Here is a 57262-nt window from a genome sequence, read left to right on the forward strand (position 1 = left end):
GCTGTTCGCGGACGGTCCGGCGGACGCGGCGGCCCTGCTCGACGGACTCGCCGCCGAGGCGAGGGACTTCGGCTCGGACCGGATCGCGGTCGACATGCCGGAGGTCAATCCGGCGGCGGCGCGCCTGGCCCTGGAGCGCGGCCTGGAGCCGACGTTCGAGACGGCCCGGATGTACACCGGGCCCGTCAGGCCGGTGGCCCGCGAGCGCGTCTTCGGCGTCACCACGCTCGAACTGGGCTGAACGAAGGGCTCCGGCGGGCCCGCCCCCCTCCCCCCTCACCGACCCCCCGCCACCCCCTGAGGGGTGACAAGGGTTTTCCCCGTATCGGGTTCACCTCCCCGTTCCCTACTGTCCTCCGCACCGGCAGATATCATCCTCCGCATCGCACCATGACAGGTGCATGTGAAGGGTGGCATCCGCCGGTGACGGCCTTGACCCGGGCCGTCGCGCCGGTGGCGGCGCACGGGCCCCCCAAGCCCAGGGAACGCCGGACCGCGACCCCCACTTCGCCCCGTGTGTGCCCGCGCCGCCGCCACTGCTCCGCAGTTACGTCGTAATCGAAAGGGCCACACCTTGAACGGTTCCAGGCGGAGAGTCATATCCGTGGTCGCGGGCGCCGCGATCCTCGGTGCCGCTGCCACCACCTCCGGGGCGTTCGCCGCCGCCCCGGCCGCTCCCACCCCGAAGCCCGCCCCGGTTTCGCAGGCGATCCAGGCGCTTCCCAGCGCTCCGGTCGAGAAGCTCATCGTCACGTACAAGACCCGGTCCGCCGAGGCCGGTTCCAACGCCGCCGCGAAGAGCGACACGGCCGAGAAGGCCGCGAAGACGGGCGAGAAGCTCTCCTTCGAGCGCCGGCTCGCCGCCGGTTCCGCCCTGGTCGACCTGGGCGACGGCACCACCAAGCAGGACGTCGCGAAGGTCATGGACGCGTTCCGCGCCGACCCGGCCGTCGCCTCCGTCGAGCCCGACATCCGCGCCTACGCGATGGCGGCCACGCCGAACGACACCGAGTACGCCAAGCAGTGGGACCTCTTCGAGGCCACCGGCGGCATGAACGTTCCGGCGGCCTGGGACAAGACGACCGGCTCCGGCGTCACCGTCGCCGTCATCGACACCGGCTACGCCGCCCACTCGGACCTGGCGGCCAACGTCGTCTCCGGTTACGACTTCATCTCCTCCTCCGCCGACGCCCGCGACAACAACGGTCGCGACGCGGACCCGAAGGACGAAGGCGACTGGAACGCCACCGACAACGAGTGCGGCCTCGGCTCCAAGGCCTCCAGCTCCTCCTGGCACGGCACCCACGTGGCCGGCACCATCGGCGCCGTCACGAACAACACCAAGGGCATCGCGGGCATCGCGTACAACGCGAAGATCCAGCCCGTGCGCGTGCTCGGCAAGTGCGGCGGCTCGTCCGCCGACATCGCCGACGCCATCACCTGGGCCTCCGGCGGCACCGTGCCGGGCGTCCCGGCCAACCCGACCCCGGCGAAGGTCGTCAACCTGAGCCTGGGCGGCGCGAGCTCGACCTGCCCGAGCGTCTACCAGACCGCCATCAACGGCGCCGTCTCGCGCGGCACCACCGTCGTCGTGGCCGCGGGCAACAGCAACGCCAACACCTCCGGCTTCACCCCCGCCAACTGCTCGAACGTCATCACCGTGGCGTCGACCAGCCGCGAGGGCAACCGGTCGTACTACTCCAACTTCGGCACCGCCGTGGACGTGTCCGCGCCCGGTGGCGAGACCCGCCGCGCCACCGACACGCCCGGCACCGTCACCACCCCCCAGAACGGCATCCTCTCGACGCTGAACTCGGGCACGACGACCCAGGCGGCCGAGAACTACAAGCCCTACCAGGGCACCTCGATGGCGGCGCCGCACATCGCCGGCCTCGCCGCCCTCCTGAAGTCGGCCAAGAGCACCCTCACCCCGGCCGACATCGAGTCCGCGATCAAGTCCAACGCCCGACCGCTGCCGGGCACCTGCTCCGGCGGCTGCGGCGCGGGCATCGCCGACGCGGCGAAGACGGTGAACGCCGTCACCACCACCACGCCGCCGGCCGGCAACGTCTTCACCAACGCGACCCGCGTGTCGATCCCGGACAACACCACCGTGTCGTCCCCGATCACCGTCACCGGCCGCACCGGCAACGCGCCCGCCGCCCTCAAGGTCGGCGTGGACATCAAGCACACCTGGCGCGGGGACCTGGTCGTCGACCTGGTCGCCCCCGACGGCACGGTGCGCAACCTGAAGGCCTCGTCGTCCTCGGACAGCGCCGACAACGTCGTGACGACCTACACGGTCAACGCGTCGAGCGAGGTCGCCAACGGCACCTGGAAGCTCCAGGTCCGCGATGTGGCCTCGGGTGACACCGGCTACATCGACGCGTGGAGCCTCACCTTCTGACGCACCACCGCACTACCCTCGACCCACCCCCCACATCAGCATCATTGCTGGTCAGCGACGCGCTCGTGGTCTACACCACGGGCGCGTCCTGGCGTTGTGGGAGCGTGCGCGACCGGAGCGCGCTGTCCGTATGCCGGACAAGGGGCCTGGACTCCGCCGGTGGGCTCCGTATTCTCTGCGCACGGGGCTCGTGGGCCGGGGGCCCGAGCGGCCGGAGGTGGTGGACAGTGACGACAGCTCCGCACGTCGCCCTGCGCCCCGCGGGCGCGGGGACGCATCCCGCGCCGGTGGGCCGCGAAGAGCTCCTCGCCCGGCTGGAACGCGCCCTGCACACCCGGGGCCGCGCCCTGCTCACCGGGCCCGCCGGCGTCGGCAAGACCGAGGTCGCGCTCGCCGCGGCGGCTCGCGCCGAGGCGCGCGGCGAGACCGTGCTGTGGCTCGCGTCCCTGCCGTCCGACCGCGAGATACCCGGCGCCTCGGCCGCCGCGCTCGTCGCCTCCGTGGCGGCGACGGTGGCCCTGCCCGGATCCGGGCCCGCCCGCCCCGAACCGTCCGACGCCTCCGGGCCCGGGGCGTTCGTCCCGGTCCTCCCGGCCCTCGGCGCCCCCAGGACGCCCGCGGACCGGGCCGCCGGAGCGCACCCCGCCCCGGCCCCCGCCGCCGGAGCGCACACCGCGGATCCGTACGCCGCCGGCCCCCACGCCACCGGTCCGCACACCAGCGGTCCGTACACCACCGGCGTGTTCGCCTCCGGGGCCTTCGACGAGCTGCCCGGTCCCCAGCGCACCGCCGTCGCCATGCTCTGCCGCGAGGCCCCGATCGACGCGGACGGCTGGGACCCGATCGCGCTGCGCCTCGGCATCGCGCAGATCCTGCGCACCCTGACCTGCCGGGGGCCCGTGCTGCTCGTCGTCGACGGGGTCCAGCACGTGGATCCGGACAGCGCGGACCTGCTGCGGTTCGCCCTCCACCTGGCGCCGCCCGCGCTGCGGGTGGTGGCCGTGGAGACCCCCGAGCCGTACGGGGAGGCCCGCGATCCGTACGGCGAGCCCCACCGCTCCGAGGACCCGCACGCCAGCCACCTCTGGGTGCCCTCGGAGGCGGACGTGCTGCGCGTCCCGCCGCTGCACGCCGACGAGATCGCCGAGCTCCTCATCCACCACCGGCTGCCGTCCCGGATGGCCGGCCGCATCCACCGCGCGAGCGGCGGCAATCCGCGGCTCGCGCTCGCGGTGGGCCGCTCGCTGGCCGACGCGCGGACCCCCGTGCACCACGCCGAGGCCCTGACCCTCTCCGGGCGCGCCCGCGACCTGGCGCGCCAGCTCCTGGGCGCCGCGCCGCCCGCCGTACGGGAGACGCTGCTGCTCGCGGCGCTGGCGCTGCGCCCGTCGGCGACGCTGGTGCGGCGGGCCGGGCGGCCCAACGCGGAGGCCGACCTGGCGGCGGCCGAGCGGGCCGATCTGGTGTCGCTGGCCGAGGACGGCTCGGTGACCTTCACCGCCGGTCTGCTGCCCTCCACCCTGGTGCACGACGCCTGCTGGGCCGAGCGGAGCGCCGGGCACGCGGCCCTCGCGGAGGTCGTGGACGATCCCGTGGAGGCCGTACGGCACCGGGCGCTCGCCACCGAGAGCCCGGACGAGGAGCTGGCCGCCGAGGTCGCGGCCGCCGCCGATCTGGCCCGGCGGCGCGGAAACAGCGCGCTCGCCGCCGAACTCGCCCTGCTCGCCGCCGAGTCGACGCCGGGGCGGCACGGCACCCGGCGGATCGCGCGGCTCGTGGACGCGGCCGAGGAGGCCGCGCGGGCGGCCCGCGCCGACCTGGCGATGCGGGCCGCGACCGATCTGCTCGCCCGGGACGCGGAGCCCGCCGACCGGGTGCGGGCGCGGCTCGCCGTGCTCGACACGGCGGGCCAGGGCCTGACCGGCCTGGACGAGATGTACGTCCACGCCATGGAGGACTCCGAGGGCGACACCGCCCTGCGGGCCGCCGTGCAGCTCCGGCTCGCCGTCAAGTACGTGCTCGCGGACGGCGATCCGCACCGCTCGCGGACGGCGGCGGTCGAATCGGCCGCGCTGGCCGCGTCGATGGGCGACCCGCGCACGGCCGCGCAGGCGCTGACCGTGCAGGCGCGGATGGAACGGGCGCTCGGCTCGCCGGACGCGGATGCCGTACTCGCCCGGGCGCGGGCCCTGGAGCTGGCCGAGCGGCCCCTCGGCATCCGCAACGCCGCCCAGATCCTGACGATCCGCCACGCCCTGTTCGACGACCGGCTCGTGGAGGCCCGCGACGAGCTGGGGGCGCTGCTTCCGCTGGTGCAGCGGCGCGGCTCCGTCGAGGACGCCATCGAGCTGTTCCGCACGCTGGCAGAGATCGAGTCCCGGATCGGCCCGTGCGCGGCGGCGCTCGCCCACGCCGGGCAGTCCCTCGCCCTCACCCTGGAGGCGGGGCTCTCCCCCGGGCCCGCCTGGTACGCGCTCGCGCTCGCGGAGACGGCGGGCGGCAGCTTCGCGCGGGCCGCGAGCTACGCGCGCCGCAGCGTGCAGGCCTCGGAGGAGGAGGGCGACCGGGTCTTCCTCTCCCGCAGCCGGTACGCGCTCGGCCGGGTCCAGCTGGTCAACGGGGACGTGGCGGCCGCCCTGGAGACCCTGCGGCGGGTGCAGGCCGACGAGCGCGCGCAGTCGACCGTGGACCCGTCGATGCTCCGCTGGCACGAGGAGCTGGCCGAGGCGCTGCTCGCGAACGACGCCGCCGGCGAGGCCCTGGCGCTGCTCGCGGAGGTGCGGCCGGTGGCGGAGCGCCTCGGGCGGTCCACGGTCCTGCTCGGCTGCGACCGGGCGTACGCCCTGTGCCTGGCGGCCGAGGGGCGTACGGATGAGGCGGCGGAGCTGCTGACCCGTACGGCCGGGGAGTTCGGGCGGGCGGGGCTGCCGCTCGAGCGGGGCCGGGCGCTGATCGCCCTGGCCCGGGTGGAGCGCCGCCGGAGGCGCCGGTCGGCGGCGCAGAGCGCCCTGCACGAGGCGGCGTCGGTGTTCGAGCGGGTCGGGGCGGCGCCGTGGCTGGCCCTGGCGGGCGAGACCCCGGCGGGCGAGGGTCCGGCGGGCGGGCCGGTGGGCGAGGAGACCGCTCCCGCGCTCTCCTCCCTCACGGAGGCGGAGCTGCGCCTGGCCCGGCTGGTGGGCCAGGGCGCCAGCAACCAGGAGGCGGCGGCGAAGCTGTACCTGAGCGTGAAGACGGTCGAGGCGCGGCTCACCCGCATCTACCAGAAGCTCGACGTCCGCTCCCGTGCCCAACTGGCCACGGCCCTCAGGCCGTAAGCGCCGTGAGTGCCGCAAGCGCCGCGCCACCCGTGAACGTCACGGCGTGGACGCCCCGGGCGAGCGGCGCGGGCGTGCCGACCTCCCGCGACACCACGCCGGTCCCGCACCCTGCCTGATAACGTCATGACTTAACCATCTGGGGCATTTGCGGCATATGTCCGCATCCTCGTCTGAACGGGAGCAGCAATGACCGGTGGACCCGAGCCCATCGACGCCGACGCCCGCACGGCGCTGGAGAAGGAGCTCGCCGAGCTGCGCGCCGAGCGCGACTCCGTCGCCGCCACCCTGCGGGACGGCGGCGGCGACCAGACGGGCGACAGGGCCGATCAGGCCGACGAGTTGATGCGGGCCGACGAGGCCGACCGGCTGAACGGGCGCATCCGGGAGATCGAGGACCGGCTGGAGGCCGCCTCCGCCGCCGCGCCCCCGGCCGCCGGCACGGTCGGCGTCGGCAGCAGCGTGACCGTGCGGTTCGACGACGGCACCGAGTCCACCGTGCAGATCGCCGAGCTGGCCGACGCGCTCGACTCCTCCCTGGTGACCGGCGACAGCCCGCTCGGGAAGGCGCTGCTCGGCCACGGCGCCGGCGACACCGTCACGTACGAGACGCCCGGGGGCCGGGCGACCGCGACCGTGGTCTCGATCGGCTGACGGCACCGGGCCGGAGGCCGACACCGGACACGGACAGGAGCAGGCGCGGTTCGGGGAGGCCGACCGCAAGGGCGGGCCCGGACACACCGTCCTGGTGACCCTCGTCTTCGCCGCGCCGGTCACCAAGGTCACCTGCACAGTCGGCGGCGACGACGCGGTCCGCGACGTGCTCGCGGGCCGGAGCCGGCGAACCGGCCGGACGTCCTGCTCGGCATGGTGATCACCGATCAGGACGATCGCGCGGAGCCCGGCGGTGGAGGCGTCGGTGTCCGAGACCTGGTGGGTCGTGCCGGGTCGAAGCCGAAGGATCCGGGGCGGGCGGCAGCCGAGTGGCATGCGGATGGGGGCGGACATAGCCTGCCCGAAGGAGCTGTTCCGTCTCGTACCGCCCGTGCCCCGTGGGGCGAGAGGGTGAGGAACCTTGAGCACCGACCAGGAGAAGCCGGAGACCCTTCAGGAGACTTCCGGGAGCCTGGAGCCCCGTGGGGGACCGGCCCCCGGGGGCGACCCGGAGTTCCGCCCGTACCACCACCCCGCCGCCGGCTGGGGCGCCGCCAGGAGCGTGACCGGCTTCATGGTGCGCGAGGGCGCCCCCCCGCTCGACGGGCCCCGGGCGATCATGAAGATGAACCACGAGAACGGCGGGTTCGACTGCCCCGGCTGCGCCTGGCCCGACGACACCAAGGGCCTGCACCTGGACATCTGCGAGAACGGGATCAAGCACGTCACCTGGGAGATGACCCGCAAGCGGGTCGGGCGCGAGTTCTTCGCCGCCCACTCGGTGACCGAGCTCGACGGGTGGAGCGACCACGCCCTGGAGAACGAGGGCCGGCTCACCGAGCCGATGGTCTACGACCCGAAGACCGACCACTACGTGCCGATCACCTGGAAGGGCGCCTTCGACCTCGTCGGCCGTACGCTGCGCGGCCTCGGCCACCCGGACGAGGCGACCTTCTACACCTCCGGCCGGCTCGGCAACGAGGCCTCCTTCCTCTACCAGCTGATGGCCCGCGAACTGGGCACCAACAACCTGCCCGACTGCTCCAACATGTGCCACGAGGCCAGCGGCCGGGCCCTGCAGACGGCGCTGGGGACCGGAAAGGGCACGGTGGACCTGGAGGACTGGCAGACCGCCGACGCGCTCTTCGTCATCGGCGTCAACGCCGCCTCCAACGCGCCCCGGATGCTGACCTCCCTCACGGAGGCGTACCACCGCGGCGCGCAGATCGTGCACGTCAACCCGCTGGTCGAGGCGGCGGCCGGGCGCGCGATCATCCCGCACGACTTCAAGGACATGGCCACCTTCCGCTCCACCCGCACCGGCACCCTCGACCTCCAGGTGCGCATCGGCGGCGACATGGCGCTGCTGCGGGGCATGGCCAAGGCGGTCCTGGAGCAGTCCGCGACCGACCCCAAGGCCCTGGACGAGGAGTTCATCGAGCGGCACACCACCGGTTTCGAGGAGTACCGGGCGCTGTGCGAGGCGACCCCGTGGGAGGAGCTGGAGACCCAGTCGGGGCTGAGCCGGGACGACATCCTGAAGGCGGCCCGCGTCTACCGCGAGGCCGACCGCTCGATCATCAGCTGGTGCCTGGGCGTCACCCAGCACGAGCACGGCGTCGACACCGTCCGCGAGATCGTCAACCTGCTGCTGCTCCGCGGCAACCTGGGCCGCGAGGGCGCCGGCCCCTCCCCCGTGCGCGGGCACAGCAACGTCCAGGGCAACCGCACCTGCGGCATCGACCACCGCCCCGGCGAAGGATTCCTCGACCGGCTCGCCGAGGTCTGCGGCATCGACCCGCCGCGCGAGCACGGCAAGGACACCGTCGCGAGCATCCGGGCCATGCGCGAAGGGGAGATCAAGGTCTTCGTCGGCATGGGCGGCAACTTCGCGCTCGCGGCCCCCGACACCACGGCCACCCACGAGGCGCTGCGCACCTGCGAGCTGACCGTCCAGGTCAGCACCAAGCTGAACCGCAGCCACGTCGTGCACGGGCGGCGGGCGCTGATCCTGCCCTGCCTGGGCCGGACCGAGAAGGACCACCAGCGCAAGGGGATCCAGAGCACCTCGGTCGAGGACTCGATGAGCATGGTGCACCTGTCGGTCGGCATGAAGCGCCCCGCCTCGCCGCACCTGCTCTCCGAGCCGGCGATCATCGCGGGCATGGCCCGGGCCGCGCTGCCGGACAGCCCCACGCCGTGGGAGTGGTACGTCGAGGACTACGACCGCATCCGGGACACCATGGCCCGGGTGCTCGACGGCTTCGAGGACTTCAACCGGCGGGTGCGCCTGCCGCTCGGCTTCCGCATCAGGCAGCCCGCCCGCGAGCTGGTCTTCCTCACGGAGTCCGGCCGGGCCGGGTTCTCCTCCTCCGCGCTGCCCGACGTGGTGCCCGCCCCCGGTGAGCTGGCCCTGGGCACCATGCGCTCCCACGACCAGTGGAACACCACGATCTACTCCGACGACGACCGCTACCGGGGCGTCAGGAACCTGCGCACGCTCGTCTTCATGAACCGGGCCGACATGCGCGAGCGCGGCATCGCCGACATGGGGCCCGTGGACGTCACGAGCACCGCGCGGGACGGCAGCCACCGGCGGCTGAACGGCTACCTCGCCGTCCCCTACGACATCCCCCGGGGGTGCGCGGCCGGCTACATGCCCGAGATGAACGTGCTGTGCGCGCTGGACGACCACAGCACCCAGAGCGACCAGCCGATCATGAAGCACGTCAGGGTCACCATCGTTCCGGCGGATGCTCCCGCGTGACCGCGTGACGGCAGGGGCACGGCCCCGGGACGCACCCCGCGTCGCGCGCGTCCCTCCCCGGACGGCTACCGTCGGCGGTCGGGCGGCGTGACACCGCGGCCCCGGGATCCGGCGTCCGGTCCACCGGCCGGAGCCAGAGGGAGGAAGAACCATGGGACGAGTGACCGCGCGGCGGCGCGTCCTGCGCGTGCGGGAGGGAGGGGCCTCCTACCGCCCGGACACGCTGGCCGCCGAGGAGCCGATGGAGATCCGGGTCGGCGGACGTCCGCTGACCGTGACGATGCGCACCCCGGGCGACGACTTCGACCTCGCGGCCGGGTTCCTGGTGAGCGAGGGCGTGGTGCACGCGGCCGGGGACGTGGCCGGGATCCGGTACTGCGCGGGCGCCACCTCCGACGGCGGCAACACGTACAACGTCGTCGACGTGGTCCTGGCCCCCGGCGTGGCCGCCCCCGACGCCTCCCTGGAGCGGAACTTCTACACGACGTCCTCGTGCGGCCTGTGCGGCAAGGCGAGCCTGGACGCGGTGCGCACGACGGCCGCCTGGTCGGTGGCGGAGGACCCGCTGCGGATCGGGGCGGAGGTGCTCACGGCTCTGCCCGACCGGCTGCGGGCGGCCCAGCGGGTCTTCGACAGCACGGGCGGGCTGCACGCGGCCGGGCTCTTCTCGGCCGAGGGCGAACTGCTGTGCCTGCGGGAGGACGTGGGCCGGCACAACGCCGTGGACAAGGTCGTCGGGCACGCCCTGCGTTCGGGGCTGCTGCCGCTGCGCGGCACGGTCCTGATGGTGAGCGGCCGGGCATCCTTCGAGCTGGTGCAGAAGGCGGTGATGGCGGGGATCCCGATGCTCGCGGCCGTCTCCGCGCCGTCCTCGCTCGCCGTGGACCTGGCGGCGGAGAGCGGTCTCACCCTGGTCGGGTTCCTGCGCGGCACGTCGATGAACGTGTACTGCGGGGACGAGCGCCTGGAGACCGTGCCGGTGGCCTGAGACCGGCCACCGGGGGCCGCGCGGGCGGTCCGGCACGCCGGAGTGCCGCCCGCGCGGGCGCCCGGCGCCCCTACGCCGCGGCCGGACGCTCCGCGTCCTCGCGGTGCGCGCCGCCCCCGGAGTCGCCCTTGCGGACCGTGCAGTGGATCGAGTCGTCCACGACGTCGGCGACGATCGTGTCGCCGGGCTCGGCGTCGCCGCCGAGCAGCAGGGAGGCGACCCGGTTGTCCAGTTCGGTCTGGATGGTGCGGCGCAGCGGCCGGGCGCCGAACGCCGGCTGGTAGCCGTGGGCGACGAGGAGCTTCTTGGCCGCCTCGGTGACCTCCAGGGTCATGCCCTGCGCGTGGACGCGGTGCTTGCTGCGGTCCAGGAGGTGGTCGACGATCTCCGACAGGTCCTCCTCGGTGAGGCTGTGGAAGACGATGATGTCGTCGATGCGGTTGAGGAACTCGGGCAGGAAGCGGCCCCGCAGGTCCTCCATCAGCCGGTCCTTGAGCTCGGCCGCGTCGCCCTGGTGGTCGAGGATGCGGTGGGCGCCGATGTTGGACGTCATGATGACGACGCAGTGGCGGAAGTCGACCGTGCGGCCCTGTCCGTCCGTGAGGCGCCCGTCGTCGAGGATCTGGAGCAGGGTGTTGAAGACGTCCGGGTGCCCCTTCTCGATCTCGTCGAACAGCACCACGCTGTAGGGCTGGCGGCGGACCTTCTCGGTGAGCTGGCCGGCCTCCTCGTAGCCGACGTACCCGGGGGGCGCCCCGACGAGCCGGGCGACCGTGTGCTTCTCCTGGAACTCGCTCATGTCGAACCGGATCATCCGGTCCTCGTCGCCGAAGAGCAGGTCGGCGAGGGTCTTGGCGAGTTCGGTCTTGCCGACGCCGGTGGGCCCGAGGAAGAGGAAGGAGCCCACGGGGCGGTTGGGGTCGCCCATCCCGGCCCGGTTGCGGCGCACGGCCTCGGAGACCGCCGTGACCGCCTCGTCCTGGCCGACGATCCTGGCGTGCATCTCCTCCTCCAGCTTGAGGAGCTTCTCCTTCTCGCCGGCGGTGAGCCGGGAGACGGGGATGCCGGTACGGCGGGACACGATGTCCGCGATGTCGCCGGCCGTGACGGAGACGACGCCTTCGCGCCGCTCCTCGATGCCCGCGAGTTCGCCCTCCACCTCGGCGATCCGCCGCTTGAGGTCGGAGGCCTTCTCGAACTCCTCGGCGGCGACGGCCTGGTCCTTCTCGCGGCGCAGCTTGGCCAGCCTGTCCTCGCGGCTGACGACCTCGGTGGAGCGGCCGCCGCTGCGCAGCCGTACCCGGGCGCCGGCCTGGTCCATCAGGTCGATGGCCTTGTCGGGGAGGAAGCGGTCGCTGACGTAGCGGTCGGAGAGCTCCGCCGCCGCGGCGAGGGCGCCGTCGGCGAAGCGGACCCGGTGGTGCGCCTCGTACGCGTCCCGCAGCCCTTCGAGGATCTGCACGGTCTCCTCGACGGTCGGCTCGGGGATCAGGACGGGCTGGAAGCGCCGTTCGAGGGCGGCGTCCTTCTCGATGTGCTTGCGGTACTCGTCGATGGTGGTCGCGCCGACCACGTGCAGCTCGCCGCGGGCGAGGGCCGGCTTGAGCATGTTGCCGGCGTCCATGGAGCCCTCGCCGGTGGCGCCGGCGCCGACGACGGTGTGCAGCTCGTCGATGAAGAGGACGATGTCGCCCTGGGCCTCCTGGACGTCCTCGATGACCTTCTTCAGGCGCTCCTCGAACTGCCCGCGGTACTGGGCGCCGGCCACCATCCCGGAGAGGTCGAGGGAGACGACCCGCTTGTCCTTGAGGGTGTCGGGCACCTCGCCCGCCACGATGCGCTGGGCGAGGCCCTCCACGATGGCGGTCTTGCCGACGCCGGGCTCGCCGATGAGGACCGGGTTGTTCTTGGAGCGCCGGGAGAGGATCTCGATGGTCTGCTCGATCTCCTCGGCCCGTCCGACGACGGGGTCGAGCTTCCCGGCCCTCGCCTCCTCGGTGAGGTCCCGGCCGAACTCGTCCAGGGTGGTGGCCGGCTGCTTCGGGGCGGCGGGGGTGCCCTCGCCGCCGAAGGCCGCCTGGTCCGCGGCGCCGCGCAGCTTCGAGACGTCCAGGTCCTCGGCGCGCAGGAAGCGGGAGGAGCCGGAGTCGGGGTCGCCGAGGAGGGCGCCGAGGATGTGCTCGGGGCCGATGTACGACACGCCGGAAGCCTGCGAGCGGGCGTGGGCGAGGGCGAGGGTGCGCTTGGCGGCCGGGGTGAGGCCGGGCTCCGAGGAGGGCTCGGCGGACTCCCCGGGCAGCACCTCGGCGATCCGGCTCGCGAGGTCGTCGGGGTCCACGCCGCCCTGGGCGAGCAGTCTGCGGGAGGGGTCGACCCGGGTGGCGGCCCACAGGAGGTGCTCGGTGTCGAGGTCGGACGTGCCGTCCTCGACCGCCTTGCGGGTGGCCAGGTTGAGCAGTTCGTGCGAGGACTCCGTGAGCAGCCTTCCGATGGGGACGCGCTGCACGGCCGGGGGCGAGGAGGCCGGCGACATCCCGAAGAACCGGTTCAGCATCTCGCTGAACGGATCGGAGGAACCGAAAGGTGAACCGAACGCCATCGACATGTCTGCTCCAGAGAAGCGCGGGGGGAATTCCTCTCACTGAAACGCCATGTCCAACGCTCCGCAAACGGAGCGGAGGCGGGGTCCGGGCCCGGATGGCCAGGGGGTCCGGGCCCGGATGGCCAGGGGGTCCGGGCCCGAACGGACCGGGGCCTCACCGCGGAACAGGTACGGGGTGAACGCAGGTCCGAGTCCGGTACGGACGCAGGCCCGGGCCCGGTACGGACGCAGGCCCGAGTCCGGTGCGCGGACGCAGGCCCGGGCCCTGTGCGCGGACGCAGGTCCGAGTCCTGTACGGGCGCGGTACGGACGCGATGCCCGGGTCCGGTGCGCGGACGCAGGCCCGAACGCGAGACGGACACAGGCTCGGGCGCGGGACGGACACAGGCCCGGACGCCGGATGGACGCGGGGCCCCGGCCTGGAACCGACGCGGGTCCCGTGTCCGGCTTCGCCATGACCCGCTCCCACGACCGCGGGGGCTGCGCCGGCGCGCCCCGCGGCCCGGGTGGGCGTCCCCGACGCCCCTCCTGCTCCTCTACTCCTGCTCCTCCTCGTCCCACGGCGGTTCGAGCTCGTCGAAGTCGAAGGGCGGTTCCTCGTCGTACGGGGCGGCGGGTGGGGTCACGGGCGCCGCGGCCGTCCGGGCGGGAACGGCCGGGGCAGTCGACGCCGGGGCGGGAGCGGCCGGAGCCGGGGCGCTTCCGGACGGCGCCGGGTCCTGTCCGGCCGGGGCGGCGCCGCCGGCCTCCGCCAGCGTCTCCAGGACGCCCTCGGCGTACTTGGCCAGCTTGGCCTCGCCGACCCCGCCGACGGTGCCCAGCTCCTCGACCGTGGTGGGGAGCAGGGTCGCGATCTCCCGCAGGGTCGCGTCGTGGAAGACGACGTACGCCGGGACGCCCTGCTCGCGGGCGGTCGCGGCCCGCCAGGCGCGGAGCGCCTCGAAGACCGGCACGGCCTCGGCCGGCAGGTCGACCGGGACGCGGGCGCCCTTGCCGGAGCGGCTCCCGGGCTCCTTCCGGGCCGGGGCGACCGCCTTCTCCTTGCGCATCTGGACGGTGCGGCGGCCGCCCAGGACCTCGCCGCTCTGCTCGGTGAGGACGAGCGTCCCGTAGTCCCCCTCGACCGCGATCAGCCCCTGGGCGAGGAGCTGGCGGACGATCCCGCGCCACTCGGCGGTGCCCAGGTCGGAGCCGACGCCGAAGACCGAGAGGGCGTCGTGATCGAACTGGATGACCTTGGCCGTCCGCTTGCCCTGGAGGATGTCGATGATCTGGCCGGCGCCGAACTTCTGGCGCCGCTCCTTCGCGAGCCGCCACACCGTGGAGAGCAGCTTCTGCGCGGCGACCGTGCCGTCCCAGGACTCGGCCGGGGTCAGGCAGGTGTCGCAGTTGCCGCAGGGCTCGCCCTTCTGCCCGAAGTACTCCAGGAGGCGCACCCGGCGGCAGTCGACGGTCTCGCAGAGCGCCAGCATGGCGTCCAGGTGCATGGCGAGGCTCCGCCGGTGCTGCTCGTCGCCCTCGGAGGAGTCGATGAGCTTGCGCTGCTGGACCACGTCCTGGAGGCCGTAGGCCAGCCACGCCGTGGCCGGCTCGCCGTCGCGGCCCGCGCGGCCGGTCTCCTGGTAGTAGCCCTCGACGGACTTCGGCAGGTCGAGGTGGGCCACGAACCGCACGTCCGGCTTGTCGATGCCCATGCCGAAGGCGATCGTCGCCACCACGACGACCCCGTCCTCGCGCAGGAAGCGGGCCTGGTTCGCGGCGCGCGTGCGGGCGTCCATGCCGGCGTGGTACGGCACGGCGTCGACGCCCTGCTCCACCAGGAGCGCGGCCGTCTTCTCGACGGAGGACCGCGAGAGGCAGTAGACGACTCCGGCGTCCCCGGCGTGCTCGGTCCTGATCAGCTCCAGGAGCTGCTTGAACGGGTTGTTCTTGGGGACGATGCGGTACTGGATGTTCGGCCGGTCGAAGCCGGCGACGAAGTGCCGGGCGTCCTCCAGGCCCAGCCGCTTCGCGATCTCGGCGTGGGTGGCCTCGGTGGCCGTCGCCGTCAGGGCGATCCGCGGCACCTTCGGCCACCGCTCGTGCAGCATGGACAGGGCCAGGTAGTCGGGCCGGAAGTCGTGGCCCCACTGGGCGACGCAGTGCGCCTCGTCGATCGCGAAGAGCGACACCCGGCCCCGGTCCAGGAGCCGCTGCGTGCCCTCGGTCCGCAGCCGCTCGGGGGCCAGGTAGAGCAGGTCCAGCTCGTCCGCGAGGAACGCCTGCTCGACGGCCTGCCGCTCGTACGGGTCCTGCGTGGAGTTCAGGAACCCGGCCCGCACCCCGAGGGCCCGCAGCGCGTCCACCTGGTCCTGCATGAGCGCGATGAGGGGCGAGATCACGATGCCCGTGCCGTCTCTGACCAGGGCCGGGATCTGGTAGCAGAGCGACTTGCCGCCGCCGGTCGGCATCAGCACGAGGGCGTCGCCGCCGCCGACGACCTGCTCGATGATCTCCTGCTGCTCCCCGCGGAAGGAGCTGTAGCCGAAGACACGGTGGAGCACCCGGGCGGGCTCGGAGATCTCTGGGGAAGCGTCGGAGAGGACCATTCGTGAAGCGTATCCGTCCGCGCCGACACCCCGGTCCCGTCCGCCGCAACCTGTGGACAACCCGGCCCGCCCGGCTCCCGACAGCCTGTGGAAAACCCTCCCGGACCGGCCCGGCGGCCCTTCATCGACGCAGGTCGGCCCCCTTCCGGGCGCCACCCCGGACATCGCCCCGGATGTCATTCCCGGTGTCGTCCCCGGTGTCGTCGAGGAAGCCGCCCGACTGGTGCTGCCACAGCTTGGCGTAGGCGCCGTCCGCGTCGAGCAGCGCCTGGTGCGTCCCCTGCTCCACGATCCGGCCCCGGTCGAGGACCACGAGCCGGTCCATCCCGGCCACCGTGCTCAACCGGTGGGCGACGACGAGCGCGGTCCGCCCCTCCATGAGGCGCCACAACGCCTCCTGGACGAGGACCTCGCTCTCGGAGTCCAGGGCGCTGGTGGCCTCGTCGAGAAGGAGGACCGGGGCGTCGCGCAGGATCGCCCGGGCGAGGGCGACCCGCTGGCGCTGGCCCCCGGAGAGCTTCACGCCCCGCTCGCCCACCATGGTGTCGAAGCCGTCGGGGAGCGCGTCGGTGAACTCCGTGACGTGGGCCGCCTCGGCCGCGCGCCGGATCTCGGCCTCGGTGGCGTCCGGCCGGGCGAAGGCGATGTTGTCCCGCAGGCTCCGGTGGAACATCGCCGGGTCCTGCGGCACGTAGGCGATCATGCTGCGCAGGTCGGCCTGGCGCAGCCGGCTGATGTCCTGCCCGCCGATGAGGATCCGGCCCCCGTCGACGTCCGCCATCCGCAGCAGCAGCCGGGTGAGGGTGGTCTTCCCGCCGCCGGACCTGCCGACGAAGCCGACCTTCGTCCCGCCGGGCACGTCCAGGTCGAGCCCTTCGAAGAGGGGCTTCGCGCCCGCGTGGGCGAAGGTGACCTTCTCGAAGCGGACGCCCGCCCCCCGGGGTGCCAGCGGCTCCGGGACCTCCGGGTCGAGCACGGTGGGCGGTTCGAGGAGCAGTTCGGTGAACTGCCCCGCCTCCGTCATCGCGCTCTCCATGCGCCGGTAGATCTGGTTGAACTCGAACATGATCCGGGTGGCGTTGGAGTAGTAGGTGAAGGCCACGATGACGGCCTCCACGCCGTGCTCTCCCCCGCCGAGGGTGACGGCGAGGACGAGCCCGAGGACGTTCGTCAGGACGGACATCGGAGCGACCAGGGTGTCGATGCGCAGATTGCCGTAGTCCCAGGACCGCAGGGTGAGCCGCCGCGACTCCGCGACGCGGGAGCGGTGCTCGGCGGCCTCCCGGTCCTCGGCGGCGAACGCCCGGACCGTGTCCATGTTCGTCAGGCTGTCGGCGACGTGGCCCGACACCCGGGCGATGGCCTGTTCGCGCCGGGCGACGAGCGCCTGGCGGCGCCGGACCAGCGGGGCGACGCACACGCCCGTGAAGGCGATCAGCGCCAGGAGGCCGACGACGAGCAGCGGGTCGTACTGCCAGAGCACCACCGAGGCGAAGAGCAGCGGCACGACGTTGCCCATGACCGAGAAGGTCAGCGTGTCGACGAAGACCTCGAAGCGGGAGGCGAAGCTGAGGACCCGCTTGGTCAGCGAGCCGGCGAAGTTGTCGTGGAAGAACGAGGAGTCCTTGGCGAACAGTTCGTCCATGCCGACGACGTACAGGTGCTCGATTCCCCGGGCTTCCACGCGGTGCAGACAGTGCAGTCCGACGCGCCACAGCGCCTCGCCGAGCAGCAGCACCCCGGCGAACCCGAGGACGTACGGGAGGTGTGCGCCGATGCCCTCGGCGCCGGCGGCGGTGTCGTCCCCGGCGACCTGTCCGACGAGCTTGGCGACGACGAGCGGCGCGATGTAGAAGACGCCGATGTTGCCGAGTGCGGGCAGCAGCATGGCCGGCGCGGTCAGCCATCGCAGACGGAGCAGTTCCCGTCCGTAGTGGCGCAGCGCGAGGAGCGTCGAACCCTTGGACGGTAATCCTTCGCGCGTTTCAGGTGATCCCATGCCCAACCCCCTTTCTGTCGTGCTGAAGGTGGGGAACGGGAGTATTCCGCGCAAACGTCTCCGTGGTCCACGTGTTTTCCGCGGCCTCCGGGAGCCGGAGCAACCCGTGGCGGCCGCGTCGCGTCCTTCCGGACAGGACCCGCCGCCGCCCGGCGGCCACCGACCCAGGAGCCAGGACATCCCATGAGCGACAAGGCCCGGACCCTCTTCGACGCGCTCGACCTCGACCGGGACGGCACCCTGACCCGTACGGAGGTCATCGACGCCCTGCGGTCCAAGGGCCCCACGCTGGCCGCGCGGGGCGTGATCCCCTTCTGGGGCGTGGGGACCGACGACGACTCGTCGGCCCTGTTCGACGAGGCCGACGTGAACGGCGACCGCGTGCTGTCCTTCGAGGAGTTCGCGACGCTGGTGAACCGGCGCTTCGGCTGGTGAGCCCCGGGCCGTCGCCGGCCCGGGGACGAGCGGATCGGGACGGGTCAGACGGAGACGGCGGGGAGCACGCCGGTGACCGGGGCGGCCAGGTCGGTGAGCTGGTGGAGCTGCTGGAGGTCGTGGATCCGGTCGAGCCCGCCCAGCTGCTCGGAGATGCCGGGGAGCTGGGCGGCCTGGTCCTCGGGGAGGCCGGTCGCCGCGAGGGAGTCGAGCTCGGTGACCGGGTTGATCGGCGGCCCGAGCGGACCGGCGGCGGGGGCGGCGCTCGCCGCGGACGCGCCCAGGCACGAGAAGGCGGCGGCGACGGCGAGGACGGAGGAGATGCGTCGTGCTGAGGTCATGCCCTCACCAACGCGTCCGGCCCGGCGGCGGACACGGCCGACCCCGTTCCCACCGCTCGAACGGGGGTCCGCCGTGGAAGTCGAGGGGCGAGGAAAGCGAAGGGACTGGTTCATGGAAGATGAGAAGGAAGCCCCTTCATGGCCTCGCCCGGGACGACCGTAGCACTCAGGCGGGGATCAGGTCGCGCAGGTTTTCCGGGGTGAACACGCGGGCGCCCGGAGGCAGTCCGGCGGGGCGTTCCAGACCGATGTACGTGACGGGGCCGTCCGGCACGGGCGTCGCACCGTCCCACACGGTCGTCGCCACGGCGTCCCGCGCCATCAGGTCCACGAGGTGGCGGACCGTCAGCGGGGTACGGGCGAGCAGCTCCCGGAGCAGGACCGCGACCGACGCCCGGTTCTCCTCGACGCTGTTCGCCGACGGGCGGCCCTTGAGGTACAGGTGCAGCCAGCGCGCGTGCCAGTGGCCGTCGTCGTCCCGTTCGAACGCGAGCGGCAGCGCGACCCGGCCGGGGCCGCGCAGGTCCGACTTCATGCGGACGGTGCGCGGCTCGAACGGGCGCCCCTTCTGCTCGGCGTCGCGCAGCATGAAGCCGAAGAACGACTCCTCGACCTCCTCGAAGCCCTCGCCGGCGTAGATGTTCACCTGCGGGACGACGTAGGTGCCGCGCACGGCGCCGAGCCGCAGGTCGATGAATTCCGAGGCGCCCTCGGGGGCGTCGGTGATGTCGCCCGAGTGGGCGCCCTCGACGTCGGCGAGGGCGGTGTACGAGAGCCAGGTGACGGTCCGGTGGTCGGCGTCCAGGACGAGGGCCGAGAGATCGTAGTCGGTGGTGCGGGCCGTCTGCTTCCAGTACGTGAAGAAGCGCAGCAGTTCGCCCTCCACCGGTGAGACGGAGCCGCGCGGCAGGACGCCGAGGCCGTCTGCGGTGGCCCGGCCGCTGAGCGGGAGCGCCACGTCCAGGACGGCGGGGTCGACGAGCAGCCGGCCCGGGGCGGGGAGCCGGCGCCGGGTCTCGGCGTCGAGGGCGGCGCACAGGCGCTCGCGCACGGCGGCCGGCAGCGGGGGCCTGGTGTCGGCGGTGGTCCAGGCGCCGCCGAACCGGTTGACGAAGATCCGGCGCTTCCCGCCCTCGTCCGTCCGGTTCCGGACGTGCTCGCGGAGGGAGAGGACGACGCGGCCGGACACCTGGGGGAGGACCCGCTCGCACGCGGTGACGACGGCCTCCAGCTCCCCGGGGCCCTCCGCCGTGCGCAGGAGCCGGTCCAGGGCGCGCAGGAGCCGGCCGGGGGCCGAGGTCAGGAGTTCGGCCGCGCCGGTGACGTCGCCCCGGCCGAGCAGCGCCTCCACCCGGCTGTCGAAGGAGGGGGCCGCCTTCTCGCCGCGGGCGACGGCGAAGACCTCGGCGGCGTGCGGCCACCGGGGGTACTCGTGCGGGTGCAGCCGCTCGCCCAGGCGCTTCCAGGCCTCGCGGTGCGCGGGGACGTCGGCGAGCTTGGCGGGGCTCGCGGCGACGACGGCGTCCAGGCCGCCGAGCAGGGCGCGGCGGACCGGCCGGGACAGGGCGCGGAAGCGGGTCGGTTCCCGCAGGGTGACGTCGCCGCCGGCGAGCGCGCAGGCCAGGCGGAGCACGTCGGTGACGGTGTCCAGGAGCGGGTCGGCGCCGGCCGCGAGGCGGGCCCGGTTGACGACGGTGCGGACCTCCCTGACCGGGATCTCCTCGGGCTGGGGCCCGTCGGCGCGGTGTCCGGCGAGGAGCGCGAGGTCGCGCAGGTGGTCGTCGCCGAGCGGGGTGGTGGTTCCGGCCAGGGACAGGTAGAGGGCGGTGACCTCCTCGTCGAGCGGCCGGCCGGGGTGCAGGACGGTCAGGCGGTCGCCCGCGGCGGCGATCAGCTCGTCGTGGGCGGCGAGCATCTCCTCGTAGGTGTGCCGGTACGTGCCGTACGACGGCAGGTCGAGCAGGTTCAGGACGCCGGTGCGCAGCCGCTCGGCCACGGTCCTGCGCGCGGAGGGGTCGGCGAGCGCCTCGGCGAGGCACTGCGCCCAGAAGTCGCGGGTGTCGGGCACGCCGGCCGGGAAGTCCTTGAAGCAGGGGTTGTGCCGGACGTGGTCTCCGACCAGTTCCCGGACGGCGTCCAGGGCACGGGCGGCGGTCGCGCGGACCGTCTCCCCGGCGAGGCCGGAGAGGGCTGCGAGGAGGTCGGCCGAGAGTTTGAATCCCACGGACATCAGGGCGGCGTCGAGCTGCCGGGCCGCCGCGGCGCCGTCTCCGGCGGGGCCGGCCGGGACGGGGAGGCGACGGGTGTGCCGGACGACCAGATGTTCGAGGGTGTGGTCCATTCCGGCATACTGCCGCTCTTCGGCACGCACGTGCATGCGGTTTTCGCCCGGGGCCGGGGTGCGTGCGCCGGGATCGGAATCGGACGGTTGGCGCGCGGGATTCCGGGAACCCGCTTAACGTGACCGAAGTACCCCAGTCGACCAGAAAAGGGGCGTATCAGTCATGGGTGAGAGCCACATGGACAAGGCCAAGGGCAAGCTCAAGGAGGCCGCCGGCAAGGCGACCGGCAACGAGCGCCTGAAGAGCGAGGGCCAGGCGGACCAGATGAAGGGCCAGGCCCGCGAGGTGGGCGAGAAGGCCCAGGGGAAGGTCGAGGGCGTCCGCGACTCCCTCAAGCGCGACCACTCCTAGGCTCGCACCTCCTGCAACGCTCGGGCCGCCGTACCGCGCTCTGGAGGACGGCCCGAACAGCGGAAGGACCGCCCGGCACCGGCCGGGCGGTCCTCCTCGCGTTTCCGGGGCTCCGGCGGGACCGGCTCCGGCCTCAGGGAGCCGTCCGCACCGGGAAGCTGAAGGTGCGCCCCTGCTGCTTGAGCCACGGCAGCACCTGCCGCAGGGCCGCGACGGTCTGGGCGCGGTCGCCGCCGCCGTCGTGGAAGAGGATGGTCGGCCCGTTGGACAGCTCGGTCTTGACGGTGTTCACGATCGCGGCCGTGCCGGGCAGTTCGAAGTCCTTCGTGTCCACGTTCCAGCCGAGCGGCCGCATGCCCGCCGCGGCGGCGATCCGCCGGCTGTCCGGGGTGAAGGCGCCGCCGGGCGCCCGGTAGTACTCGACCTTCGCGCCCCCGGCCGCGTCCTCGATCATCTTCTTCGCGTCCAGGATCTGCTGCTTCTGGTACGCGACGGACTTCTTGTCCATCGAGGTGTCGTGGGAGATGGTGTGGTCGCAGAGCCGGTGCCCGGCCGCGACGACCTTCTTGACCAGGTCGGGGTGGCGCTTCGCCTCGGGTCCCACCATGCAGAAGACGGCCTTGACGCCGTGCTGCTCCAGGATGTCCAGCATCTGGGGCGTCCAGCGCGGGTCGGGCCCGTCGTCGATGGTGATGTTCACCGCCGTGCCGCCCGCCTCGGCGGCGTGCGCGATGCCCTCGGGCATCTTCTTCGGCGGCGCCTGGACGGGCCCCGCGGCGTCGGCGGCCGGCGACCGCCCGGTCGTTACCCGCCCGCTCCCCGCATCGGCCTCCGCCTCCGACTGCGTCACCGCACCGGCCGCCCACACCGCCAGGCTGAGCCCGACCGCGGAGGCGACCACGGCTATGTGCGCCGTGTACTTGTTGCGCCGCATGGAATCGCCCACTCCCCGTAGTCCATCAGGTCTTTCTCCCGGGTGAGAGGACGGTGGGAGCGGCGAGAAGGTTTCATCGAACGGGCGGGACGTAGGGCTCTTCTTCTCGGGACGAAGGTCCCGGCGGCGAGGACCGAAAGTCGGCCTTCTGGCCGGGAGTGCCCGCTGTCCGGCCGGTGCGGCGCGGCCGCCGGGCACGGGGAACTGCCGCGTACGCGCCAATGGCGCGGCCCCTGCCGTGGCGGCGCGCAGGGGACGGGGGCGGCCGGCGGCGCGGGGCCGCACCCGCCGCGGCGTGCGGGGATGCGACCGGACGCCGTCCGTCACGCCTCCCCCGCAGCTCCTTCACGGGAAGCGCACTTTCGGCCGCCGGCCGCCCGGGGCGCCCACGCGGGGGCAGACGCCGGGGCGCGACCGTCCCTAGCCTCCCGGGCCATGCGATCCCACCTCACGAGACGCCTGGGTCTCACCGCCGTCCTCGCCCTCCTCCTCGTCGCGTTCGGCCTGGCCCCGGCCGCGAACGCGGCCGCGTCGGCCCCGCCCGCCGCGCTGACGTTCAGCACCGACGCCGCCACGACCACCCCCGGCGGCACGGTGAACCTGTCCGTGACGCTGACGAACAACAACTCCTACGACATCTGGTTCGTCTACCAGACGATCGACCCCACCTGGCTCACCACCCAGCGCCCGGACCTGAAGTACTCCTTCACCGGCTGCTCGCTCGCCGGTCCGGGCGGCAGCACCCCCTGCGCCGGCACCGGCCCGGCCAACCTCGGCACCAACTACGGGGCCACCGTCCCGCCCGGCCAGAGCAGGACCGTGACCCTGACGCTCCAGGTCGCCGCCGACTCCGGCTGCAACGGCAACATCGGCTTCTACTCGTACTTCTACGCCGAGTTCAGCGACAGCTCCAGCACCAGCGGCGGTCCGGTCTACACGCCCGAGACCCGCGTCCTCTGCGCCTGACGGTCCGCCGGCCGGTCCGGGGCGCGTCCGGAAACAGACCACACCCCGACCGGCCCACCGGTCCACACCAATGGCGGCCGCCCCGGCGGCCACCCGGTCCACCGCAGCCCCTCCTCCCCCTCCCACCTGGACATCGAGCCCCGGGCGGGAGGGGCGGCCGGGTTCCGGGGCGGACTCCGGTCCGATCGTCACACCGGAACCACCACTCCGGACGCCCGCGTTTTTCCGTCACGTTTCGCGACGGAACCACAAAAGCTCCACAGATACCTCACCATTTGACGCGACGGATGCGTGGACGACCGGCCTTCGAGGGGGATGCCGGCGTCCACGAGGGGGTGCGTCCGCTCCTCGGAGCCGTACCCACCCCTGCTCCGGGAGGGGACACCACCGCATGAAGCGGCTCACAGGCACCACCCTGCTCACCACGGGCGCGCTCGTCGCCGCCCTCGCCCTGCCGGGCGCCCCGGCGCAGGCCGCCGAACCGGAACCGCGCATCGACCTGCGGGTCCTCGTCGTGACCGACGGCGGCCCGGCCACCGAGGCCATCGCCGCCGAACTGGACGCGGCGGGAACGCCGTACACGAAGGTCGACCTCAACCGCGCCGACCGGCCCGTCATCGACGCCGGCTACCTCGCGGACACCGTGGGCAACCGGAACCGGGCCAAGTTCCAGGCCGTCGTCCTGCCCAACGACAACCCGTTCCCGGCCGGCTCCGCCGAGATGACCGCGCTCGCGGACTACGAGCGGGCCTACGACATCCCGCAGGTCGACGCGTACACCTACGCCCGGCCCGAGGTCGGACTCCAGTACGCCGTCCTCGGTGGGTACGCGGGAAGCCTCGACGGGGTGCAGGCCCAGACCACCGCGGCCGGGCTCTCGGGCCCGTTCGGCTACCTCGAAGGGGCCGTGCCGTTCGAGGACAACTCGCCGACCGTCGGCGAGAGCTACGCCTACCTGTCGACACCGGTGGCGGGCGCCGACTTCACCTCCTACGTCGACGCCGCGATACCCGGGACGACCGAGCGCGGGTCCCTGGTCGGCGAGTACCGGCACGACGGGCGCCGCGAGCTGGTCGTCACCTTCGTCTACAACCGGTACCAGCAGCAGTTCCGCCTCCTGGCCCGCGGCATCGTGGACTGGATGACCGGCGGGACGCACCTGGGCTCCTCCCGGAACTACTTCGCCGTCCACGTCGACGACGTGTTCGCGGCGGACGACCGCTGGAACTCCACGCTCAACTGCACGCCCGGCGACGTGGACTGCACCGACCCGAACGCGGTGCCGGACCCGATCCGGATGACGGCGGCCGACGTGGACCACGCCGCCGCCTGGCAGACCGCGCGCGGCTTCACCCTGGACATGGCCTACAACGCCGCCGGCACCGTCGACTTCCGTGCGGACAACAACGGCGCGGACCCGCTGGCCGACCGGTTCGTCGCGAAGCGGAACGACTTCCGCTGGATCAACCACACCTACACGCACGCCTTCCTCGGCTGCGAGCAGAACACGAGCGTGGTGCCGTGGCAGTGCGCCACCCACCCGAACGGCTCCGTCAAGTGGGTCTCCCGGCAGGACGTCTCCGACGAAATCGCGCTCAACCGCGTGTGGGGCCAGACCGCCGGACTGCCGCTGGAGAACGACGAGCTGGTCACCGGCGAACACTCCGGACTCCGCGTCCTCCCCCAGCAGAACACCGACAACCCCCACCTGGGACCGGCCCTCGGCGACAACGGCATCGGCTGGCTGGCATCGGACAACTCCCGCGAGCCCGGCCAGCGCCAGGTCGGCACGGCCACGACCGTCCCCCGCCACCCGATGAACGTCTTCTACAACGCGGGCCGGGCGGCCGAGCAGGTCGACGAGTACAACTGGATCTACACCAGCCGCGCGCAGGGCGGCAGCGGGATCTGCGAGGACAACCCGGCCACCACCACCTGCCTGGCCGCCCCGCTCGACCCGGCCACCGGCTACGCGGACCACATCGTGCCCCTGGAGCGGCAGATCGCCCTGGGCCACGTCCTGGCCAACGACCCCAAGCCGCACTTCATCCACCAGTCGAACCTGGCCGAGGACCGCATCGCCTACCCGGTCCTGGACGGCGTCCTCGACGCCTACGACGCGCTGTTCGCCCCGAGCACCCCGGTGGTGAACCTGCGGATGAAGGACATCGGACGGGAGCTCCAGCGCCGCTCCGCCTGGCGCACGGCCGTCCAGAACGGCCAGGTCACGGCGTACCGCATCGGTGACACGGTGACCGTCGAGGCCCCGAGCGGCACCGCGGTCCCGGTGACCGTGCCCGAGGGCACCCTGCGGTCCGGCTCCGCCTTCGGCGAGGCGTACGCGGGCGGGCGCTCCGGCTGGACGTCCCTCGCGGGCGCGTCGCTGGACCTGGAGCTGCCCCACGCCGAGGCCCTGCGGGCGGACCGTCCCGCCCCGGCCCGGGTCGTGGCCCCCGCCCCGGCCGCCCGGGTCCCCGCGGGCGTGGCCGAGCCGGTCGCCCCCGGCGCGAACGGCTGACCGCCGTACCACCGGCGCCGCCCCCGTACGGGCGGCGAGGTCCCGGCCGCCCACCGGCGGCCGGGGCCGGCACGACCACTCCCACCACGGCCGTGGAGCTCACACCCATGCACGTTCACCGCGGTGCGCGGCGCTCCGGCGCCCCGCGCGTCACCCTTCTGACCGAAGGCACCTACCCCCACAGCCACGGGGGCGTCAGCGTCTGGTGCGACCAGCTCGTCACCGGCATGCCGGACGTCGACTTCGACGTCCTCGCCGTCACCGGCTCCGGCCGCGAGCCGCTCGCCTGGAACCTGCCGCCCCACGTCTCCCGCGTCCTGTCCGTCCCCATGTGGGGCCCGGCGCCGGACGGCCGGCCGCCCCGGGGCAGGGCGGCCCGGCAACTCGCCGACGCCTACGAGAAGTTCACGGCGGCCCTGCTCGACCCGGGCGCCGAGGCCGGTTTCGGACCCGCCCTGTACGCCCTCGCGCACGCCGCCGGGGACGGACGGCTCAGTCCCTTCCTGCGGAGCGACGCGGCGATCTCGGTGCTCACCTCCGTGTGGCGGCGGCCGGGGCTCGCCGTGCGGGAGGCCCGGCCGACCCTGCACGACGCGATCACCGCCACGGCCCTGCTGGAGCACGCGCTGCGACCGCTGTCGGCGCCGCCGCCCGCGGAGGGCGTCGCGCACGCCGTCAGCGGCGGGGTGGCCGTCCTGCCGGGCCTCGCGGCCCTGGAGCGGAACGGGGTGCCGCTGCTGCTCACCGAGCACGGCGTCTACCTGCGCGAGCGCTACCTCGGTTACCGCACCGCCCCCTACCGCTGGCCGGTGAAGGCCGTGGTCCTGGGCTTCTTCCGGCTGCTCGCGGAGGAGAGCTACCGCAAGGCGGCCCTGATCACCCCGGGCAACCGCTACAACCGCCTGTGGGAGGAGGAGGGCGGCGCCGACCCCGAGTCGATCCGCACCGTCTACAACGGCGTCGACCCCGCCGCCTTCCCGCCCGCCGGGCCCGAGCCGGACGCCCCCACCCTCAGCTGGGCCGGGCGCGTCGACCCGATCAAGGACCTGGAGACGCTGATACGTTCCCTCGCCCTGGTCCGGGAGCGGATGCCCGCCGTCCGGCTGCGGCTCTTCGGCGGCACGCCCCGGGGCGGCGAGGCCTACCGGGAGCGCTGCGAGGCGCTGGCGGCCGAGCTCGGCCACGCGGACGCCGTGACCTTCGAGGGACGCGTCGACGACATCAAGGACGCCTACGCGGCCGGCAACGTCGTGATGCTGTCCAGCATCAGCGAGGGCTTCCCGTTCACCCTGATCGAGGCGATGTCGTGCGGGCGCGCGACCGTCTCCACCGATGTCGGCGGGGTCCGGGAGGCCGTCGGCGACACCGGGCTCGTGGTGCCGCCGCGCGACCCGGCCGCGATGGCGGAGGCCGCTCTGACCCTCCTCTGCGACCCCGTCCGGCGCCGGGCGATGGGCGAGGCGGCCCGGCTGCGGGTGATCGAGCGGTTCACCCTCCGGCAGACCGTCGACACCTTCCGCGCGATCTACCACGAACTGGCCGCCGGGGAGCGGCGGCCGGAGCCGGCCCGGATCGTCCTGCCCGTCCCGGCGGTCAGCGGCACGGGGAGCCTCGCCGGATGAGCGGGCCGATATCCCTCGAACCCGGCGGGGCCGAGCAGGACACGCTCGCCATCCGGCTCGCCGTGCCGCGCCCCCGCCGCTTCCTGGACGACGCCACGCTCGCGATCCGGCTCCCCTCGAAGGGCCCCGACGAGGAGGCGGTCAGCGCGCTCGCCGCCGAACTCGCCGACCGCGTCGGCCCGGCCGTCCACCCCTACGAGGTGGCCGCGCTCCTGGAGGCGGACGGCCTCTCGGCCTCCGTGATCAAGGAGCGGTACGGCCACCCCACCCTGTTCTCGCTCGCGGCGGCGCTGTACGAGCGGGTGCCCCGGGCGTTCCCCGAGCCGGCCGCGCCCCCGGACCCGTGGCGGCCGGACACCGTGCGGTGCCTGCTGCGCGGCGTGCTGTTCGCGCTTCCGGCCCTGGCGTACCTGCTCACCGGCCCGCTGTGGCGGATCGACGAGCACGCTCCCGTCCTGGTCACGGCGGGCGTCGTCTCCTGGGCGTGGGGGCAGGCGCTCGGGCACCGGGCGCACCTGCGGCTCACCACGGGCCGGCGGGAGGCGTCGCGCACGCTGCTCGCCGGGTCCCTGCTCGGGGCGTGCACGGCCACGGGCCTCGCCGCGATCCCCGCCGGGGGCGGCGCGGTCACCGTGGCGGCGGCGGCCCAGTCGCTGTACCTGGCGGCGGCGGGCGTCCTGCTCGTGCTCGGCCGGGAGCGGCTGCTGCTCGCCGCGCTCAGCCCGCTGATCGCCGGTGCGGCCGTCCTGCCCTGGTGGGAGCCCGGCACCCTGCTGCGGCTCACCTTCCCGCTGCTCGCGCTCTTCGCCACCCTCGCCGTCGCCCTGCGGGTCCTGGCCTCCGGCCTCGCCGTCCCGGCCGCCGAGGGACCGCGCCCCCGGCTGCGCGGCTCCGTGCCGTACGGCCTGTTCGGGCTCGCCGCGGCGGTGCTCGTGATGCTGGAGGGACGGCAGGACCCGTACGCGGTGATCGTCCTGACGCTGAGCATGGGCCCGGCGGAGTGGCTGCTCTACCGCTACCGGGGCTGGTCGGTCGCCGCGCTGCGCGCCAGCGCGACGCCCCGGGCGTTCCTGCTCCGCTCCTCCGGCGTCCTGGCCCTCTGCCTCCTCTGCTACCTGCTGCTCCTGCTGGTCCCGGCGCTGCTCCTGGACTCCGCGCCGGTCGCGCTGCTGTCCCTGGCGGCGGTGCTGTGGAGCGCCCTCCTGCTCCAGGCGTTCGGCGTGGCCTGGCCGCCGGCGGTGGTCTGCCTGGCGACGGCCGCGGGCGCCTCGGTCGTCACCCTGGCGGGCCCGCCCGGCGGGTCCGCCGTGCTGCCGCCGGTCTGCGGCGCGGCCGCGGTCTGTCTGGCGGCCTGTGTCGTCGCCCTCCTGGGCCGGCCGTCCCCGCACGTCTGACGGACCGCCCTCCGCTCGTCACGCATGACCACCACCCCGTCCGTATCCGTCGAAAGGACCGAAGAGTTGACCTCCGCACCGCTCGCCGCCGTCACCGGGGCCGAAGGGTTCATCGGCTCGCACCTCACGGAGGCGCTCGTCGCCTCCGGCCACCGGGTCAGGGCGATGGCCCAGTACAACTCGTTCTCCTCCTACGGCTGGCTGGAGACCCTCTCCCCCGACGTCCTCGACCAGGTCGAGATCGTGCTCGGCGACGTCCGCGACCCGGGCTCGGTGCGCGGCCTCCTGGAGGGCGCCGACTGCGCGTACCACCTGGCCGCGCTCATCGCGATCCCGTACTCCTACCAGGCGCCGCACAGTTACGTGGACACCAACGTGACCGGCACCCTCAACGTCCTCGAAGCCGTGCGCGCCCTGGGGACGCCCCGCCTGGTGCACACCTCGACCAGCGAGACGTACGGCACGGCGCGGACGGTCCCGATCACCGAGGACCACCCGATCAACACCCAGTCCCCGTACGCAGCTTCGAAGGCCGGCGGCGACCGGCTCGCGGACAGCTACCACGCCAGCTTCGGCACCCCCGTGGTGACGCTCCGCCCGTTCAACACCTTCGGCCCCCGGCAGTCGATGCGGGCCGTGATCCCCACCGTCATCGGCCAGGTGGCGGCCGGGGAGCGCACCCTCACCCTCGGGGACCTGCGCCCCACCCGGGACTTCACCTACGTGAAGGACACCGCGCGGGCGTTCCTCGCGGTGGGCACGGCCCCGGCGGAGGACGTCGTGGGCCGCACCCTCAACGCGGGCACGGGCGGGGAGATCTCCGTCGGGGACCTGGTCGCGCTGATCGGCAAGGTCATGGACACCCCGCTCGACGTCCGCGAGGACCCGGCGCGGCTGCGTCCGGCCGACTCCGAGGTGATGCGGCTGGTCGCGGACGCCTCCCGGCTGACCGCGGCGACCGGCTGGCAGCCGGACCACTCCCTGGAGGAGGGTCTCGCGCGGACCGCCGAGTGGTTCACCGACCCCGCGAACCTGGCCCGCTACAAGACCGGCATCTACAACATCTGACCCGTCCGGCACGTCCCGCAGGAGGTATGCCATGCACGCTGTGATCCTGGCCGGTGGAAAGGGCGTCCGGCTGCGGCCGTACACCACCGCGCTGCCCAAGCCGCTCGTCCCCATCGGCGACGAGCACGCGATCCTGGAGATCGTGCTGCGCCAGCTGTCCCGGGCCGGCTTCACCCACTGCACCCTCGCCATCGGGCACCTCGGGGAGATCATCCGCGCCTATGTGGGCGACGGTTCGCAGTGGGGCCTGAGCATCGACTACGCCACCGAGGAGAACCCGCTCGGCACGATGGGTCCGCTGCTCAACCTGCGCGACCGGCTGCCGGAGCACTTCCTGGTCATGAACGGCGACGTGCTCACCGACCTCGACTATGCCGACGTGCTGCGCCGGCACGAGGTGTCGGGCGCGCCGCTGACCATCGCCACGTACGCCCGCAAGGTGCACATCGACTTCGGGGTGCTGACCACCGACGACAGCCGGGTGGTCGCCTTCACCGAGAAGCCCAGCATCGACTACCGGGTCTCCATGGGGGTGTACGGCGTCTCCCGGAAGACCCTCGACGCCTACACCCCGGGGCTCCCCCTCGGCTTCGACGAGCTGGTGCTCGACCTGCTCGCCGCCGAGACCCCGCCGCACGCCTACGACTTCGACGGCTACTGGCTGGACATCGGCCGTCCCGACGACTACGACCGGGCCAACGCGGAGTTCACCAGCCGCAAGTCCCTCCTGCTCAAGGGAGCCTGAACAGCGATGCGCATCCTCGTCCTCGGCGCCGGCGGATACCTGGGCGGCCACGTCACCGAGCGGCTGCGCGCCCTCCCGGGCGCGCGGGTGCTCGTCGGCGGCCGCTCCCCGGGGGCCGACGTCGCCGTCGACCTCGCCGCCGACCGCCCGTACCTCCTGGCGGGGGCGCTCGCGAAGGCCGCGCCCGACGCCGTGGTCAACTGCGCGGGCGCGACCGGCGGCGACGCCGTCACGCTCGCGGAGGTGAACGCGCGGGGCCCCGCCGCCCTGTGCGCGGCCGTGCGCGAGGCCGCCCCCGGGGCCCGTCTGGTCCATCTGGGGTCGGCCGCCGAGTACGGGCCGGGGGCGCCCGGCCTGCGGGTGGCGGAGTCGGAGCCGTGTGCCCCGGCGGGTCCGTACGGCGCGACCAAGCTGGCGGGCACGGTGGCGGTGACGGCCTCGGGCCTGGACGCGGTGGTGCTGAGGGTGGGGAACCCGGTGGGGGCGGGGGCGCCCGCCACGGGCCTGCCGGGCCGGGTGGCCGCGCTCCTGGCCGGGGCGGCGGACCCCGGGGACCCGGAGGGTGAGCTGCGGCTCGGCGACCTCTCCGCGTACCGCGACTTCGTGGACGTACGGGACGTGGCGCGGGCGGTGGAGCTGGCGGTGACCGCGCCCGGTCCGCTGCCGCCCGTCCTGAACGTCGGCGGCGGCGAGGCGGTCCCCGTGCGGGAGCTGGTGCGGCGCCTCGCGGACGCGGCGGGCTTCCGCGGCCGGATCGTGGAGGCGGGCGGGGACGGGGACGGGGGCGGCGTCGGTTCGGAGCGGTCCGCGCGGGTGTCCTGGCAGTGCTCGGACATCACCGCGGCCGCCGCCGCCCTGGGCTGGTCCCCGGCCCACTCCCTCGACGCGTCGGTGGCGGCGCTGTGGGAGGCCCGGCCGCGCTCCTTCGTGCCCGACGGGGTGGCGGCGCCGTGAGCCTGCTGATCCCCCTGTACGTCCACCCGGCCGAGGACCCGGACGCCTGGCACCGGCTGATCACCGGGGCCGCGCACACGTACGCCGTCGTGCTCAACCCGGCGAGCGGCCCCGGCGACGCGCCGGACCCGGCGTTCGTGGCCGCGGCCCGCGCGCTGCGGTCGGCGGGGGCCCGGCTGCTCGGCTACGTGGACACGGACTACGGCATGCGCGGTGCGGACGTCATCACCGAGGAGGCGCTGCGGCACCGGGAGTGGTACGGGGTGGACGGCTGCTTCCTGGACCAGACGACGGCGGGCCGCGACGGCCTCCCGGCCTGCCGGCGCACGGTCCGCTCGCTGCGCAGGGAGGGCGTCTCCCCCGTGGTCATCAATCCGGGGGTGCACCCCGCGCCCGGCTACGTGCGGCTCGCGGACCTGACGGTCACCTTCGAGGGGCACTGGTCGACGTACGTCTCGACGTTCAGCCGCCCGTCCTGGACGGCGCGGCTGCCGTCCGAACGCCTCTGCCACCTGGTGTACGGGGTGCCCGCCCCGCTCGTCCCGCTGGCCGTGCGCACCGCGCGCGAACGGGGCGCGGGGGTCTGCGGCCCGGTGACGGGCGAACCGCCGAACCCGTGGGCGGGGCTGACGCCGGCCCTGGCGGAGGCGGACCGGTGAGGCGGCGGCCGGGCGCGGCCCTGACGGCCGCGCTCCTGGCCGTGGCGGTCCTCGCGGGCTGCTCGGGGGGTGCGGAGGGGCCGGCCGGGGGCGCGGGAGGGGACGGGCGTACGACCTCGGGCCCCGCCACGGCCGTCCGGCCGACGACCCCCGCACCCGCCCCCACGCCCGACGACCCGACCCCGTCCCGCCCGCCCGGATCCGCGACGGGACCCGCGCCGAGCCGCACCACGGCCCGTCCCACGACCGGCCACCCCTCCCCGGACCGCACGCCCACCCGCCGCCCCGCCGGAGCGCGCTGGCAGCCGCGCCCCGGCCTGGCCTGGCAGTGGCAGCTCGACGGCAGGGTGGACCCGTCCGTCGACGTGCCGGTGTACGACATCGACGGCTTCGAGAACAGCGCCGCCGACGTGGCCCGGCTGCACCGGGACGGGCGCAAGGTGATCTGCTACGTCAACGTGGGCGCCTGGGAGGACTACCGCCCCGACCGGGACGCCTTCCCCGAATCCGTCCTGGGCGGCCCCAACGGCTGGCACGGCGAACGCTGGCTGGACATCCGCCGCCTCGACGTGCTCCGCCCCCTGATGGAGCGCCGGTTCGACATGTGCCGCGACAAGGGCTTCGACGCGGTGGAACCGGACCTGGTGGAGGGGTACGGCAACGACACGGGCTTCCCCCTGACGGCGGACGACCAGCTCCGCTACAACCGCATGATCGCGGACATCGCCCACGCGCGGGGCCTCGCGGTGGGCCTGAAGAACGACCTCCACCAGATCCCGCTCCTGGTGGACCACTTCGACTTCGCGGTCAACGAGGAGTGCGCCCAGTTCGACGAGTGCGGCCTGCTCGAACCCTTCGTCGCGGCGGGCAAGGCGGTCTTCCACGTGGAGTACGAGGAGTCCCCGTCCGCTTTCTGCGCCGAGTCCCGCTCCCTCCGCCTGTCGTCGATGCTGAAGAGACCGGGACTGGACGTGTGGCGGAGGCCCTGCTGACCGGGACGGTCAAGGTGTGTCCGTCCGCGAGGACACCGCGCTCGCCGCTCGCCGCTCGCCCAGGAGGTCATGAGTGGGGCCGGTCGAGCCCCCGCCGATACGCGTGCCGGTCGGGGAGGGAGCCCACCGGTGGACGAGCCGCACCGTCGAACGGCGGGTCCTGCTCGTCGTCCACAACGCCACGTCGGCGGGCCGCCTGCTCGGGAGGAATCCGGGTGGCGGCCCGCCGCCGGCCGCGCCCGGATGTGTCACCCACGCGTGCCCGGGTCGCCCGCCGCCGGCCCCGGGAGTCCCCGGAAGAACCAGTCGCATGTCTCCCCCCGTGCGGGGCAGACGCCCCTCGCTCACCATCGGAGGGGCGGCCCGTCGGAGGAGACCGCAGGCCGAGGACAAGGACGAGGACGAGGAGGAAGGCCCGTGGAACCCGTGGACCGGACCGCACCGGCGGGTGAGACCCCGGAAGGTGCTCCCGAGGCCGTTTCCACCCTCACCCTGCGGGTCAACGGCACCGCCCGTACCCTCACCGTCGACAACCGCACCACCCTTCTGGACGCGCTGCGCGACCACCTCGACCTCACCGGTTCGAAGAAGGGCTGCGACCACGGGCAGTGCGGGGCCTGCACCGTCCTGCTCGACGGGCGGCGGGTGAACAGCTGCCTGCTGCTCGCCGTCGTCTGCGCGGGCGCGTCCGTCACCACCGTCGAGGGGCTCTCCGACGGCGACCGGCTCCACCCGGTCCAGGAGGCGTTCGTCGCGCGGGACGCCCTGCAGTGCGGCTACTGCACCCCCGGGCAGATCTGCTCGGCCGTCGCCCTGCTGCACGAGGCGGCCGACGGGCAGCCGTCGTACGTGACGCCGCCGGAACGGTCACCGGACGGCCCGGTGTCCCTCACTCCGGAGGAGATCCGCGAGCGCATGAGCGGGAACATCTGCCGCTGCGGCGCCTACCCGAACATCGTCGACGCGATCGAGGAGGCCGCGCGGTGAAGCCCTTCGCCTATGTCCGGCCGGAGCGCACCGAGGAGGCGATCGACCGGTTCGCCGCCCAGCCCGGCGCCCGGTTCCTCGCGGGCGGGACCAATCTCGTGGACCTGATGAAGCTGGGGGTCGCGGGGCCCCCGCTGCTCATCGACATCAACGGGCTGCCGCTCGACGCCGTCGAGGAGACCGCCGCGGGCGGCCTGCACATCGGCGCGACCGCGCGCAACAGCGACGTGGCCGCCCACCCGCTCGTGCGCGTCCGCTACCCCGCCCTCTCGCAGGCCCTCCTGGCCGGTGCCTCCCCGCAGCTGCGGAACGCGGCCACCACCGGGGGCAACCTGCTCCAGCGCACCCGCTGCCCGTACTTCCAGGACGCGTCGAAGCCGTGCAACAAGCGCGCGCCCGGCTCGGGCTGCCCCGCCCGGGAGGGCGTCCACCGCGACCTCGCGGTGCTCGGCCACTCCGCCCACTGCGTCGCCACCCACCCGTCGGACATGGCGGTCGCCCTCGCCGCCCTGGACGCGGAGGTCCGGCTGCGCGGGCCGGCCGGCGAGCGGACGGTGCCGGTCGCGGAGTTCCACCGGCTGCCCGGCGACCGCCCGGACCGGGACACCGTCATCGAGGACGGCGAGCTGATCACCGGGGTGACGCTGCCCGCTCCCCCGTCCGGCGCGCGCGGCGCCTACCGCAAGGCCCGGGACCGCGCCTCGTACGCCTTCGCGCTGGCCTCCGTCGCCGCCGTCCTGACCGTCGAGGACGGGCGGATCGGGCATGCGGCCCTCGCCTTCGGCGGTCTCGCGCACAAGCCCTGGCGGGCCCACGCGGCGGAGGAGGTGCTGCGCGGCGCCCCGGCGACCGCCGAGACGTACCGGCGGGCCGCCGACGCGGAACTCGCCGCCGCCGAGCCGCTGCGCGACAACGGCTTCAAGGTCCCCCTCGCCCGCAACCTCGCCGTGAGCGTGCTGCACGACCTCGCGTCCCGCACCGACACCACCGGATGATCACCACAGGAGGCACCGCGCCATGACCAGCCAGCTCGTGCGTCCGACGACGGGGGCCGTCCGCCGCGACGCCCGGCAGAAGGTGACGGGCGAGGCCCGCTACGCCGTCGACCGGACGCCGCCCGGCTGCCTCCACGCCTGCCCCGTGCCCGCCACCGTCGCCCGCGGCCGGGTCACCGCCGTGCACGCCGAAGCCGTTCTGCAGCGCCCCGGCGTGCGCGCCGTGCTCACCCACGAGAACGCGCCCCGGCTCGGCGAGGCGGACGACCCGACGCTCCTGCTGCTCCAGGACGACCGGGTCCCGCACCGCGGCTGGTACGTGGCCGTGGTCGTCGCCGACACGCCGGAGATCGCGCGCGAGGCCGCCGAGGTCCTCGACGTCGACTACGCCGTGGAGGACCACGACGTCCTGCTGCGCGCCGACCACCCGGACCTCTACACGCCGGAGGAGGCCAACGGCGGCCATCCGGCGGTGCGCGAGCGCGGCGACTTCGCCCCGGCCTTCGCCGCCTCCCCGGTGCGGGTGGACGCCACGTACTCCATGAGCGCCCTGCACAACCATCCGATGGAGCCCCACGCGTCCACGGCCCGCTGGGAGGACGGCGGACTGACCGTGTACGACTCCAGTCAGGGGGCGTCGACGGTACGGGACGTCCTGGCGGGCCTGTTCGAGCTGCCCCCGGAGCGGGTCACGGTCGTCTCGGCCTTCGTCGGTGGCGGCTTCGGCTCGAAGGGCACGCCCCGGCCCCCGTGCGTCCTCGCCTCGATGGCCTCCCGGCACACCGGCCGTCCGGTGCGGCTCGTCCTGCCCCGCCGCGAGCTCGCGGCGGTGGTGGGCCACCGCGCGCCCACCGTCCAGCGCGTGCGGATCGGCGCGTCCGAGGAGGGCGTGATCAGCGCGCTCTCCCACGAGGTCGTCACCCAGACGTCGACGGTGAAGGAGTTCGTGGAGCAGGCCGCCGTCCCGGCCCGCGCCATGTACACCTCCCCGCACAGTTTCACCGGTCACCGGGTGGTGGCCCTCGACGTGCCGTCGCCGTCGTGGATGCGCGCTCCGGGCGAGGCGTCCGGCATGTACGCCCTGGAGTCGGCCATGGACGAGCTGGCCGGGGCGGTGGGCGTCGACCCGGTGGAGCTGCGGCTGCGCAACGAGCCCGACGCGGAGCCGGACAGCGGCAAGCCGTTCAGCAGCCGGGGCCTCGCCGACTGTCTGCGCGAGGGTGCGCGGCGCTTCGGCTGGGAGGGCCGCGACCCCCGGCCGGGGGTCCGCCGCGACGGGGACCTGCTGTGGGGCACGGGGGTGGCCTCGGCCACCTATCCCGTCCTCCTGAGCCCGTGCAAGGCGTCGGCGCACGCCGGGCCGGACGGGCTGTACACCGTACGGGTCGACGCCACCGACATCGGCACGGGTGCGCGGACGGTCCTGGCCCAGATCGCCGCCGAGGCCCTCGGCGTCCCGCTCGATTCCGTACGGGTCGAGCTGGGCAGCAGCGTCCTGCCGGACGCCCCCGTGGCGGGCGGCTCCTCCGGCACGGGCTCCTGGGGCTGGGCCGCGCACAAGGCCTGCACCGCCCTGCGCGAGGAGCTGGCCGGCCGCTCCGGCCCGCTGCCGTCCGAGGGCGTGACCGTCGAGGCCGACACCGAGGAGGAGACGGGGCAGGAATCCCCGTACGCCCGCCACGCCTTCGGCGCCCACTTCGCGGAGGTCCGCGTCGACACCGTCACCGGCGAGGTCCGGGTGAGCCGGCTGCTCGGCGTCTACGCGGCGGGGCGGATCCTCAACCCCCGTACGGCCCGCTCCCAGTTCATCGGCGGGATGACGATGGGCCTGGGCATGGCGCTGACCGAGCACAGCACCATGGATCCCGCCTTCGGCGACTACACGGAGCGCGACCTGGCCTCCTACCACGTGCCGGCCTGCGCCGACGTGCCGGCGATCGAGGCGCACTGGGTGGAGGAGCACGACCCCCACCTCAATCCGATGGGCAGCAAGGGCATCGGAGAGATCGGCATCGTCGGCACGGCGGCGGCGATCGCCAACGCCGTCCACCACGCGACCGGCGTGCGCCTGCGCGACCTGCCCCTGACCCCGGACCGGCTGCTGCCCCACCTGCGCTGAGCCGGACCGCGCGCGGTGGTGCCGAAACGCCCGAGGGGCCGCTTCGGATCTCTCCGAAGCGGCCCCTCGGGCCACGACTCTCACGAGTCGGGACGACAGGATTTGAACCTGCGACCCCTTGACCCCCAGTCAAGTGCGCTACCAAGCTGCGCCACGTCCCGGTGCCCGTCTGACCTGGGGTTTCCCCCGGCCGAACGCGCATGAGAACAATACCGCACTTTCCCCGGTGGTCACGAACGCCTTTGCCGGGCCCCGACCTGGCGCGCACCGAGAGCCTTTCGATCACCCTCCGTGACACCCTTTGTGACACCGCCGCCGTCCGCCTCGGGGTGCCGCCCCCGGAGCGACAGGAGGGGCGGGAGGAGCGGGAGAAGCAGGAGGGGCGAGAGGGGCGGAATGCCGCTCTTCTGCGGCAGAGGTGGCTCATATGGTGACGCCGGAGGTCTCGCGTCCATATGCCCGGAACTTCGTTGCCTCTGGCATGTGGCAGAAACATGCTCACGGACGAGGGAGGGCGGATCGGGCCGAGCAGGCCAAGTCCACCCGAAACATAGTCATCCCCGATCGTCAACCGCTCCTGTTTCAGACAAACTTCGCTCCGTTATTGATCCGTCACGGAAAGATCAACACCATGAGGAGGTCGGCCTGTTCGGGACGGGACCACTGCCGATGCACCACCTGACCGGACAACCGCCGGTCAGGCGTTTCGCGGGAGGAACTCGTCATGGACAACTACTTCACCAGCCGGCTGCATCGCGAGCTCAGGGAGACGGTCCGGGACTTCGCGGAGCGTGAGGTCCGGCCGCGGATAGCCGAGATGGAGGCCTCCCGGACCGTCCACCACGAGCTGTCCCGCATGATCGCCGAGCAGGGCTGGCTGGGCGCGACGATCAGCCCCGAGTACGGCGGCATGGGCGCGGGCCACCTGGCCAAGACCATCATCATCGAGGAGCTCTCCCGGGTCAGCGGCGCCATGGGCGCCATGGTCCAGGCCTCCCAGCTGGGCACCGCCAAGATCGTCCACTTCGGCAGCGACGAGCAGCGCAAGACCTGGCTCCCGGCGATCGCCGCCGGCGAGTGCCTGCCGACCATCGCGGTCACCGAGCCCGACGCCGGCGGCCACGTCCTCGGCATGAGCGCCAGCGCGGTCCGGGACGGCGACGACTACATCCTCAACGGCAGCAAGGTCTACGTCGGCAACAGCCACGTGGGCGATCTGCACGGCGTCGTGGTCAGGACCGGTCCCGGCTCGAAAGGCCTCAGTGCGTTTCTGGTCGAATCCGATCGACCGGGTTTCAGGACCGGTCCGCAGCAGACGGCCATGGGCCTCCACGGCTTCAGCTTCGGCGAGCTGATCTTCGAGAACTGCCGGGTGCCGGCCGCCAACCGGCTCGGTGACGAGGGCGACGGCCTCTCCGTCGCGTACTCCTCCAGCGTGCTGTACGGGCGGGCCAACCTCACCGCCGTCTCCCTCGGCATCCACCAGGCGATCCTGGAGGAGACCACCCGCTTCGCCTCCGAGCGCATCCGCTACGGGAAGCCGCTCCACAACCTCCCCACGGTGAAGCTGAAGCTGGGCCAGATGCAGTCCCGGCTGATGACCGCCCGCCTTGCCGCGTACCACGCTGTGCACCTGCTCGACCAGGGCCTCTCCTGCGACGCCGAGCTGATGAACGCCAAGCTCGTCAACGTCGAGTCGGCGATCGACTCCGGTCGCAACGCCATGGAGATCCACGCCGCCGCCGGCCTCTTCACGGACCGGGCCATCGAGCGGTACCTCCGGGACGCGCACCACATCTTCGCCCCCGCCGGGACCTCCGACATCCAGCTCCTGCGTCTCGCCGAGGTCGCCCTCGGCCAGGACAAGGGCAGCTGGTCGGAGCGGCTGTCCGAGCTGGTCCGCACGCCGGAGCCGGAGCCGCTGCCCGTCTGACCAGCCGATCCCCTGACCCGCTGACCAGCTGACCAGCCGATCCCCTGATCCCCTGATCCACTGATCCGTGATCGGTTCCGGAAGGTCCGGGGCCCGGTACGGCCGTCGCCGTACCGGGCCCCGGACCCCTGGCCGTCGTCGGGCGGCCGCGGTCAGAGCGTGCCGTCCTCGCGGCGGTGGATCTGCTCCACCAGCTCCGCGGCCATCGCCTTGATCGTCTCCAGGCCGGCCCGGCCCCACGGGCGCACGTCGGTGTCGACCACGCAGATGGTGCCGAGCGCGACCCCGGTGCGGTCGATCAGCGGCGCGCCCATGTAGGAGCGGATGCCGATCTCGTCCACGACCGGGTTGCCCGCGAAGCGCGGGTAGTCGCAGACGTCCTCCAGGACGAGCGCCTTGCGCCGCACCACCACGTGCGGGCAGTAGCCGTGGTCGCGGGCCATGAAGCGGCCGACGCCGCCCCCGCCCGCGGCCGCGGCGCCCAGGTCGCTGCCGGAGTGGGTGCCCTCGGGGGTGTGCAGGCCCGCGAAGAACTGCCGGTTCTCGTCGATGAAGTTGACCATCGAGAACGGGGCGCCGGTCATCTCGGCGAGCCGGTGCGCGAAGTCGTCGAACACCGGCTCCGGCCGCTCTCCGAGACCGAGTTCGCGCAGCCGCCGCACCCGGGCCGGCGCGTCCTTGTCGTTCGGGGTCAGCAGGAGGTGACCGGTCGGGTCGTAGGTCATGGCGTGGCTCCGTAGCTCGGCACGGTGTCCGGGATGGTGGTGAGCAGGTACTGGACGAGGGTCAGCAGGGTGCTGATGCCGGAGCTGGAGATCCGGGCGTCGCAGAGGACGACCGGGACCTCCGGATCGAGGTCGAGCGCGGCCCGCACCTCGTCCGGCTCGTAGCGGTGGGCGCCGTCGAACTCGTTGATCGCGACGACGAAGCGGATCCCGCGCCGCTCGAAGAAGTCGACGGCGGCGAAGCACTCCTGGAGCCTGCGGGTGTCGGCGAGGACGACCGCCCCGAGCGCTCCCTCGGAGAGCTCGTCCCACATGAACCAGAAGCGCTCCTGGCCGGGGGTGCCGAAGAGGTACAGCACGTGGTTGTTGTCGAGCGTGATGCGGCCGAAGTCCATGGCGACGGTGGTCGTGGTCTTGGACTCCACGCCCTCCAGACTGTCGGTGGCCGCGCTGACCGAGGTCAGCAGCTCCTCGGTGCTCAGCGGTTCGATCTCGCTGACGGCGCCCACGAGGGTCGTCTTGCCCACGCCGAAGCCGCCCGCCACCAGGATCTTGACCGCGGTGGGGAAGGAGTCGGCCGCGAAGCCCTCGTGGCGCTCAGAGACGTTGTCGTAGGCCATCGAGCACTGCCTCCAGCAAGGAACGGTCGGTTGGGTTGGCGTGGAACCGGGGCGCCCGGGCGGTGAGCGCCCCGCAGTCCACGAGGTCGGAGAGCAGGACCTTGGTGACGACGGCCGGGAGCCTCAAGTGCGCCGCCACCTCGGCCACCGAGGTGGGCCCGTCGCACAGCCCGAGGGCCAGGCTGTGCTCGGGCCCCATGTGCGCCTGGGGGGACGAACCGGTCGCCATCACCATCGACAGCAGGTCGAGGGCGGTGGTGGGCCTGGTCCGGCCGCCGCTGACGGTGTACGGGCGGATGAGCCGGCCGGCCGCGTCGTCGAGCCAGGGTCCTTCCTGAGGGGACGTCACGGTTACTGCCCGAAGCCGCCGAGGGCGCCGGCGGCCTGCCGGGCGGGAGTGACCAGGTACGGCCGGACGCTCTTCACGAGCATCGCCATCTCGTAGCCGAGGACGGCGGCGTCCGCCTCGCGCCCGGCGAGGACGGCCAGGCAGGTGCCGGAGCCGGCGGTGGAGACGAACAGGAGGGTGGAGTCCAGCTCCACGACCACCTGGCGGACCTCGCCGCCGTCGCCGAAGCGGGCACCCGCGCTCCGGCCGAGCGAGTACAGGCCGGAGGCGAGCGCCGCCATGTGGTCGGCGGCGTCGGGGTCGAGTCCGTGGACGGATTTGACGAGGCCGTCGGAGGAGAGCAGAACGGCGTTGCGGGTGTACGGGACCCGCTGGACCAGTCCGCTCAGCAGCCAGTCGAGGTCCGAGGAATGGCCGGTCGGCGCATTGCTCGCCATGGTGCATCTACTCCTTGTGGGCGTCGCCGGGACGCGGCGACTCATGGGGGGCGGGCTGGGATTCGGCGAGGCCGATACCGCGCTGGAACGCGGCCATCAGACCCGGGTCGTGCAGGGCGTGCTCCTCGGTCCTGCGGGCCGCGGGCTCCTCCCGCAGCTGCGGGACGAGGTGCTCCTGCGCGCGCCGCTTGGGGAGCAGGGGCCTGCCGTTGTCCTCGGCGGGGGGTGCCGGGGGCAGCGGCGCGACCAGGGAGGCCGGCGGGCCCGGGTGCCCGGTGTCGGCCGGACGGTCCGGGGCCGCGGGGGCGTGGCCGGTGTCCCCGTAGCCGCCGGTCGACACGGTCGTACGGGGGTACGCGTACGAGCCGGTGGCGGAGGCCTCCTCGTGGCGGGTGTCGGCCCGCTCCGGGGAGGGCGCGGACGCCGGTGCGTGCGGGACGGACGCTCCGTTCGCCGCTGCGGGCGCGGGGGCCTGCGGGTGGGACGGGGCGGCGGGGGACGGGACCTGGTGGGACGGGGCCCCGGCCGGTACGGGAGCCGGGTGCCGGCCCGGGTCCGGTGCGTGGGCCGGGGTGTGGCCCGGGGTCCGGTCCGGTGCGGGCTGCGGGGCCGTGACCGCGGGCTGGGCCGGGGGCTGGGGCTGCAGCTGCACCTGGCCGGGCGGGATGGCCGAGGATCCGGCGGTCGCGGCGGTCTGGCGCTCGTGCTGGGCGAGGCCCTCCGGGTCGGCGCCGAGGAGGCCCTGCGGGAGGACGAGCACGGCCTGGACTCCGCCGTAGATGTTGGACTGGAGGCGTACGGCGATGCCGTGCCGCCGGGCGAGGGCCGAGACGACGAAGAGTCCGATGCGACCGTCCTGGAGCAGGTGCGAGACGTTGACCTGGTCGGGGTCGGCGAGCAGGGCGTTCATCTTGTTCTGCTCGGCGGCGGGCATGCCGAGGCCGCGGTCCTCGACCTCGATCGCGAGGCCCGCCGTGACGTACTGGGCGCGCAGCAGCACCGTGGTGTGCGGCGCGGAGAACAGCGTCGCGTTCTCGACGAGTTCGGCGAGGAGGTGGATGACGTCGGCCACGGCATGGCCCCGCAGCGTACCGTCGATCGGGGGTACGAGCTTCACGCGCGGGTACTGCTCGACCTCGGCGATGGAGGAGCGGAGCACCTCGGTCATGGTGACCGGGTTCGACCACTGGCGGCGGGAGATGGCGCCGCCGAGCACGGCGAGGTTCTCGGCGTGGCGGCGGATGCGGGTGGCCAGGTGGTCGACGTGGAACAGGCCCTTGAGCAGCTCCGGGTCCTCGACCTCGTTCTCCAGTTCGTCCAGGAGCTGGATCTCGCGGTGGACCAGGGACTGGAGGCGCCGGGCGAGGTTGACGAAGACCTCGACCTTCTGCTCGTTCCCGACGCTGCTGGAGAGCCGGGACGCCTGCACGACGGCCGCCACGGCGGCCTCGTGAGAACGCGTCAGTTCCTGTGTGAGGAGGTCGAATTCGTCACCTGGGGCGGACGCGGCCGGCGGGGCGGGCCGGGGCGGGATCCCCTCTCCCCTGCGCAGTTGTTCGACGATCGCGCGCAGTTCGCTCTGGCCGCGGGCGCTGGTGCGGCGCAGGGCGTTGCAGCGGTCGAGGACCGCCTTGGCGGCACGGTCGGCGCCGAGCGCGGCGGCCGCGACGGAGGCGACGGTGAGGGCGGCGGCGCCGGTGAGGGCGGCCCAGAGGCCGGGGGTGGGGGTGGCTCCGGTGGAGCGGATGGTGAAGAGGACGGCCGCCGCGCCGCCGAGGGCCACCGCGACGGCGGGGAGGACCGAGGTGCGCAGGAGTTGGGGACGTATGCGGGCTTCCGCGGGGAGCGGCGCGGGGGGCTGCGCCGTGGGGTTGCTGCCGTTACCGGTGGCGGAGCGGGCGCCGGGCCGGCCGTGCCGCCCTCCCTCGCGTCGGTCGGAACGCGAGGAGGGTGCGCGAAGTTGAGACATGAGTGTCCTTGGTACGTGCCCAGGAGTCGGCGTACTGCGGGGAGGGTGCTGGGGGCGTGCTGGGTGTTCTACCGGGGCGGACTGGAGCGGGCGTCTACGGGTCGTCTACGGGGTCGTCTACGGGGGGCGGGATGAGCCTACCGATGATCATCAACCACACACTGTAGTCGTCAACCGTTCATGTGCGGTGCGCAGTTGGCAAACTTACCCGTAGAGCGACCCCGTCTGGTATCGCCCCTCGCACAACAGGCCGAGAACGGTCGGCCGAAAGTCGTCGTCGTGGCGCGGAGTGATCGACGGGGAGCGGGAGCGGAGGAGGGCGGAGGCGTCCTCGCGCCTCCGCCCTCCACGGAAATCGCTCCCGACCGGAATCCCCCGGCGGTGATGCGGACCCGTCCGGCTCCACAAGGGTGCACCGCCCTCCGGCACCGCCGGTACGCATCCGCGAACGACGCCCTCCGGCCTCCGGCCGGCGCTCGTGCCGGTGGCCGGATCCACGCGCTCGACGGCGTCGGCCACGGGGGCGCATCACGTGGAGTGAGGGCCTCGGAGGTGAGGGGGCCGTCGTACGGTGTCCTGCGGATGGGGCCGCGCACGTGGACGAAGCGCTGTCCGGGGCGTTCTCAGAGGCGCACGCCGGCGGGCGGCCGGGGGCGCGTCGCGTGCCCGGCGACGGCATGAAGGGAAGGGGTCCATGACTGCGGTGGGCGCGATGCTGGAGGAGCTCGGGGTCCTCGACCCGCTGACCGCCGAGGGGGCGGCGGCGCGGTTCTCGGCCCGGGGATGGGCGCCCGGGGGCAGGCCCCGTGACGGCGTGGAGACCTCGTGGGACAAGGACGGCGTCGGGGCCTGGATCCGGACGTCCGGCGGCGGGGTGGTCAGCGTCTCGTTCGCCGTCTGGATCCGGGACGTCGACGAGTCGGGCTACTTCGACGACGTGGAGGCCGTCCACGAGGAGGGGGAGCGGGTCCTCGCCGGCTTCCTCCCCGAGATCGAGGGCTCCTCCTTCGCCGGCCGGCTCGCCGAGGTCGGGCGAACGGCGAAGGACGGGGACGGGGACGAGGGCGAGGGCGGGGGCGAAGACGGGGACGAGGACGAGTTCGTCGCGCTGAAGAGGTGGGCTCTCGACGGCCGGACCCTGACCGCCGGCCTGGTCCAGCACGACACGGACCTCCCGGTCATGGTCGTGGTGGCTCTGAGTCCGCCCCGGCACGTGCCGGGTGCCGCGGATCGACGGCGGCGGCCACGGGCGGCCCTCCCCGCCCGTCGCCGGAGGCCGGGGTGAAGCCGATCGGCTTCTACCGGGAGATGGACGCGCACTACGACGCGGCCTGGGGCGGGCCCGTCCCCGCGCCCGAATCGGGCGGGGGGAGGTACCCGGTCGGGGAACTGGCCGACTACCTCGCCTCCGGCCACCCGCTCCTCGACGTCACCGAGCTCACGACCGACGTCATCGGCGGCGCGTTCCGCGTCCCGGGCGGTTCGTCCGTGCTCACCGACGGCGCGTTCGTCTGGCGTGCGGACCTGGCGAAGTACGTCGAGCGGTACCGGATCGCCCTTCCCGGGGACTTCCTGCGCGCCGCCCGCGAGAACGGGTTCCGCGTCCCCCCGGCCGACTACGGGGTCCTTCTCCCGCTCTCGGTCGAGGTGAGCGGCCTGCTGGGGTTCCGGCCCCGCTCCTGAGGGGCGGGCCCGCCACGGGCCCGGCCCTCAGGACGGCGTCAGCGGTCCCCCGTGAGGTCGAGGTCGCCGCCGCGCGGCTCGGGCGCGGTCCCGACGGGCCGGGTGCGGCGCCACGGACGGACGAGGGGCCGGGAGATCCCGCGCCACCACGGGTCGGAGGGCAGCCTCCCGGCGGGTTCGAACGGCTCGCCGGGGCGGGGGAACGCCACCGCCTGGCCCGCCTCCCCGGCCGCGTCCCTCGTCCACTCCCCGGGCTCGGCCCACGGGTGCGGGGCGAGGTTGAAGGTGCCCCAGTGGATCGGCAGCAGCACGCCGTGCGGGCGCCCGCCCTGGAGGTCGAGATGGGCGCGCAGGCCTTCGGCGGGGGTCATGTGTATGTCGGCCCAGAACTCCGAGTAGGCGCCGAGCTGGATCATGGTGGCGTCGAAGGGTCCGTGGTCCGCGCCGATGTCCCGGAAGCCGGAGAAGTACCCGGTGTCGCCGCTGTGGAAGACCCGGTGCTCGGGCCCCTCGGCGACCCAGGAGGCCCAGAGGGTGTGCTGCTTGTTGCGCAGGCCGCGGCCGCAGAAGTGGCGGGCGGGGGTGGCCGTGAGGCGCAGGTCGCCGATCTCCGTCGACTCGTTCCAGTCCAGTTCCCGCAGCCGGGAGGCCGGTACGCCCCAGTGCTCCAGGTGTGCGCCGACGCCGAGCGGCACCGCGAAGAGGGTGTCGGTGGTGGCGAGCTCCTTGATCGTCGGCAGGTCCAGGTGGTCGTAGTGGTCGTGCGAGATCACGACCGCGTCGACCGGGCCGAGCGCGGCGAGCGGGGCGGGCACCGGGTGGAGCCGCTTGGGGCCGGCGAACGGAAACGGGGAGCAGCGGTCGCCCCAGACCGGGTCGAACAGGACGCGGTGGCCGTCGATCTCCGCGAGGACGCCGGAGTGTCCCGTCCAGGTGAGGCGCAGGCCGGTGGCCGGGGGGCGTGCCAGGTCGGCCACGGTGGTGGGGTGGACGGGGATCGGGCCGGCGGGGGCCCTGCTCGCGCGGCCCTCCTTATCGAAGTAGACCTTGGCCAGCGCGACGGCGGAGCCGGACGGGCCCCGTCGCGCCTCCTCGGGGTTCTGAAAGATCCCGTTCCTGAAGTTCGGGGAGCGGCGGATGCGGGCGAGGCGCTCGCCGGCGGGTTCCGCGCCGAAGGACTCGGGGCGCGGCACGCGCGGCCGGGTCCCCGGTGAACGGTCTGGGCCTGTACCGGTCACAGGACCTCCTGATCTCTGGGGTCGTTCCATTATGGGCGGCCCGTGAGCGGAGGGACGGGGCGGTGCCGGCCCCGGCGGGCGGCGGCGACCACGGACGGTGCGGGGGCGCGTACGCGCCGGAGCCTTCTTTGATCATGCTCTTGTCATGTGCTGTGTAGGCTGCCGGGCGTGACGAGAGTGCGGTTGAACGTGGCCGAGCGGCGGGAGGAGCTGCTGCGGGCCGCCGTGGAGCAGATCGAGGCGCGCGGGGTCGCGGCCGTGCGGATCGCCGACGTGGCCTCGGCGCTCGGCGTGAGCAACGCGCTCGTGCTCTATCACTTCGCTTCCAAGGAGCAGCTGGTCGCGGCCGCCTTCGCGCACGCCGCCGAGGCCGACCTCGCCCATCTGCGGCGGCTGCTCGGCCGGCGCACCACGGCGGTGCGGCGGCTGCGATCGGCGGTCCGCTGGTACGCCCCGAGCGGGCAGGCCAAGGGCTGGCGCCTCTGGATCGAGGGCTGGGCGGCCTCGCTGCGCGATCCGGAGCTGCGCCGGGTCGCCGCCTCCCTCGACCAGGAGTGGAAGGCGGCGCTGACCCGGGTGATCGCGGAGGGGGCCGACGCCGGGGAGTTCTCCTGCCCTGACCCGGCCGAGGCGGCCTGGCGGCTCACCGCCTTCCTCGACGGCCTCGCCGTCCAGACCACCGCCTACGCCGGCTCCCTCTCCCGTACCGCGATGCTCCGCTGGGCCGACGCCGCCCTCGCCCGGGAACTGGGCCTCCCGGGCGGGGAGGCCCGGGGGTGAGGGGAGCGGGCGGCCCCGCGGGGTCCTGATCCGTCGGAGCCGGTCGGCGGGGCCCCGTCGGAGCAGCCGTCAGAGCAGTTCGAAGACCGCCGAGACCGTGATCTGCTCCTCGATCTCACCGGGGGCCGTGGGGACGCCCGTGTCCTCGGCGGAGAGGGTGGGGGCGGCCCCGCCGGGACCGGGGCGCACGGACTCGCCCTCGCTCAGCGAGACGAGCCGGCCGAGCCGGTGGCCGCTGAGCCGGGCGTGCTGCGCCGCCTTGTCGTACGCGTCCCGGAAGGCGGCCTCCCGCGCCTTGGCCCGCAGCGCCGACGGGTCGGCCACGTCGAACACGACGCCGTTGATCCGGCCCGCGTCCCGGGTCGCGTCGTTGACGGCGCCGACGACCTGCCCGGTCCTGTCGATGTCGCGGACCTTCACGGAGAAGGCCTGGCCGGCCTGGTAGCCGGTCACCCTGCTCTCCCCCTCGGCGCTCTGGGTGTAGACCGGGGCCAGCGAGAGGCTGTCGGTGCGGATGTCCCGCTCGGCGATCCCCTGCTTGTACAGCACCGCGAGGAGGGCTTCGGCCGCGGTCTTCTGCGCCGCCATCGCCTCCTTCGCCGTCGCGCGGCCGGCCTCGACCCCGATGGACAGGATCGCCAGGTCGGGCGCGGCGGCCGCGCGTCCGTGCCCGGCGACGGTGACCGTGGCGGGCGCGGCCTCACGGGCGGCGGCGGGCAGGGGCGTCCCGGCGGGCGCGGCGGCCAGGGCGGGGGCGGCGGTGCCGGCGAGGAGGCCGCCGAGTACGGCGGTGGCGGCGAGCAGACGGGCGGTGCGGGCGGCGGCGCGTGGCCGGCGGGTCGTCACAGGCGGTCCCTTCGGATGTGGATGCCGGGGCTCCGGCGGGCACATCCCAGCACCCGGCGCCGCCGCTCCCCGTGCGCCACTCCTGACCGGCGTCCCCGTCTCCCCTGTCCGTACCAGCCGGTTACCGCCACCGGGGCACGCGGCTCAGGTCTGGACGAGCGGTTCGTACGCCTCGGGGCGGAGGCCGAAGGTCCAGGCGACGCCCTCCCGCGCGGTCCGGGTCGCGGGCGGCACCCGCAGCCAGTACGTGCGGTGGGTGCCGTCCGGTTCGGGCGTGGAGTTCACGACCTCGACCATCGCCACGTCCTCGTCGTCGTCCAGGCCGATCCGCCACAGGACGCCCGTCTCGTCGCGGTGCTCGTGCCGGGCCCCGGAGGCGGCGAGGTAGCGGTCGTAGCCGTAGTGCTCCAGCATCACGCGCCGCAGTTCGGCGTTCTCCTCCTCGCGGATCCGCTCGGGGGTGAGGCCCGGGAGGCCGGCCAGGAAGGCGGCGGAGACCGCCATGCCCCGCCAGGCGTGGAGGGCGAACCCGTCGGGGTAGGCGAGCGCCGGCCCGTCGCCCCGGTCGAGGCGCCCGGCCTCGTCGCGGTGGAGCTCGACGGGCCGCTCGCAGACCACGGCCACGTCCTCGTACGGCCACCACCAGCCCGCGTGCGCGGCGACGGCGGCGAGCCCCGCCAGGCGCTCGCCGTGCCCGTCGAAGGCGGCGAGCCAGGCGGCGTCGTGCTGGCCGAGGACGGCGTCGAGCAGGACGAGCCGGACGCCGTCCTGGCCTCCGCCCCTCTCACCCGCCGCCTCGCGGGCCTGCGCCACCACGGCCCGTATCCGGTCGGCGAGGGCCCGGTTGAGGTCCCAGAGCGCCGCCCCCGTCGCCTGCCAGTGCGCGGCCCAGCCCGCCGGGCCGAGCGCGTCGTGGAGGCGGCGGCGCTCCTCGGCCCACGGCCGCGTGCGCACCTCCTCCCGTACCGAACGGCCCCGGTCCGCCAGGCCGTCCAGGAGCGCGACGGCGGCGAGCGGCGAGTCCGCCCAGAGGACGCGGCGCGGCTCGGCGAGGCCCGCCGTGCGGTAGGCGAGCCGGACGCCGGCCTCGGCGGCGGCGCGGTCGGCGGGCCCGGTGGCCGCGGCAACGGCCCGCCACTTGTCCTGTGCGGTGGTGCGGTTCATGTCTCGGTGTCCCCCGGATTCCTCTGGTGACCTGGATCGGTCGGTCGATGTGCGGGTGTGTCAGTCGGCGACGATCCGGTAGGCGCCCGGCACGTACTCCCGCTGGCGCACCACCCGGTACCAGCCCTTCGGCAGCGGTATCGGGGCGTGCTCCTCGTGCACCACCCGGCCGCCCTCGGGCAGTTCGAGCAGGAAGGGGCCGTGGGGCCCCGGCTCCCGCACGAGCCGGCCGGGTCCGGGGATCGCGTGGGCGTGCCCGGTGACCTCGCCGAAGGCGAGGACGAGACGGCCCCGGGCGTCCCTCGGCTCCCCCGCCGCCGTCCTCGCGCGCTCCGGAACGGCCGTCTCGTCGACGGACACGATCAGCACGTCTCCCTGCCGGTACATGGCTGTCCCCTCCCCGTCCGGCGCGGTCGGCCGGTCACGGGAACGACGCTAGGGGCCGCCACTGACAACCGCCCCGGTCCCGACCCGTACGGCGCACCCGACCCGCACGGCGCACCCGACCCGGTGCGGAACGAACCCGGCGCACCCGGTCCCGTACGGAACGGCCCGGCGCGCGCCCGTACGGCACCCGGCGCGGAAGGCCGTCGGCGCGGCTTGGTAGAACTCAGGGGTTCAGCGACCCGCGCCGTCCGTTCTCTGGAGCACCGTCATGACCATCGGCCACCACCTGCAGGAGTTCCACGGCCTTCCCGTCTTCGACTTCCCGGACGCGGCCGCGCCGGTCGAGCTGCCCGACGCGGCCGGGGTCGCCTGGCGGATCTCCGCGCCGACGTACTCCGACCCCGGGGACGAGCGCTGGGGCCCGCGCTTCGAGCGGTTCCTGAAGGCGGTCGACGCCTCCCGGGTGCGCGCGCTCGTCGTCGGCGGCTGGGACGAGCCGTACGAGACCTCGTCCGCCGGCATCGTGACCGCCCTGATGGGCGCCAACAACCGGCTCACCGGCCTGGAGGCGCTCTTCCTCGGCGACATGACCTTCGAGGACTGCGAGATCTCCTGGATCGTCCAGTCCGACGTGACGCCGCTGCTCGCCGCCTACCCGGCGCTGCGCGAGCTGGGCGTGCGCGGCGGCACGGACCTGGTCTTCCCGCCGGTCCGGCACACCGCCCTGGAGACCCTGGTGGTGGAGGCCGGCGGTCTGGGCGCCGAGGTCGTGCGCGGGATCGCCGGCAGCGACCTGCCCGCCCTGGAGAACCTGGAACTCTGGCTCGGCACCGACGAGTACGGCGGCGACAGCACCCCCGAGGACCTGGCGCCGCTGCTGGCCGGCACGTCCTTCCCCGCCCTGCGCCACCTGGGCCTGCGCAACAGCGTGATCGAGGACGCGATCGCCGCGGCCGTGGCGGGCGCGCCCGTCGTCGCCCGGATCGAACGGCTCGACCTGTCCATGGGCGTGCTCACCGACGAGGGCGCGGCGGCCCTGCTCGATGGGCAGCCCCTGACCCACCTGGCGTACCTGGACCTGTCGCACCACTACCTCTCGGAGCCGATGCGGGAGCGGCTGCGGGCCGCGCTCGTCCCGCACGGCGTGACCGTGGTCCTCGACGACGCGCAGACGCCGGAGGAGTACGGCGACGGCGAGGTCCACCGGTACGTCGCGGTCGCCGAATGACCCCCGGCCCGCGCCCCGTGGTCGTCGGCGTTCCGGCGGGCCGCCGCGTCGCGTTCTTCCAGGACGCGCTGCGGTCCGCCGGGCTGCCCGGGGCGCGGGTCGTGTCCTGGCCGGACGCGCTGCGGGGCCGGGCCCGGTTCGCGGCGGGCGAGACCGTGCGCCTGGACTCGCCCGGTGAGGAGCCGGAGGCCGACCGGCTGCTGCGCGGGGTGGACGATCCGGCCCGGGTCGAGGGCACCGGCCGCTGGTACGCGCGGTTCACCGCCGCCGTGGCGGAGCTCGCCCGGAGCGTCGAGGAGGCGGGGGCGGTCCTCGTGGACGACCCGGCCGAGCTGCCGGTCCTGTTCGACAAGCGGCTGACCCACGGCCGGCTGCGGGCGGCCGGCGTGCCGGTTCCCGCGTCGCCGACCTCCGGCGCCGCCGCGCCGGCCGTGCGCGGCTGGGCGGACGTCCGGGCGCTGACGGCCGGGGCGGGGATGCGCCGGGTGTTCGTGAAGCTCGCGCACGGCTCCTCCGCCTCGGGGGTGCTCGCGGTGGAGACGAACGGCGCGGGCCGGGTCCGGGCCACCACCTCGGTGGAGCGCGATCCGGCCGGGCGGCTGTTCAACTCCCTGCGGGTGCGGCGCTACACGAGCGAGCGCGAGGTCGCCGCGATCGTGGACGCCCTGGCCCCCGACGGCCTGCACGTCGAGCGGTGGCTGCCGAAGGCCGTCCAGGACGGGCGGGCCGCCGACCTGCGGGTGGTGGTGATCGACGGGCGGGCCACCCACGCCGTGCTCCGCACCAGCCGCTCCCCCCTGACCAATCTGCACCTGGGCGGGGCCCGGGGCGACCTGGACGCGGCCCGGGCCGCGATCGCCGCCGCCGGGGCGCGGTGGGCGGACGCGCTGGAGGTGTGCGAGCGGGCCGCCGCCGCGTTCCCCGGCACCCGGTGCGTGGGCGTCGACCTGCTGCCCGCGTCCGGCTGGCGCAGCTTCGCCGTGGGCGAGGTCAACGCCTTCGGCGACCTGCTGCCCCGGCTCACGGGCCTGCCGGGCGGCGGGGCCGAGGGCCTCGACACCTACGCGGCCCAGGTGGCCGCGCTGTTCCCCCGTACACCTTGCGACTCAAGCACCACAGGAACGAGCACCGCGTGAACCAGCCCGACATGAACGCGATCGTCGGCAGCCACGACCTGCTCCTGGTCACCCTCGACACGCTCCGGTACGACGTGGCCGCCGAGCTGGCGGCCGAGGGCCGCATCCCGCACCTGGCCCGGCACCTGCCCGGCGGGGTCTGGGAGCGGCGGCACGCGCCGGGGAGCTTCACCTACGCCTCCCACCAGGCGATCTTCGCCGGCTTCCTGCCGACGCCCGCCGCGCAGGGGCCCCATCCCCGGCTGTTCGCCGCCCGGTTCGCGGGGAGCGAGTCGACCGCCGACGGCACCTGGGTCCACGACACACCGGACTTCGTCTCCGCCCTCGCGGCCGAGGGCTACCGGACGGTCTGCGTCGGCGGGGTGGGGTTCTTCAACGGGCAGCCGCCGCTCGGCTCCGTACTGCCCGGGCTCTTCGAGGAGAGCCACTGGGAGCCCTCCTTCGGCGTCGCGTCCCCGACCTCGTTCGAGTCCCAGGTCGCCCGCGCCGAGGAGGTCGTGGCCGGACTCCCCCGCGAGGAGCGGCTCTTCCTCTTCGTGAACGTGTCGGCGCTGCACCAGCCCAACTGGTTCCACCTGCCGGGGGCGACCCGCGAGGCGGGCGACTCCCGGGAGACGCACGCGGCGGCCCTGGAGTACGTCGACCGGCACATCGGGCGGCTCTTCGCCGCGATGGGCTCCCGGCGCCCGTGTTTCGCGATCGTCTGCTCCGACCACGGCACGGCGTACGGGGAGGACGGCTTCACCGGTCACCGGCTCGGCCACGAGGTCGTGTGGACGGTGCCGTACGCGCAGTTCGTCCTGCCGGGCCCGGACGGGGAGGCCGCCGCGTGAGCACCGCCGACCGCGCCCGGGGAGGCCGCCGCGTGAAGACCGCGGAGATCCCCGCCCCCCGCCCGTACCGCAGCTACGTCTACGCCTACCCCCACAAGACCGCGTACCGGGAGCTGACCGATCCCCCGGAGCTCGCCGCGCTCTGGGCCGGGGAGCCGAAGGACGCGCTCTCGCTCTACGCGCACGTGCCGTTCTGCGAGGTCCGCTGCGGCTTCTGCAACCTCTTCACCCGGATCGGCGCCCCCGGCGAGCTGACCACCCGCTACCTGGACGCCCTCGACCGGCAGGCGACCGCCGTGCGCGAGGCGCTCGGGGACGCGGAGCCGGTGCGGTTCGCGACGGCCGCGTTCGGCGGCGGCACGCCCACCTTCCTGACCGCCGGCGAGCTGGAGCGGCTCTGCGACATCGCGGAGCGGCGGATGGGCGCGGACCTGCGGGCGGTGCCGCTGTCGGTGGAGACCTCGCCCGCGACCGCGACCGCCGACCGGCTCGCGGTGCTCGCGGAGCGGGGCGCGACCCGGCTGAGCATCGGGGTGCAGAGCTTCGTGGAGGCCGAGGCGCGGGCGGCGGTCCGGCCGCAGCGCCGCGCGGACGTCGAGGCGGCGCTCGGCCGCATCCGGGACACCGGCGTCCCGGTGCTCAACATCGACCTGATCTACGGGATCGACGGGCAGACCGAGGAGTCCTGGCGCCGCTCGCTCGACACGGCCCTGGCCTGGCGGCCCGAGGAGCTGTACCTCTATCCGCTGTACGTCCGGCCGCTGACCGGTCTGGGCCGGACGCCCCCGGAGGACGACCGGGAGTGGGACGGGCGGCGGCTGCGGCTCTACCGGTACGGCCGGGACCACCTCCTGGAGCGCGGCTACGAGCAGGTGTCGATGCGGATGTTCCGGCGGCGGGACGCGGCGCCGTCCGGTCCCGACGACCACGCGTGCCAGACGGACGGGATGATCGGCCTGGGCTGCGGGGCGCGTTCGTACACCTCGGCCCTGCACTACTCCTTCGACTACGCCGTCGACATGCGGGAGATCCGCTCGATCATCGACGCGTACACGGAGACCGGGGACTTCTCGCGCGCCCGGGTCGGCCGGTGGGTCGACGCCGGGGAGGCCCGGCGCCGCCATCTGCTGCAGTCGCTGCTCCAGGCGGAGGGGATGCCGGTGGCCGGGTACGAGGAGCGGTTCGGGTCCTCGCCGTTCGCGGACTTCCCCGGGGAGCTGGCCCGGTTCGAGGCGCTGGGCTGGCTGGACGGGGAGGCGCCGGCGGGGCTGCTGCGGCTCTCGCCGGAGGGGCTCGCGCACTCGGACGGGCTCGGTCCGGAGCTGTTCTCGCCCGGGGTGCGGGCCGCGATGGCCGCGTACGAGCCGAAGTGAGGGGGCGGCCGTGGACCTGACGCTGCTCTACCGGGGGCCGCTGTCCTCCTGCGACTACGACTGCCCGTACTGCCCGTTCGCCAAGCGCCGGGACGGCCGCGAGCAGTTGCGCGCGGACCGGGCGGCGCTGGAGCGGTTCACCGGGTGGGCCGCCGGGCAGACCGGGGACCGGCTGCGGATCCTGTTCACGCCGTGGGGCGAGGGCCTGGTGCGCTCCTGGTACCGGCGGGCGCTGGTCGAGCTGTCGCGGCTGCCGCACGTCGAGCGGGTGGCGATCCAGACCAATCTGAGCTGCCGGACCGACTGGCTGGCGGAGGCGGACCGGGAGGCCGTGGCGCTCTGGTGCACGTACCACCCGGGGCAGACGCCGTACGAGCGCTTCCTCGGCAGGTGCCGCGACCTGGCGGACCGGGGCGTCCGGTTCAGCGTGGGCGTGGTGGGGCTCCCGGAGCACCGGGAGGAGGCGCGGAGGCTGCGGGAGGCGCTGCCGCCGCACGTGTACCTGTGGGTGAACGCGGCCGAGGGGCACGCGTACACCGACGCGGAGGCCGACGGGTGGACGGAGCTGGACCCGCTCTTCCCGTACAGCCGGCATCCGCACCGCTCGGCGGGGCTGCCCTGCCGGACCGGCGAGTCGGTGGTGTCGGTGGACGGCGGGGGGACGGTGCGGCGCTGCCACTTCGTCAAGGCCGAGCTGGGGAACCTGTACGACGGTTCGTACCGCGCCGCCCTGCGTCCCCGCGCCTGCCCCCTCGCCGTCTGCGACTGCCACATCGGCTACGTGCACCTGGAGACGCTGCCGCTGTACGACGTGTTCGCGGGCGGGGTCCTGGAGCGGATCCCCGCCGCCGTCCCCCCGCCCGTCCCGCCCCGGACTACAGGGGCATGAGGTCCCCGAGGGGCATCAGGTGGGGGCGCTTGGCCTCGACGTGGTCCCCTGAGCTCTCGCCGCGCAGCCGGCGCCCGATCCAGGGCACGAGGTACTCCCGCGCCCACTGGATGTTGTCGCGGCGCACTTCGAGGGAGCCGCGCGGCGGGACCGGCGGCCACGCCTGGTCGGGGTCGGCGGGCACCGGCAGGCCGAGGACCTGGGCGGCGCGCAGGGCGACCCGGGTGTGTCCCTCGGGCGAGAGGTGCAGCCGGTCGTCGTCCCAGGCGCGCCGGTCCTGCACGGACCTCAGCGACCACAGGTCGAGGACCGGGCAGCCGTGGCGGTCCGCGATGGCCCGGACGTGCGCGGTGTAGGTGGCGATCTTGCCGCGCAGGTGCCGGAGCACGGGGACGTCGCGGGTGTCGAAGCCGGTGGTGACCATGACCGTGCCGACGGCGGAGGTCAGGTCGGCGACGGCGCGCTCGAAGCGCTCGGCCACGTCGTCCGGGTCGGTGCCGGGGCGGATGATGTCGTTGCCGCCCGCGCAGAAGGTCACCAGGTCGGGGGCGAGTTCCTTCGCCCGGGGGACCTGTTCCGCCACGATCTGGTCGAGGAGGCGCCCGCGTACGGCCAGGTTGGCGTAGCGGAAGGCGTCGTGCTCCGGCAGCTGGTCGGCGAGCAGGACCGCGAAGCGGTCCGCCCAGCCGACGTACGTCCCGTCGGGGCCGGGGTCTCCGACGCCCTCGGTGAAGCTGTCACCGATCGCCGCGTACGACCCGAATGCGTTCTTGTCTCTTGATCTCGAATCGTCTGCCACGGGGGCACATCCTTCCCTTTCGCATGTGACCTACGCGACCGTAAGGAGGGGTTGACGACGGGTGATATATGCCACCGATAAAGATTCGCCCAAGTCGGAACAGGCCGGCGGCCCGGCACGTACGTGCCGGGCCGCCGGAAAGGAATGCGCCGGGGGGTCAGACGGAGACGCCGTGCTGGCGCAGGTAGGCCAGCGGGTCGATGTCCGAGCCGTAGTTCGGCGTGGTGCGGATCTCGAAGTGCAGGTGCGGGCCGGTGGAGTTGCCGGTGGAACCGGAGAGGCCGATCTGCTGCCCGCCGCTGACGCTCTGCCCGGCCGAGACCGAGAGGGAGGAGAGGTGGGCGTACTGCGAGTAGTTGCCGTCCGCGTGCTGGATGACGACCTCGTTGCCGTACGAGCCGCTCCAGCCGGCGGAGACGACCGTGCCGGCGCCGACGGCGCGGACGGTGGTGCCGGAGGAGGCGATGAAGTCGACGCCGGTGTGGTAGCCGGAGGACCACATGGAGCCGGAGGCGCGGTACGGGGTGGAGAAGCCGCCGGTGACGGGGGCGACCCAGCCGGAGGAGGAGGCGGTGGAGCCGGTGGAGCTCTTCTCCGCGGCCTTCGGGGCGGTGGTGGCCGGGGCGGCGGCGCGGCGGCTCTCGCGGGAGGCGCGGGGGGCGTCGTCGCCGTTCTTCCCGGCGCTCCGGGCGCCGGTGGTGCTCTTCGGGCCGGTGGGGACGGAGCCCTTGGCGCCGATGGTGAGCTTCATGCCGGGCATGATGAGGGAGGGGTCGGCGCCGATGGTCCGGCGGTTGTCCTCGTAGATCCGCTGCCAGCCGCCCGCGAGGTGGTGGTCGGCGGCGATCTTCGACAGGTAGTCGCCGGGGACGACGGAGTACGTCCGGGGGCCGCTCTCCGCGGCGGCCTTCGAAGGGGCGGCCTTCGCGGGGGCGGCGGCCTTCGCCGCGACGGGCTGCGCGGTGACGACGGACTGGACGGAGGCGGCGGCCGGGGCGGCCTGCTCGGCGGCGTGGGCCCCGGTGGCGCCGAGGAGCGGAAGGGCGACGACGGCGCCTCCCGTACCGGCGGCGGCGAATCCGCGGGTGAGGGGGTTGTTCTTGGGACGGCGGTGCTTACCCTTCGCGGGCATGGCGAATCCTCTCCGGCGCCTGCGAGGTGAGCTGTCGGGTTCGGACTGGAGATGTCCGGCCGCGCTCTCGCGCGACTTCACCCCTAGCCGTCCTGCGTCGCGGGACCGGCGTACTTCCTTGGGTCCCCCGCTCCTGCCACGCATGGGATGGGTGGAATTCCGGACGGTGGCAGGATTCGGCGGTCCGTCCGGATTGAGCGTGACGCTAGACGAGCGGGGTCGGCGCGAACAAGCCGTTGTTCCTCACCGGTATTCCGCCCTAGATCGTTCCACCGGAATTCCGGTCACCCTCCGTGGACGGCGGTCCTCCGACTCCCTTTTCCCGTAAGGAAATCGCGCCGGAACCCCGGCCACGATCCGTCACTTCTATGACGCTGCTCACGCGTCGAATCCCATCTCGCCTGCAATCAGGGCGCGTTATGCCCAATGGCTTAATTCGGACAGATCACCCATTCCTGTCCGAGGGGGTGCGCCGCGCCGCTCCCGCCCGGATGATTGCCCCCGGAACCGATTTCACCTCGGCATCCGTACGACGACATCTCCAGGAGCATCCGTGACGCAGCAGCAGGTCCCGCCCATCGACGCCGCCGAGCCCGAGCTGACGGAGGTCCGCAACTTCCGGGACGTGGGCGGTCTGCCGACGACGGACGGGCGCGCGGTCCGTCCCGGCCGCCTCTTCCGCAGCGGCCACCTCGCCCACGCGACCGAGGACGACGCCGCCTTCCTCGCCGGTCTCGGGCTGCACACGGTCTTCGACTTCCGCAACGAGGCCGACCGGCGGATCGAGGGCCCGGACGTCGAGCTGCCCGGCGTGCGGAACGTGAACATACCCCTCAACGACCCGGCCGACGGCAAGGAGTTCTGGAAGCTGGTGCGCGACGGCGACACCGTCCAGCTGCGGGAGGTCCTCGGCGACGGCAGGGCCGCGGCCCGGATGTCCGATTCGTACCGGCGCATGGTGGTCGAGCGGACCGCGGAGCACAGCCGGATCCTGCACTCC

Annotated in this window: 48 protein-coding genes, 1 tRNA gene and 1 riboswitch (2 of these 50 cut by a window edge); of the genes, 31 read left to right on the forward strand and 18 right to left on the reverse strand. The window is 74.1% G+C overall.

The genetic code is table 11. The features are described 5' to 3' along the window. From OO47_RS09200 to fdhD, 7 genes are all read left to right on the forward strand, one after another. Nucleotides 1–241: the 3' portion of a GNAT family N-acetyltransferase gene (locus OO47_RS09200; protein WP_030215397.1), read on the forward strand. Its footprint begins 623 nt before the window's first position; 241 of the gene's 864 nt are visible here — the last part of the coding sequence; the start codon falls outside the window, past its left edge; the stop codon is at nt 239–241. Nucleotides 242–604: 363 nt separating this feature from the next. Continuing rightward, complete coding sequence (locus OO47_RS09205) at nt 605–2407, forward strand: S8 family serine peptidase (RefSeq protein ID WP_030215400.1); 1803 nt, start codon at nt 605–607, stop codon at nt 2405–2407. A 227-nt stretch (nt 2408–2634) separates the two neighbouring features. Further along, a complete protein-coding gene (locus OO47_RS09210) occupies nt 2635–5721 on the forward strand; it encodes a helix-turn-helix transcriptional regulator (protein ID WP_037624038.1) in 3087 nt (1028 codons plus the stop codon). Between the two features lie 189 nt (nt 5722–5910). Further along, complete coding sequence (locus OO47_RS09215; protein ID WP_030215405.1) at nt 5911–6375, forward strand: GreA/GreB family elongation factor; 465 nt, start codon at nt 5911–5913, stop codon at nt 6373–6375. A 94-nt stretch (nt 6376–6469) separates the two neighbouring features. Then, nucleotides 6470–6595, forward strand: coding sequence for a hypothetical protein (locus tag OO47_RS38395; RefSeq protein ID WP_267883686.1), 126 nt, complete (start codon nt 6470–6472; stop codon nt 6593–6595). Between the two features lie 252 nt (nt 6596–6847). After that, nucleotides 6848–9142, forward strand: a complete 2295-nt coding sequence (locus OO47_RS09220) for an FdhF/YdeP family oxidoreductase (protein ID WP_030215409.1) — start codon at nt 6848–6850, stop codon at nt 9140–9142. A 151-nt stretch (nt 9143–9293) separates the two neighbouring features. Beyond that, complete coding sequence (fdhD, locus tag OO47_RS09225; protein ID WP_030215411.1) at nt 9294–10130, forward strand: formate dehydrogenase accessory sulfurtransferase FdhD; 837 nt, start codon at nt 9294–9296, stop codon at nt 10128–10130. A 70-nt stretch (nt 10131–10200) separates the two neighbouring features. On the opposite strand, the gene OO47_RS09230 is transcribed toward fdhD, so the two are convergent. The 3 genes from OO47_RS09230 to OO47_RS09240 form a co-directional block, all read right to left on the reverse strand. Next, nucleotides 10201–12735, reverse strand: a complete 2535-nt coding sequence (locus OO47_RS09230; protein WP_030215413.1) for an ATP-dependent Clp protease ATP-binding subunit — start codon at nt 12733–12735, stop codon at nt 10201–10203. Nucleotides 12736–13268: 533 nt separating this feature from the next. Further along, nucleotides 13269–15320: a DNA helicase RecQ gene (gene recQ, locus OO47_RS09235; RefSeq protein ID WP_030215415.1), complete on the reverse strand. Its 2052-nt coding sequence runs from the start codon at nt 15318–15320 to the stop codon at nt 13269–13271. 121 nt (nt 15321–15441) lie between these two features. Beyond that, nucleotides 15442–17319: an ABC transporter ATP-binding protein gene (locus tag OO47_RS09240; protein WP_063831888.1), complete on the reverse strand. Its 1878-nt coding sequence runs from the start codon at nt 17317–17319 to the stop codon at nt 15442–15444. 183 nt (nt 17320–17502) lie between these two features. On the opposite strand from OO47_RS09240, the gene OO47_RS09245 reads away from it, so the two are divergent. Next, nucleotides 17503–17754 (forward strand): EF-hand domain-containing protein, encoded by a 252-nt coding sequence (locus tag OO47_RS09245; protein ID WP_030215421.1) that lies wholly within the window; start codon nt 17503–17505, stop codon nt 17752–17754. A gap of 44 nt (nt 17755–17798) precedes the next feature. On the opposite strand, the gene OO47_RS09250 is transcribed toward OO47_RS09245, so the two are convergent. Further along, nucleotides 17799–18095, reverse strand: a complete 297-nt coding sequence (locus OO47_RS09250; RefSeq protein WP_030215424.1) for a hypothetical protein — start codon at nt 18093–18095, stop codon at nt 17799–17801. A gap of 166 nt (nt 18096–18261) precedes the next feature. Next, nucleotides 18262–20436 carry a TerD family protein gene (locus tag OO47_RS09255; protein ID WP_030215426.1) on the reverse strand — a complete coding sequence of 725 codons (2175 nt, stop codon included), beginning with the start codon at nt 20434–20436 and terminating at the stop codon, nt 18262–18264. A 163-nt stretch (nt 20437–20599) separates the two neighbouring features. On the opposite strand from OO47_RS09255, the gene OO47_RS09260 reads away from it, so the two are divergent. Next, nucleotides 20600–20788: a CsbD family protein gene (locus OO47_RS09260; RefSeq protein WP_030215429.1), complete on the forward strand. Its 189-nt coding sequence runs from the start codon at nt 20600–20602 to the stop codon at nt 20786–20788. 133 nt (nt 20789–20921) lie between these two features. Here the strand turns inward: OO47_RS09260 and OO47_RS09265 are convergent, their stop codons facing one another. Then, nucleotides 20922–21722, reverse strand: a complete 801-nt coding sequence (locus tag OO47_RS09265; RefSeq protein ID WP_030215431.1) for a polysaccharide deacetylase family protein — start codon at nt 21720–21722, stop codon at nt 20922–20924. A gap of 435 nt (nt 21723–22157) precedes the next feature. On the opposite strand from OO47_RS09265, the gene OO47_RS09270 reads away from it, so the two are divergent. The 12 genes from OO47_RS09270 (at nt 22158) to OO47_RS09325 (ending at nt 36741) form a co-directional block, all read left to right on the forward strand. Continuing rightward, the gene (locus tag OO47_RS09270; protein WP_030215435.1) at nt 22158–22688 is read left to right on the forward strand and encodes a hypothetical protein; all 531 of its coding nucleotides are present in this window, start codon (nt 22158–22160) and stop codon (nt 22686–22688) included. A 391-nt stretch (nt 22689–23079) separates the two neighbouring features. Beyond that, nucleotides 23080–25206: a hypothetical protein gene (locus OO47_RS09275; RefSeq protein ID WP_030215443.1), complete on the forward strand. Its 2127-nt coding sequence runs from the start codon at nt 23080–23082 to the stop codon at nt 25204–25206. Between the two features lie 107 nt (nt 25207–25313). Beyond that, complete coding sequence (gene pelF / locus OO47_RS09280; RefSeq protein ID WP_030215445.1) at nt 25314–26828, forward strand: GT4 family glycosyltransferase PelF; 1515 nt, start codon at nt 25314–25316, stop codon at nt 26826–26828. After that, a complete protein-coding gene (locus OO47_RS09285) occupies nt 26825–28222 on the forward strand; it encodes a hypothetical protein (protein WP_030215448.1) in 1398 nt (465 codons plus the stop codon). The genes pelF and OO47_RS09285 overlap by 4 nt, the downstream gene beginning before the upstream one ends. Before the next feature lie 66 nt (nt 28223–28288). Continuing rightward, nucleotides 28289–29290: a GDP-mannose 4,6-dehydratase gene (locus tag OO47_RS09290; protein ID WP_030215450.1), complete on the forward strand. Its 1002-nt coding sequence runs from the start codon at nt 28289–28291 to the stop codon at nt 29288–29290. Nucleotides 29291–29321: 31 nt separating this feature from the next. Then, entirely contained in the window at nt 29322–30035 is a 714-nt protein-coding gene (locus OO47_RS09295; RefSeq protein WP_030215453.1) for a nucleotidyltransferase family protein, read from the forward strand. A 6-nt stretch (nt 30036–30041) separates the two neighbouring features. Beyond that, on the forward strand, nt 30042–30989 hold the full coding sequence (locus OO47_RS09300; protein ID WP_030215456.1) for an NAD-dependent epimerase/dehydratase family protein: 948 nt from the start codon (nt 30042–30044) through the stop codon (nt 30987–30989). Further along, nucleotides 30986–31648 carry a spherulation-specific family 4 protein gene (locus tag OO47_RS09305; protein ID WP_030215459.1) on the forward strand — a complete coding sequence of 221 codons (663 nt, stop codon included), beginning with the start codon at nt 30986–30988 and terminating at the stop codon, nt 31646–31648. Before OO47_RS09300 ends, OO47_RS09305 begins: the two co-directional genes overlap by 4 nt. Next, a complete protein-coding gene (locus tag OO47_RS09310) occupies nt 31645–32640 on the forward strand; it encodes an endo alpha-1,4 polygalactosaminidase (protein WP_030215463.1) in 996 nt (331 codons plus the stop codon). The genes OO47_RS09305 and OO47_RS09310 overlap by 4 nt, the downstream gene beginning before the upstream one ends. A gap of 426 nt (nt 32641–33066) precedes the next feature. Beyond that, nucleotides 33067–33627, forward strand: coding sequence for a 2Fe-2S iron-sulfur cluster-binding protein (locus OO47_RS09315; protein ID WP_030215466.1), 561 nt, complete (start codon nt 33067–33069; stop codon nt 33625–33627). Next, entirely contained in the window at nt 33624–34622 is a 999-nt protein-coding gene (locus OO47_RS09320; protein WP_030215469.1) for an FAD binding domain-containing protein, read from the forward strand. The genes OO47_RS09315 and OO47_RS09320 overlap by 4 nt, the downstream gene beginning before the upstream one ends. A gap of 22 nt (nt 34623–34644) precedes the next feature. Next, nucleotides 34645–36741 carry a xanthine dehydrogenase family protein molybdopterin-binding subunit gene (locus OO47_RS09325; RefSeq protein WP_030215472.1) on the forward strand — a complete coding sequence of 699 codons (2097 nt, stop codon included), beginning with the start codon at nt 34645–34647 and terminating at the stop codon, nt 36739–36741. Between the two features lie 87 nt (nt 36742–36828). Here the strand turns inward: OO47_RS09325 and OO47_RS09330 are convergent. Beyond that, nucleotides 36829–36902 (reverse strand) — tRNA-Pro (locus OO47_RS09330). A 563-nt stretch (nt 36903–37465) separates the two neighbouring features. On the opposite strand from OO47_RS09330, the gene OO47_RS09340 reads away from it, so the two are divergent. Next, nucleotides 37466–38674, forward strand: coding sequence for an acyl-CoA dehydrogenase family protein (locus OO47_RS09340; protein ID WP_030215484.1), 1209 nt, complete (start codon nt 37466–37468; stop codon nt 38672–38674). A gap of 152 nt (nt 38675–38826) precedes the next feature. Here OO47_RS09340 and OO47_RS09345 read toward each other — a convergent pair whose 3' ends face one another. The 5 genes from OO47_RS09345 to OO47_RS09365 are packed head-to-tail and all read right to left on the reverse strand — an operon-like array spanning nt 38827 to nt 42774. Then, entirely contained in the window at nt 38827–39399 is a 573-nt protein-coding gene (locus OO47_RS09345) for a GAF domain-containing protein (protein WP_030215487.1), read from the reverse strand. Next, nucleotides 39396–40019: a GTP-binding protein gene (locus OO47_RS09350; RefSeq protein ID WP_030215490.1), complete on the reverse strand. Its 624-nt coding sequence runs from the start codon at nt 40017–40019 to the stop codon at nt 39396–39398. The genes OO47_RS09345 and OO47_RS09350 overlap by 4 nt, the downstream gene beginning before the upstream one ends. Beyond that, nucleotides 39997–40368, reverse strand: a complete 372-nt coding sequence (locus OO47_RS09355) for a DUF742 domain-containing protein (RefSeq protein ID WP_030215493.1) — start codon at nt 40366–40368, stop codon at nt 39997–39999. The genes OO47_RS09350 and OO47_RS09355 overlap by 23 nt, the downstream gene beginning before the upstream one ends. Nucleotides 40369–40370: 2 nt before the next feature. After that, nucleotides 40371–40805 (reverse strand): roadblock/LC7 domain-containing protein, encoded by a 435-nt coding sequence (locus tag OO47_RS09360; RefSeq protein ID WP_030215496.1) that lies wholly within the window; start codon nt 40803–40805, stop codon nt 40371–40373. 7 nt (nt 40806–40812) lie between these two features. Further along, nucleotides 40813–42774 carry an ATP-binding protein gene (locus OO47_RS09365; RefSeq protein ID WP_030215500.1) on the reverse strand — a complete coding sequence of 654 codons (1962 nt, stop codon included), beginning with the start codon at nt 42772–42774 and terminating at the stop codon, nt 40813–40815. Nucleotides 42775–43468: 694 nt separating this feature from the next. Between OO47_RS09365 and OO47_RS09370 the strand changes: the two genes are divergently transcribed. Beyond that, entirely contained in the window at nt 43469–44059 is a 591-nt protein-coding gene (locus tag OO47_RS09370) for a hypothetical protein (RefSeq protein ID WP_051716111.1), read from the forward strand. Further along, a complete protein-coding gene (locus OO47_RS09375; RefSeq protein WP_051716112.1) occupies nt 44056–44457 on the forward strand; it encodes a hypothetical protein in 402 nt (133 codons plus the stop codon). The genes OO47_RS09370 and OO47_RS09375 overlap by 4 nt, the downstream gene beginning before the upstream one ends. 38 nt (nt 44458–44495) lie before the next feature. Here the strand turns inward: OO47_RS09375 and OO47_RS09380 are convergent, their stop codons facing one another. After that, nucleotides 44496–45695: an MBL fold metallo-hydrolase gene (locus OO47_RS09380; protein ID WP_030215510.1), complete on the reverse strand. Its 1200-nt coding sequence runs from the start codon at nt 45693–45695 to the stop codon at nt 44496–44498. A 168-nt stretch (nt 45696–45863) separates the two neighbouring features. Here OO47_RS09380 and OO47_RS09385 point away from each other — a divergent pair, with 168 nt between their 5' ends. Continuing rightward, a complete protein-coding gene (locus tag OO47_RS09385) occupies nt 45864–46475 on the forward strand; it encodes a TetR/AcrR family transcriptional regulator (RefSeq protein WP_030215513.1) in 612 nt (203 codons plus the stop codon). Nucleotides 46476–46544: 69 nt separating this feature from the next. Here OO47_RS09385 and OO47_RS09390 read toward each other — a convergent pair whose 3' ends face one another. From OO47_RS09390 to OO47_RS09400, 3 genes are all read right to left on the reverse strand, one after another. Next, nucleotides 46545–47321 carry an SIMPL domain-containing protein gene (locus OO47_RS09390; RefSeq protein ID WP_030215515.1) on the reverse strand — a complete coding sequence of 259 codons (777 nt, stop codon included), beginning with the start codon at nt 47319–47321 and terminating at the stop codon, nt 46545–46547. 144 nt (nt 47322–47465) lie between these two features. After that, nucleotides 47466–48485: a DUF6745 domain-containing protein gene (locus OO47_RS09395; RefSeq protein WP_030215518.1), complete on the reverse strand. Its 1020-nt coding sequence runs from the start codon at nt 48483–48485 to the stop codon at nt 47466–47468. Between the two features lie 60 nt (nt 48486–48545). Further along, a complete protein-coding gene (locus tag OO47_RS09400) occupies nt 48546–48872 on the reverse strand; it encodes a hypothetical protein (protein ID WP_030215521.1) in 327 nt (108 codons plus the stop codon). A gap of 268 nt (nt 48873–49140) precedes the next feature. Between OO47_RS09400 and OO47_RS09405 the strand changes: the two genes are divergently transcribed. The 5 genes from OO47_RS09405 to OO47_RS09425 are packed head-to-tail and all read left to right on the forward strand — an operon-like array spanning nt 49141 to nt 54331. Further along, complete coding sequence (locus OO47_RS09405; protein WP_030215523.1) at nt 49141–50100, forward strand: STM4015 family protein; 960 nt, start codon at nt 49141–49143, stop codon at nt 50098–50100. Continuing rightward, nucleotides 50097–51236 carry an STM4014 family protein gene (locus OO47_RS09410; RefSeq protein ID WP_030215526.1) on the forward strand — a complete coding sequence of 380 codons (1140 nt, stop codon included), beginning with the start codon at nt 50097–50099 and terminating at the stop codon, nt 51234–51236. Before OO47_RS09405 ends, OO47_RS09410 begins: the two co-directional genes overlap by 4 nt. Before the next feature lie 11 nt (nt 51237–51247). After that, a complete protein-coding gene (locus tag OO47_RS09415; RefSeq protein WP_033208612.1) occupies nt 51248–52069 on the forward strand; it encodes an STM4013/SEN3800 family hydrolase in 822 nt (273 codons plus the stop codon). Nucleotides 52070–52116: 47 nt separating this feature from the next. Further along, on the forward strand, nt 52117–53442 hold the full coding sequence (locus OO47_RS09420; protein WP_033208615.1) for an STM4012 family radical SAM protein: 1326 nt from the start codon (nt 52117–52119) through the stop codon (nt 53440–53442). A gap of 10 nt (nt 53443–53452) precedes the next feature. Beyond that, complete coding sequence (locus OO47_RS09425) at nt 53453–54331, forward strand: STM4011 family radical SAM protein (protein WP_030215544.1); 879 nt, start codon at nt 53453–53455, stop codon at nt 54329–54331. Here the strand turns inward: OO47_RS09425 and OO47_RS09430 are convergent. Together OO47_RS09430 and OO47_RS09435 are read right to left on the reverse strand one after the other, a co-directional pair. Next, nucleotides 54318–55130, reverse strand: a complete 813-nt coding sequence (locus tag OO47_RS09430) for an SGNH/GDSL hydrolase family protein (RefSeq protein ID WP_030215547.1) — start codon at nt 55128–55130, stop codon at nt 54318–54320. The genes OO47_RS09425 and OO47_RS09430 overlap by 14 nt on opposite strands. Before the next feature lie 157 nt (nt 55131–55287). Further along, nucleotides 55288–56262, reverse strand: coding sequence for a M23 family metallopeptidase (locus OO47_RS09435; protein ID WP_030215558.1), 975 nt, complete (start codon nt 56260–56262; stop codon nt 55288–55290). Between the two features lie 3 nt (nt 56263–56265). Further along, nucleotides 56266–56426, reverse strand: a riboswitch (cyclic di-AMP (ydaO/yuaA leader). 389 nt (nt 56427–56815) lie between these two features. On the opposite strand from OO47_RS09435, the gene OO47_RS09440 reads away from it, so the two are divergent. Further along, nucleotides 56816–57262 carry the 5' portion of a tyrosine-protein phosphatase gene (locus tag OO47_RS09440; protein ID WP_030215559.1) on the forward strand. It continues 369 nt past the right edge of the window, so the window shows 447 of its 816 coding nt (coding positions 1–447); its start codon is at nt 56816–56818; its stop codon lies beyond the right edge, outside the window.

The organism is Streptomyces bikiniensis (assembly GCF_000716625.1).
Classification (GTDB): Bacteria; Actinomycetota; Actinomycetes; order Streptomycetales; family Streptomycetaceae; genus Streptomyces; species Streptomyces bikiniensis.

What these genes read in the sequence shown, in the direction of transcription:
- OO47_RS09215 (WP_030215405.1), top strand. Translation starts at nt 5,911, where the DNA reads ATGACCGGTGGACCCGAGCCCATCGACGCCGACGCCCGCACGGCGCTG.
- fdhD (WP_030215411.1), top strand. Translation starts at nt 9,294, where the DNA reads ATGGGACGAGTGACCGCGCGGCGGCGCGTCCTGCGCGTGCGGGAGGGA.
- OO47_RS09230 (WP_030215413.1), bottom strand. Translation starts at nt 12,735, where the DNA reads ATGTCGATGGCGTTCGGTTCACCTTTCGGTTCCTCCGATCCGTTCAGC.
- recQ (WP_030215415.1), bottom strand. Translation starts at nt 15,320, where the DNA reads ATGGTCCTCTCCGACGCTTCCCCAGAGATCTCCGAGCCCGCCCGGGTG.
- OO47_RS09240 (WP_063831888.1), bottom strand. Translation starts at nt 17,319, where the DNA reads ATGGGATCACCTGAAACGCGCGAAGGATTACCGTCCAAGGGTTCGACG.
- OO47_RS09245 (WP_030215421.1), top strand. Translation starts at nt 17,503, where the DNA reads ATGAGCGACAAGGCCCGGACCCTCTTCGACGCGCTCGACCTCGACCGG.
- OO47_RS09250 (WP_030215424.1), bottom strand. Translation starts at nt 18,095, where the DNA reads ATGACCTCAGCACGACGCATCTCCTCCGTCCTCGCCGTCGCCGCCGCC.
- OO47_RS09255 (WP_030215426.1), bottom strand. Translation starts at nt 20,436, where the DNA reads ATGGACCACACCCTCGAACATCTGGTCGTCCGGCACACCCGTCGCCTC.
- OO47_RS09260 (WP_030215429.1), top strand. Translation starts at nt 20,600, where the DNA reads ATGGGTGAGAGCCACATGGACAAGGCCAAGGGCAAGCTCAAGGAGGCC.
- OO47_RS09265 (WP_030215431.1), bottom strand. Translation starts at nt 21,722, where the DNA reads ATGCGGCGCAACAAGTACACGGCGCACATAGCCGTGGTCGCCTCCGCG.
- OO47_RS09270 (WP_030215435.1), top strand. Translation starts at nt 22,158, where the DNA reads ATGCGATCCCACCTCACGAGACGCCTGGGTCTCACCGCCGTCCTCGCC.
- OO47_RS09275 (WP_030215443.1), top strand. Translation starts at nt 23,080, where the DNA reads ATGAAGCGGCTCACAGGCACCACCCTGCTCACCACGGGCGCGCTCGTC.
- pelF (WP_030215445.1), top strand. Translation starts at nt 25,314, where the DNA reads ATGCACGTTCACCGCGGTGCGCGGCGCTCCGGCGCCCCGCGCGTCACC.
- OO47_RS09285 (WP_030215448.1), top strand. Translation starts at nt 26,825, where the DNA reads ATGAGCGGGCCGATATCCCTCGAACCCGGCGGGGCCGAGCAGGACACG.
- OO47_RS09295 (WP_030215453.1), top strand. Translation starts at nt 29,322, where the DNA reads ATGCACGCTGTGATCCTGGCCGGTGGAAAGGGCGTCCGGCTGCGGCCG.
- OO47_RS09300 (WP_030215456.1), top strand. Translation starts at nt 30,042, where the DNA reads ATGCGCATCCTCGTCCTCGGCGCCGGCGGATACCTGGGCGGCCACGTC.
- OO47_RS09325 (WP_030215472.1), top strand. Translation starts at nt 34,645, where the DNA reads ATGACCAGCCAGCTCGTGCGTCCGACGACGGGGGCCGTCCGCCGCGAC.
- OO47_RS09340 (WP_030215484.1), top strand. Translation starts at nt 37,466, where the DNA reads ATGGACAACTACTTCACCAGCCGGCTGCATCGCGAGCTCAGGGAGACG.
- OO47_RS09345 (WP_030215487.1), bottom strand. Translation starts at nt 39,399, where the DNA reads ATGACCTACGACCCGACCGGTCACCTCCTGCTGACCCCGAACGACAAG.
- OO47_RS09350 (WP_030215490.1), bottom strand. Translation starts at nt 40,019, where the DNA reads ATGGCCTACGACAACGTCTCTGAGCGCCACGAGGGCTTCGCGGCCGAC.
- OO47_RS09360 (WP_030215496.1), bottom strand. Translation starts at nt 40,805, where the DNA reads ATGGCGAGCAATGCGCCGACCGGCCATTCCTCGGACCTCGACTGGCTG.
- OO47_RS09365 (WP_030215500.1), bottom strand. Translation starts at nt 42,774, where the DNA reads ATGTCTCAACTTCGCGCACCCTCCTCGCGTTCCGACCGACGCGAGGGA.
- OO47_RS09370 (WP_051716111.1), top strand. Translation starts at nt 43,469, where the DNA reads ATGACTGCGGTGGGCGCGATGCTGGAGGAGCTCGGGGTCCTCGACCCG.
- OO47_RS09395 (WP_030215518.1), bottom strand. Translation starts at nt 48,485, where the DNA reads ATGAACCGCACCACCGCACAGGACAAGTGGCGGGCCGTTGCCGCGGCC.
- OO47_RS09400 (WP_030215521.1), bottom strand. Translation starts at nt 48,872, where the DNA reads ATGTACCGGCAGGGAGACGTGCTGATCGTGTCCGTCGACGAGACGGCC.
- OO47_RS09405 (WP_030215523.1), top strand. Translation starts at nt 49,141, where the DNA reads ATGACCATCGGCCACCACCTGCAGGAGTTCCACGGCCTTCCCGTCTTC.
- OO47_RS09410 (WP_030215526.1), top strand. Translation starts at nt 50,097, where the DNA reads ATGACCCCCGGCCCGCGCCCCGTGGTCGTCGGCGTTCCGGCGGGCCGC.
- OO47_RS09415 (WP_033208612.1), top strand. Translation starts at nt 51,248, where the DNA reads ATGAACGCGATCGTCGGCAGCCACGACCTGCTCCTGGTCACCCTCGAC.
- OO47_RS09435 (WP_030215558.1), bottom strand. Translation starts at nt 56,262, where the DNA reads ATGCCCGCGAAGGGTAAGCACCGCCGTCCCAAGAACAACCCCCTCACC.